The sequence below is a fragment of the Sorangium sp. So ce296 genome, from assembly GCF_051529605.1.
Lineage (GTDB): Bacteria > Myxococcota_A > Polyangia > Polyangiales > Polyangiaceae > Sorangium > Sorangium cellulosum_D.
Map to the genome: position 1 here is coordinate 2,590,717 of NZ_CP150325.1, position 57,671 is coordinate 2,648,387.

44 protein-coding genes are annotated in these 57,671 nt (G+C 72.3%); 24 read left to right on the forward strand and 20 right to left on the reverse strand.

The features are described 5' to 3' along the window. The first annotated feature begins 102 nt into the window (after positions 1-102). Together WME98_RS09800 and WME98_RS09805 are read left to right on the forward strand one after the other, a co-directional pair. Positions 103-690, forward strand: a complete 588-nt coding sequence (locus WME98_RS09800; RefSeq protein ID WP_437951057.1) for a hypothetical protein — start codon at positions 103-105, stop codon at positions 688-690. Beyond that, on the forward strand, positions 687-2,369 hold the full coding sequence (locus WME98_RS09805) for a M23 family metallopeptidase (RefSeq protein WP_437951058.1): 1,683 nt from the start codon (positions 687-689) through the stop codon (positions 2,367-2,369). Before WME98_RS09800 ends, WME98_RS09805 begins: the two co-directional genes overlap by 4 nt. Here WME98_RS09805 and WME98_RS09810 read toward each other — a convergent pair. The 6 genes from WME98_RS09810 to WME98_RS09835 form a co-directional block, all read right to left on the reverse strand. Next, positions 2,350-3,132 (reverse strand): leucine-rich repeat domain-containing protein, encoded by a 783-nt coding sequence (locus WME98_RS09810; protein WP_437333124.1) that lies wholly within the window; start codon positions 3,130-3,132, stop codon positions 2,350-2,352. The genes WME98_RS09805 and WME98_RS09810 overlap by 20 nt on opposite strands. Positions 3,133-3,339: 207 nt before the next feature. Further along, positions 3,340-3,810 carry a ferritin-like domain-containing protein gene (locus tag WME98_RS09815; protein ID WP_061621497.1) on the reverse strand — a complete coding sequence of 157 codons (471 nt, stop codon included), beginning with the start codon at positions 3,808-3,810 and terminating at the stop codon, positions 3,340-3,342. Between the two features lie 461 nt (positions 3,811-4,271). After that, positions 4,272-4,490, reverse strand: coding sequence for a hypothetical protein (locus tag WME98_RS09820; protein ID WP_044989269.1), 219 nt, complete (start codon positions 4,488-4,490; stop codon positions 4,272-4,274). 162 nt (positions 4,491-4,652) lie between these two features. Next, a complete protein-coding gene (locus tag WME98_RS09825; protein WP_437951061.1) occupies positions 4,653-6,719 on the reverse strand; it encodes a hypothetical protein in 2,067 nt (688 codons plus the stop codon). A 179-nt stretch (positions 6,720-6,898) separates the two neighbouring features. Further along, on the reverse strand, positions 6,899-7,198 hold the full coding sequence (locus WME98_RS09830) for a hypothetical protein (RefSeq protein ID WP_437951062.1): 300 nt from the start codon (positions 7,196-7,198) through the stop codon (positions 6,899-6,901). Positions 7,199-7,877: 679 nt separating this feature from the next. Beyond that, entirely contained in the window at positions 7,878-11,378 is a 3,501-nt protein-coding gene (locus tag WME98_RS09835; protein ID WP_437951063.1) for an RCC1 domain-containing protein, read from the reverse strand. Positions 11,379-12,396: 1,018 nt separating this feature from the next. Between WME98_RS09835 and WME98_RS09840 the strand changes: the two genes are divergently transcribed. Both WME98_RS09840 and WME98_RS09845 read left to right on the forward strand, forming a co-directional pair. After that, positions 12,397-12,834, forward strand: a complete 438-nt coding sequence (locus WME98_RS09840; RefSeq protein WP_437951065.1) for a serine O-acetyltransferase — start codon at positions 12,397-12,399, stop codon at positions 12,832-12,834. Then, a complete protein-coding gene (locus WME98_RS09845; protein ID WP_437951066.1) occupies positions 12,827-13,897 on the forward strand; it encodes a glycosyltransferase family 4 protein in 1,071 nt (356 codons plus the stop codon). Before WME98_RS09840 ends, WME98_RS09845 begins: the two co-directional genes overlap by 8 nt. Positions 13,898-13,904: 7 nt before the next feature. Here the strand turns inward: WME98_RS09845 and prs are convergent, their stop codons facing one another. Genes prs through WME98_RS09860 form a run of 3 tightly spaced genes read right to left on the reverse strand, consistent with a single transcriptional unit; the run spans position 13,905 to position 17,760 of the window. Next, positions 13,905-14,828: a ribose-phosphate diphosphokinase gene (prs, locus tag WME98_RS09850; protein WP_437951067.1), complete on the reverse strand. Its 924-nt coding sequence runs from the start codon at positions 14,826-14,828 to the stop codon at positions 13,905-13,907. Further along, positions 14,825-16,756, reverse strand: a complete 1,932-nt coding sequence (locus WME98_RS09855) for a class I SAM-dependent methyltransferase (protein ID WP_437951068.1) — start codon at positions 16,754-16,756, stop codon at positions 14,825-14,827. The genes prs and WME98_RS09855 overlap by 4 nt, the downstream gene beginning before the upstream one ends. Further along, entirely contained in the window at positions 16,756-17,760 is a 1,005-nt protein-coding gene (locus WME98_RS09860; RefSeq protein WP_437951069.1) for a LolA family protein, read from the reverse strand. The genes WME98_RS09855 and WME98_RS09860 overlap by 1 nt, the downstream gene beginning before the upstream one ends. A gap of 324 nt (positions 17,761-18,084) precedes the next feature. Between WME98_RS09860 and WME98_RS09865 the strand changes: the two genes are divergently transcribed. From WME98_RS09865 to WME98_RS09880, 4 genes are all read left to right on the forward strand, one after another. Then, positions 18,085-19,359 carry a SpoIIE family protein phosphatase gene (locus WME98_RS09865; RefSeq protein WP_437951071.1) on the forward strand — a complete coding sequence of 425 codons (1,275 nt, stop codon included), beginning with the start codon at positions 18,085-18,087 and terminating at the stop codon, positions 19,357-19,359. Positions 19,360-19,632: 273 nt separating this feature from the next. Beyond that, on the forward strand, positions 19,633-22,005 hold the full coding sequence (gene purL / locus WME98_RS09870) for a phosphoribosylformylglycinamidine synthase subunit PurL (protein WP_437951072.1): 2,373 nt from the start codon (positions 19,633-19,635) through the stop codon (positions 22,003-22,005). A 113-nt stretch (positions 22,006-22,118) separates the two neighbouring features. Then, on the forward strand, positions 22,119-22,529 hold the full coding sequence (locus tag WME98_RS09875; RefSeq protein WP_437951074.1) for a response regulator: 411 nt from the start codon (positions 22,119-22,121) through the stop codon (positions 22,527-22,529). 107 nt (positions 22,530-22,636) lie between these two features. Continuing rightward, complete coding sequence (locus tag WME98_RS09880) at positions 22,637-23,155, forward strand: nuclear transport factor 2 family protein (protein ID WP_437951075.1); 519 nt, start codon at positions 22,637-22,639, stop codon at positions 23,153-23,155. Between the two features lie 43 nt (positions 23,156-23,198). Here WME98_RS09880 and WME98_RS09885 read toward each other — a convergent pair whose 3' ends face one another. The 3 genes from WME98_RS09885 to WME98_RS09895 form a co-directional block, all read right to left on the reverse strand. Next, a complete protein-coding gene (locus WME98_RS09885; RefSeq protein WP_437951076.1) occupies positions 23,199-25,469 on the reverse strand; it encodes an ATP-binding protein in 2,271 nt (756 codons plus the stop codon). A gap of 1,351 nt (positions 25,470-26,820) precedes the next feature. Continuing rightward, positions 26,821-27,942, reverse strand: a complete 1,122-nt coding sequence (locus WME98_RS09890) for an aminopeptidase (RefSeq protein ID WP_437951078.1) — start codon at positions 27,940-27,942, stop codon at positions 26,821-26,823. An 86-nt stretch (positions 27,943-28,028) separates the two neighbouring features. Beyond that, entirely contained in the window at positions 28,029-29,351 is a 1,323-nt protein-coding gene (locus tag WME98_RS09895) for a class I SAM-dependent methyltransferase (protein ID WP_437951080.1), read from the reverse strand. A gap of 1,485 nt (positions 29,352-30,836) precedes the next feature. Between WME98_RS09895 and WME98_RS09900 the strand changes: the two genes are divergently transcribed. The 7 genes from WME98_RS09900 (at position 30,837) to WME98_RS09930 (ending at position 38,956) form a co-directional block, all read left to right on the forward strand. Further along, positions 30,837-31,697 (forward strand): response regulator, encoded by an 861-nt coding sequence (locus WME98_RS09900; protein ID WP_437951081.1) that lies wholly within the window; start codon positions 30,837-30,839, stop codon positions 31,695-31,697. Positions 31,698-31,855: 158 nt separating this feature from the next. Then, positions 31,856-32,551, forward strand: a complete 696-nt coding sequence (locus WME98_RS09905) for a succinate dehydrogenase cytochrome b subunit (protein WP_437314778.1) — start codon at positions 31,856-31,858, stop codon at positions 32,549-32,551. Between the two features lie 19 nt (positions 32,552-32,570). Then, entirely contained in the window at positions 32,571-34,484 is a 1,914-nt protein-coding gene (locus tag WME98_RS09910; protein WP_437951082.1) for a fumarate reductase/succinate dehydrogenase flavoprotein subunit, read from the forward strand. Beyond that, the gene (locus WME98_RS09915; RefSeq protein ID WP_437951083.1) at positions 34,484-35,257 is read left to right on the forward strand and encodes a succinate dehydrogenase/fumarate reductase iron-sulfur subunit; all 774 of its coding nucleotides are present in this window, start codon (positions 34,484-34,486) and stop codon (positions 35,255-35,257) included. The genes WME98_RS09910 and WME98_RS09915 overlap by 1 nt, the downstream gene beginning before the upstream one ends. Positions 35,258-36,513: 1,256 nt before the next feature. Then, entirely contained in the window at positions 36,514-37,224 is a 711-nt protein-coding gene (locus WME98_RS09920) for a DUF5995 family protein (RefSeq protein ID WP_437951084.1), read from the forward strand. Positions 37,225-37,271: 47 nt separating this feature from the next. Continuing rightward, positions 37,272-38,303 (forward strand): protein-methionine-sulfoxide reductase catalytic subunit MsrP, encoded by a 1,032-nt coding sequence (msrP, locus tag WME98_RS09925; protein ID WP_437951086.1) that lies wholly within the window; start codon positions 37,272-37,274, stop codon positions 38,301-38,303. A gap of 2 nt (positions 38,304-38,305) precedes the next feature. After that, positions 38,306-38,956, forward strand: a complete 651-nt coding sequence (locus WME98_RS09930) for a sulfite oxidase heme-binding subunit YedZ (RefSeq protein WP_437333150.1) — start codon at positions 38,306-38,308, stop codon at positions 38,954-38,956. Between the two features lie 57 nt (positions 38,957-39,013). On the opposite strand, the gene WME98_RS09935 is transcribed toward WME98_RS09930, so the two are convergent. Both WME98_RS09935 and gor read right to left on the reverse strand, forming a co-directional pair. Next, the gene (locus WME98_RS09935) at positions 39,014-39,604 is read right to left on the reverse strand and encodes a DUF420 domain-containing protein (protein ID WP_061624094.1); all 591 of its coding nucleotides are present in this window, start codon (positions 39,602-39,604) and stop codon (positions 39,014-39,016) included. Between the two features lie 171 nt (positions 39,605-39,775). Then, positions 39,776-41,194, reverse strand: coding sequence for a glutathione-disulfide reductase (gene gor / locus WME98_RS09940; RefSeq protein WP_437333151.1), 1,419 nt, complete (start codon positions 41,192-41,194; stop codon positions 39,776-39,778). A 155-nt stretch (positions 41,195-41,349) separates the two neighbouring features. Here gor and WME98_RS09945 point away from each other — a divergent pair, with 155 nt between their 5' ends. The 6 genes from WME98_RS09945 to WME98_RS09970 all read left to right on the forward strand — a co-directional run bounded on the left by WME98_RS09945 (position 41,350) and on the right by WME98_RS09970 (position 47,039). After that, a complete protein-coding gene (locus WME98_RS09945) occupies positions 41,350-42,465 on the forward strand; it encodes a lysylphosphatidylglycerol synthase domain-containing protein (protein ID WP_437951087.1) in 1,116 nt (371 codons plus the stop codon). 252 nt (positions 42,466-42,717) lie between these two features. Further along, on the forward strand, positions 42,718-43,512 hold the full coding sequence (locus WME98_RS09950; protein WP_437951088.1) for an acyltransferase: 795 nt from the start codon (positions 42,718-42,720) through the stop codon (positions 43,510-43,512). A gap of 16 nt (positions 43,513-43,528) precedes the next feature. After that, positions 43,529-43,759, forward strand: a complete 231-nt coding sequence (locus WME98_RS09955) for an acyl carrier protein (RefSeq protein ID WP_437951089.1) — start codon at positions 43,529-43,531, stop codon at positions 43,757-43,759. Then, on the forward strand, positions 43,756-44,931 hold the full coding sequence (locus tag WME98_RS09960; protein ID WP_020739669.1) for a hypothetical protein: 1,176 nt from the start codon (positions 43,756-43,758) through the stop codon (positions 44,929-44,931). Before WME98_RS09955 ends, WME98_RS09960 begins: the two co-directional genes overlap by 4 nt. Positions 44,932-45,262: 331 nt before the next feature. Beyond that, the gene (locus WME98_RS09965; protein ID WP_437951090.1) at positions 45,263-46,222 is read left to right on the forward strand and encodes a GNAT family N-acetyltransferase; all 960 of its coding nucleotides are present in this window, start codon (positions 45,263-45,265) and stop codon (positions 46,220-46,222) included. A 121-nt stretch (positions 46,223-46,343) separates the two neighbouring features. Beyond that, entirely contained in the window at positions 46,344-47,039 is a 696-nt protein-coding gene (locus WME98_RS09970) for a pirin family protein (RefSeq protein ID WP_437953967.1), read from the forward strand. A 124-nt stretch (positions 47,040-47,163) separates the two neighbouring features. On the opposite strand, the gene WME98_RS09975 is transcribed toward WME98_RS09970, so the two are convergent. Next, positions 47,164-47,799: an FMN-binding negative transcriptional regulator gene (locus tag WME98_RS09975; protein WP_437951092.1), complete on the reverse strand. Its 636-nt coding sequence runs from the start codon at positions 47,797-47,799 to the stop codon at positions 47,164-47,166. Between the two features lie 117 nt (positions 47,800-47,916). Between WME98_RS09975 and WME98_RS09980 the strand changes: the two genes are divergently transcribed. Together WME98_RS09980 and WME98_RS09985 are read left to right on the forward strand one after the other, a co-directional pair. After that, complete coding sequence (locus WME98_RS09980; RefSeq protein ID WP_437951093.1) at positions 47,917-48,396, forward strand: hemerythrin domain-containing protein; 480 nt, start codon at positions 47,917-47,919, stop codon at positions 48,394-48,396. Between the two features lie 575 nt (positions 48,397-48,971). Beyond that, positions 48,972-49,526, forward strand: coding sequence for a hypothetical protein (locus WME98_RS09985; RefSeq protein ID WP_437951094.1), 555 nt, complete (start codon positions 48,972-48,974; stop codon positions 49,524-49,526). A gap of 46 nt (positions 49,527-49,572) precedes the next feature. Here WME98_RS09985 and WME98_RS09990 read toward each other — a convergent pair whose 3' ends face one another. Beyond that, positions 49,573-50,592 carry a lactonase family protein gene (locus tag WME98_RS09990; RefSeq protein WP_437951095.1) on the reverse strand — a complete coding sequence of 340 codons (1,020 nt, stop codon included), beginning with the start codon at positions 50,590-50,592 and terminating at the stop codon, positions 49,573-49,575. A gap of 340 nt (positions 50,593-50,932) precedes the next feature. Between WME98_RS09990 and WME98_RS09995 the strand changes: the two genes are divergently transcribed. Then, positions 50,933-52,513, forward strand: coding sequence for a S8 family peptidase (locus tag WME98_RS09995; RefSeq protein ID WP_437951096.1), 1,581 nt, complete (start codon positions 50,933-50,935; stop codon positions 52,511-52,513). Positions 52,514-52,515: 2 nt separating this feature from the next. Here the strand turns inward: WME98_RS09995 and WME98_RS10000 are convergent, their stop codons facing one another. From WME98_RS10000 to WME98_RS10015, 4 genes are all read right to left on the reverse strand, one after another. Then, positions 52,516-52,938 (reverse strand): STAS/SEC14 domain-containing protein, encoded by a 423-nt coding sequence (locus WME98_RS10000; RefSeq protein ID WP_437951097.1) that lies wholly within the window; start codon positions 52,936-52,938, stop codon positions 52,516-52,518. A gap of 86 nt (positions 52,939-53,024) precedes the next feature. Then, positions 53,025-54,716: an MXAN_6640 family putative metalloprotease gene (locus tag WME98_RS10005; protein ID WP_437951098.1), complete on the reverse strand. Its 1,692-nt coding sequence runs from the start codon at positions 54,714-54,716 to the stop codon at positions 53,025-53,027. After that, positions 54,713-55,555, reverse strand: a complete 843-nt coding sequence (locus tag WME98_RS10010; RefSeq protein ID WP_437951099.1) for an HmuY family protein — start codon at positions 55,553-55,555, stop codon at positions 54,713-54,715. The genes WME98_RS10005 and WME98_RS10010 overlap by 4 nt, the downstream gene beginning before the upstream one ends. A 34-nt stretch (positions 55,556-55,589) precedes the next feature. Then, positions 55,590-57,410, reverse strand: a complete 1,821-nt coding sequence (locus WME98_RS10015) for a hypothetical protein (protein WP_437951100.1) — start codon at positions 57,408-57,410, stop codon at positions 55,590-55,592. Between the last annotated feature and the right edge of the window lie 261 nt (positions 57,411-57,671).

The following is a 57,671-nucleotide window of genomic DNA, read 5'->3' on the forward strand; positions in this document are numbered from 1 at the left end:
GCGCGCGCCACGCCATCTCCTGGCCATCGCCGCGGCTCTTCGACTACACTCGTGGGTCCCCTTCCGCGAGGCTCCATGCGCGGCGTTCCCACCGCTTTCGTTGTGCTCCTCTCTCTCTCTGTCGTGTTCGCCGCGTGCGACCAGGCCGCGCCTCCCTCCGAGGCCCCGCGCGATCCGGCCGCCGCCCAGCCGCTCGTCGCCACGGCGGCGCCGGTGATCGCCCCCGTCACCTGGCCGCCGGCCGCCTCGGTCGACCGCGGCGCGCTCGCGGCGCTGCCCGAGGCGGCGGCCCACGCCGCCAGGATCTCGCAGGTCCCGGTGCTCGTGCCGCCCCGGCCCGAGCTCCTCGCGGCGCCGGTCCTCGTGGCCAAGGAGCACTGGACGTCGTTCTGGGCAAAGACGGAGTCGATCACCGTCTCGCTCACCATGACCCGCCTTGAGCGCAAGTATCCAGGTATTCCACCTTTTCAACCAGCCCACGCCGTGCGCGGGGCGCCCGCGCTCATCACGGCGAACGAGGGCATCTGGACCGCGTCCTGGATCGAGAACGGCGTCACCTACGCCCTCGACGTCGAGTGCGCGTCGCCGGAGGCCCCGCCCTGCGCCTCGGACGCGCTCCTCCGCGAGCTCGCCGCGGAGCTCGTCTACGTGGGCGGCGTCGGCGCGAAGACGGCGGGAGACAGGCCATGAGCGCGCCGCTCCACCCTCCCCGCCTCCATCGCCGCCGCCCCGCCGCGCTCGTCGCCGCGGCCGCGCTCGCGCTCGCGCTCGCGCTCTTGCCGACCGCGGCCGCGGCCGATCCGTTCTCCTATCATCCGGCCGGCGAGCTCGTCCCCGGCTCGGGCGAGGGGCGCGCCGATGGCGTCGTGTACGCGCCCGCCATGCGCTTTCCCCTCGAGGAGGGCCCGGCGTTCGCCAACTCCCAGGTGTACAGCAAAGGGGGGAGCGCCGGCCCGCGCGGGGGGCAGTGCGACGCGGACAACTACGCCTATCCGTGGCGCGACAACTTCTGCGAGTCGCGGTCGTGGGCGATGCCGCTCTGCCCCTCCGGGGCGGGACACCAGGGGCAGGACGTCCGGCCGCCCACGTGCGAGGCGGGCAAATACTGGGTGGTCGCGGTGGCCGACGGCATCATCACGAGCATCGGCGGCTACTCGGTGTACCTGACCGGCGAGGACGGGACTCGCTACGACTACCTGCACATGTCCGATGTCCAGGTCTCGGTGGGACAGGGCGTGTCGCGCGGCGAGCGCATCGGGAAGGTCTCCAACGTGTTTGGCGGCACGCCGACGACGATTCACCTGCACTTCAACGTGCGGCAATCGTTGAGCGGCGTCGGGCTTGTGTATGTGCCGCCCTACAGCTCCCTCGTGGCCTCGTACCAGGCGCTCCTCAACGAGCCCCCCGAGGGCGCCCTCGAGACCGCGGGCTGCGACGGTATCCGCGGCTGGACCCACGACCCGGACGCCGCCGAGGGCGCGCCGGGCAGCGCGCGGCTCTATTTCGACGCCGCGGCGACCGACGCGGGCGCCGAGGGCCACACCCTCGCCGCGGACCGGCCCCGGGACGACCTCTGCGCGCCGCTCGGCTCCTGCGCGCACGGCTTCGAGGCGCCGATGCCGCTCGGCCTGATCGGGGGCGAGCACGCGGTCTACGCCTACGGCGTCGACGCGCTGAGCGGCGAGGAGGTCGAGCTCGAGGGCAGCCCGAGGGCGCTCGCGTGCCCGCTCGAGCTGCCGGGCGGCGTGCGGCGGCCGCTCGGAGGCGCCGGGGCGCTGGACGCCTGGCGGTTCTCGCGGTTCTGGGACGTCGCCAGCGCGCCGGACGCGGCGCTCGAGGCGCTCCCCGAGGGCGACGCGTTCCCGCCGTCGCCGCTGCTCGTGCGCGGCGACGACGGCGGGGCGTCCGTGTGGCTCGTCGACGGCGCCGCGCGCCGGGCCGTGCCGGACGCGGCGGCCGCCGCCGCGTGGCGGCTCGATCCGGACGAGGCCGTCGTGTGGCCGGCGGCGCGGCTCGCCGCCCTGCCGCTCGGCCCGGCGCTGCCGCCGCGCCCCTTCCTGGCGCAGGGCTCGGGGCCGGCGCTCTACGTCATCGACGCGCTCGTCGAGGCGCCGCCGCCGGGCGAGGGCGCCGGCGGGGCCACCGGCGGCTCCGGCGGCGCGGCAGGCGGCGCAGGGGGCGCCGCGGACGACGGTCCCCTCATGAACGGCGGCGTCCACGGCGAGCTCGGCTGCGCGTGCGCCGCGGCCGGCGCGGCCGACGCGGGCGGCGCGGCAGCGCGCTGGCCGCTCGGGCTCTTCGCCGCGGCGGCGGCGCTCGGCGCGGCGCGGCGGCGCGCGGCCGGGCGCGTCAGCCCTCGTGGATCTTGATCCCGGGGATGCTCCGGAGCGGGCTCGCGTCGTCGACCCGCGAGCCCTCGAGGTACACGTTCTTGAGGCTCTTGAGCTCCCGGAGCGGCGACACGTCGCTCACCCGCGTCCGCTTCATCTGGAGCATCTCGAGCTTCTTCAGGCCGGCGAGCGGGCGCAGGTCCGTCACCTCGGTCTCGTCGATCTGGAGCTCGGTCAGGTTGGTGAGGCCGGCGAGCGGGGTGAGGTCCTCCACGGGCGTGCGGCCGATGTCGAGCCGGTCGAGCTTGACGAGCCCGGCGAGCGGGGAGAGGTCCTTGACCAGCGTCGCCGAGACGCGCAGCGACTCCAGCCGGAGCAGGCCCTTGATCGGGCGGAGATCGTCGATCTTGCCCGGCGGCAGGTAAAGCCCTTTGACGCCCGTGAGCTCGGGGAAGAGGCAGGGATCGAGCTCGTCGAGCCCCTGGGCGTCGGACAGGTTCATCGTCTTGATGTTCTTGAGCTCGGCGCGCTTGATCGGCCCCTCGGGCTTCTGGAGCTGCTGCCGCACCCTGGCCTCGAGCGCCGGATGCGAGAAGGTCACCGGGTCGCTCTTGGTGCACACGACCTCTTTCTTCGGCGGCGCCGGCGCGCTGGCCGCGGGGCTCGCGGCGGGCGTCGCGGCGGCGGGCGCCTGCGCGGCGGGGGCGGCGGAGGCCGCAGGGGCGGCGGGCTTCTTGGGCTCGTCGCAGCCCAGGAGGGAGATGGCGAGGCCAAGGGAGGCAAGGACCAGGGGGCGAATCATCGCGGCGATGATACACGAGACGGCGAAAGAAAACCGCCGCCCGCAAAGCGCGCTCACGGCGCCAATCGCCGAGCTCCGACAGGGCCTCCGCGCCCGCAGCGGAGATCGCGTGGACGCGAATCGACTCCGAGCGTCAATCTTCGATCAGGACGGAGTCATCGTCGACACCGTCGTTGGTTGCGCATGGGTTGCGCACCGGCGCGCTCGCTACAGCGGCAGGAGCAGGAGCCCTTGCCGGGCGTCGAGCTGCTCCGCGAACCACTCCCGGTGACGCCGCTCCACCGCGAGCGACTGCCGGAGGAGGTCCCGCGCGCGGTCCGAGAGGCCTTCGCGCGACGATATCATCCTCTCGTAGGCGGCGCAGCTGTCTTCCTCGTAATGCCTCATCGCCTCCAGGATGGCGCGTTCTCCGGCCATCCCGTTCGTCAGCGCTTTGCTCTTCAGCTTGGGCCGGACGGCGCTCTCGACGGGCGGATCGCCGAGCTCGTGGGCCAGGGCGGCGAGCTCCTCGAGGTGGCGCTCGTGATCGCTCAAGAAGCTCGCCAGCCGGCTCTTGTCGCCTGGGCGGCTCATCCGCGAGAGGGCCGCTCGGAGCGCGTCCACCGCGGACCAATTGAGCTCGATCAGTTCAGTCAAGGACCCGATGAACGCGGCCTCGCCGCCGATCACGGACGCCATGGAATATCGCTCCTCTCGACCCGGAAGCTGCGCCGCCCGGGAAGAGGGACGTGGGCGGGTGCTTCTCCAGGTCTTCGATGCTCGCAAGCCCGGTGCCGGAGCCCGCCTGTGCAGCGGCTATCCATCGCGCGGCGCGCGCCGTCCAGGAACAGCGCGCCTTCCACGCTCGTCGACGGGCGGCCGTGCCCGCGACGGCCTCTCCGGGCCCCGCGCGCACGGCGGATGCGAAGACGCAGCCCAGATCGAGGCCGCGCGGCGCGCGCCGGGCCAGGACGGAGCCGTGAAACGCCGAGGGCGCAGGCAGCGTGATCGCGCCGGCCGGAGCGGCGCGGCCTGAGCGCGTCCTGGACGTGAGCGCGCCTCGGCCTGGAGGAGCGCGGAGGCCGCGCCGTCGAGGTCGGGAGAGGGGGAGGTGCTCGGTGGAAGGGAGAGGGCGGGCAGCCCCAGCGAAGGGGGCGAGGCTACTTCTTGCCGAAGAGGCCGCCGAGGGAGCTCGCGAGGCCGCCCACGTCCAGGTTGGCGATGGCGGGGGCGGCGGCGCCGAGCGCGGTGTCGACGTGGGCGGCGAGCGGAGCAGGGAGCTTCGCTTTGAGGAAATTGACCACCGTCTCCACGGCCACGCGCGCCTTGTCTTCCGAGATGCCCACCTTCTCTGCGACCTGTCGTACGAGCTCGTCCATGGCCTCGACGCTCATCCTTTCTGCGCGCCACCCGCGCATCCGGGGAGAGCATCCACGCGCCGATCGGCGCCGGCAAGAGAATTCCGCGCCCGGCGGCGCGGGCTCAGGGCTGGAGCGGCGGCGCGAGACAATCAATAACGTCCCATCCCCCCTGAATCGGCGTCACGCAGCGCGGATATCGCTCTGGAACGGGGAGAGGTTCTCCGGGAACAGGAGCCACGCGAAGAGGCAGCGCACCTCGAAGGTCTCGTCGTCCGCGATGGCCGCGAGCGTGGGGTCGAGCTCGTCGATCGCGTGCCCTTCCCAGACGAAGCCCGGCACGCCGCGCGCCCGGCTCACGAGCCCGCCGGTCTGCCGCTGGTCGCGCGCGCGGAAGCAGCGGGAGAGCGCCATGTTGACCGCCGCCGTGAAGTCGGGCCGGTGCGCGATGCGCTCCGGCAGCGCGACGCGGTCGAGGCCGGCCGACCAGCAAAGCCAGCAGAGGGCGGCCCACTCGGCGCGGACCCTTCGCATCAGGAGGGAGACCGGCAGGGCTCCCGGGTCGAGCGTCTCGTCCACGGTGAGCTCGACGGTCTCCACGCCATTCTCCGTCTCCTCGGTCAACGTCGCCTCGGTCCGCGCGAGCTCCACCGGCCCCTCCGGCAAGAGGTGCGACAGGTCCGGCGGGAGCCACGGACACGGCTCCGCGCCCGACAGGCCGCGCTGCACGGCCTCGCGCAAGCGCATCAAGCGGGTCGCGTAGACCTGGATCTTCTGCCGGACCTGCTCGATCGGCTGGCCGAGCTCGACCTCGACCGACGCGTCGCCCGGCACCGGATCGATGGCCTGGCGCGCCGGCCAGAAATCGAGCTCCGCGAACAGCACCCGCACCACCGTCCTGAGGTGCTCGGCCACGGCGGGCGCCTCGGGCTCGATGCGATCGGCGTCCTCGATCACGCCGCGCGTGTCGCCGAGATCGAGCCGCAGGAGCGCGCGCGTGATGCAGGTCGAGCGGCGCTCGGGCTCGAGCAGCAGCGCCGCCTCGACGAGCGAGAGCGCGACGCGGCGCGAGCCCGGAAAGGCGGCGGCGAGCTTGCGGTAGGCTGCGCTCGGCTCGGCGCCGAGCAAGAGCGCGTCCAGGGCGGCGAGCGCCGTCACGTCGGTCGCCTCGAGCAGCGCTCGCCCGCGTCGCGCCGCGATCTCGGGCCTTGGCTGCAGCGTCGCGGCGCGCAGGAGCTCGGCGAGCCGCTCGCGCTCGCCGCCGCGCACCGCCGCGCGGGCCGCGGCGCAGCAGGCCTCGCGCGCGCGGCCGCCCTGCAAGAGCTCTCGCGCGAGGGCCCAGACGCGCTCGGCGTCCCACGCCGCGAGGTCCTCGGCGAGCGCGGGCGACGCGACGAGGCTGGCCTCGTCGAGGGCCGCGCCGAGCTCGCGCCGAGCGACCGGCGCCCCGTCCGCGTCGAGCATCGTGAACGCTCCGACGGGGTGCCCGTGCGCGTACTGACCGCGCTCCTCGCGCACGCGCGGATCGAGGTAAGGGCTCGCGTCCGGATCGGGGAACCAGCGGGTGGACGGGCCGTGCAAGCGTCCCTCGGGATCGAGGTGCCGCTCCTCGGAAGGGCGGCCCAGGGCGTCGTACTGGAGCTCGCGATAACGCGCTCCAGCGCGAACTTCGATCTCCTGAGCGGGCTTGCCCGCGGTCGTGAAGTAACGGTGGAGGGTCGCGGCCGAGGCTTCGTCCTCCTCGACGAGGATCCAGCGTTGCGAGCCCTGGTCGTAGTCCGCCGCTTCGGCGACGCCGGCGGGTCGCTCGGGCCAGCGGGAGCCGTCCGCGGAGATCGGGTATCCGGCGCGGTCGTGAAAGACCTCGCGCAGGATCTGCCCCTGCCGGACCTGCGTTCGCAGCTCCCAGGCGCCGGGCGGCACGCAGCACCGTCGCAGCCTGAGCTCGGTCGGGGCGTCGCTGCCGTACGCCACCACCTCGCCGTCGAGCTGGCCGCCCCGGTAGCGCCCGCGCTGCGCGGGTTGACCGTTCGGGTGGAACACGGTGAACGGCCCGTCCTTGACCCCGTCCGCGTAGCAGCAGCGCGAGAGCAACGAGCCGTCGCTCGCGCGGTACGCCAGGCGTTCGCCGGAAGGGCGGCCGTCGGCGTCCGTCTCCCCGAGCTCGAACGTCCCTTGCGCGGGGTTGTACCTGGCTGCAGGCGGGATCGACGGAGGTCGCTCCGCGTCGTGGTGAGTCGTGGCGTCCACGCATGGCAGTCTATCGGGTTTTGCGCCGAGCATGCGTCCGTTCATGCCCGGTGCAAAGATCCACGAAGCGCGGGTTCGGGGCGAGCATCCTCGCCACGGAGGATGTCCCCTCGGGCGCTGGATCGCACGGCGAGAGCAGGCGCGGCGCGCTGCGGGACGATCGGCGGAGCGGTCGTTGATCAGTTGATGAGGATACAGCCGATGGTCCTCGCCACCTCGTGGCACGAGGGCGTGGTCACCAGGCCGGGGACGCCCGTGCGATCCCGGCGGCACGTCCCGTTCGGGAGGACGGTCAAGATCGCGTCGGCCCTGTACCCCGGAGGGCCCGACATCGTGCAGGAGTAGGAGAGGGCCGAAGCGGCCTCGCCGACCGACTCGTCAGCGGAGGGGGTATCCGCGAACACGGGGCCCGCCACGAAGCCGAGCGCCGTCACGAAGGCGAGACCGAGACCCAGGTGGACCTTGCGAAGAGTGCTCATGATGGTACCTCCCCTTTCGACCGAGGCGCAGCGCGCATGATGCAGCGATGACGTCCCCGTCCCGTCGCGGGTGCAAGCGAGATGCCTCGGACAGCGGTCCGGCGCTGCACAACCCGGCATCCTGCCCCGCCCGACACGCCCCCTCTGCCAGGGACCTCGGAATCAGCCAGTTCATCCGTTCATCCGGCGGTAGGCTCTCCATGGGGTTGCCGTCCTGCGTCCCCCGTCTCCCGTCTCCCGTCTTCGTGCGCGTCTCCCGTCTTCGTGCGCGTCTCCCGTCTTCGTGCGCGTCTCCCGTCTTCGTGCGCGTCTCCCGTCTTCGTGCGCGTCCCTCGTGCGCGTGCGCGTGCGCGATTCCCCGAAATCAGCGCGCACGCGCACGCGCACGGAAGAGCGAAGACGGGAGACGGGAGACGGGAGACGGGAGACGGGAGATGGGAGACGGGAGACGGGAGATGGGAGACGGAAGACGAAAGACGGGGACGGGCACGAGAGACGGAGGACGATGTGTCAGTCCCAGCGAAAAACCGCTCTAGTGCTCACCTCGCAGTAGCGCGCCGAGCCCGTCACCGCGCGTGGCCGAGCTCGCCTGTGAGGACGGCCAGATCCCTCTGCTCCAGCTCGGAGAGCGATGCGACTGGGAGTCCCAGCCGCCGCTCCCGAGCTGGAGCCTCGCCGCTCAGGGGCAGATGGGGGCGCCCGACTGGACGAACACCCTGCCCTGCTGGGGCGGGATCACGCAGTCGTTCAGCGCGGGGTCCGGGTTGCTGCAGTCCACCGGGGCGTCGTACTCCCCCGTGCTGCCGTTCCACTTGAAGAACGTACCGGCCGGGAGGGACACCGTGATGTCGCCGCCGAGCAGGGGCGAGATCGCGGGCGCGGGCGCGCCGAAGTTGACGGCGACGAAGCCGTGCCGGTACGCCCGCGTGAGCCCCTTGCGCGCGCCGACCGACTCCACGACGGGCGCCGCCGCACCGCAGGCGGCGTCGAGCTCGACGCCGAGCTGGGCGTGATCCCAGTAGCCCTTCGCGTCGGAGTAGGGCGTCACGTAGAGGCTCGCCAGCCCTGCCTCCGACACGAGGTAGCTCGCGAGCGCCCACTCGATCTGCGCAGGCGTCGGCGGGGTGTTGTGGTCGGCGGTGGGGAAGGCCGTCTTCAGGTAGAACGGCTTCGAGCGGCTCTGCACGCCGAGCATGTAGCCGCGCATGTTGCTAAAGAAATGGACGTCCTTACCGTCATAGGGGTTGTCGGGGCAGTCCGGGGACTCGTCGTAGGAATAGGCGCCGCACTTCCCGTAGTTGAACCCCATCTCGGTCAGGACGCCGTCGACCGTGTCGAAGATGCCGCCGGGGCCGGCGAGCGTCGCGTCGCTCGACGAGATCGAGTAAGCAGGATTGATTGACCCGGTGGCGCCCATGTTGATGTGGAGGCGCTTGCCGTCCTTGTGCATCTCGTCGCGCAGCCGCTTCAGCCACTTGGCCACCGCGCGCGTGTACTGCCAGTCGCAGTACCTGTCCCTGGCGGCGCAGCTCGGGTCTTCCGGGTCGCACGTCCCGCTGCACGCCGGATCGTAGCGCTGGTCGCCCTTGAACAGAGGGACCATGGTCGTCCCGTTCTCGTAGACGCCGCACGCGCCGATGTAGTTGGCGGGTATCACGACGTCGAGCGACAGCGCGTCGAACTTCAGCCCCCGCGCCCACTGAGCGCGGATCCGCGACAGCATCTCTTCAACGACCTCCTCGTTGGTGAAGTCGAGCGCCGGGTTCTCGACCCCCCAGTATGCCGCGTTCCTCCTGTCCCTCTTCAGCGGCGAGGCGTTGAGGTCGTCGAGCGGGTCGCCGTTGGGCTTGCACCTGCGGAGGATCCACTCGGGGTGGAGCGCGTCCCAGTAGTTGTAGTTGATCGCGCCCTTGAGCGTCGAGTTCTGGAAGCACTTGAGCTGCGTCCCGCCGTTGGGCAGCGCGCAGATGCCGGCGACGTCGCTGTCCGGCGTCGGCTTGCAGTCTGCGTCCTGGCCAGGTCCGCCGAAGTCCGCCGAGCTCGGGTCCTTCTGGCAACTGCGCATCTCGCTCGACGTGTACCAGCACACCTTCTCGCCATGGAAGTAGTAGGTCGCCGGGTTGGACGCGGCGTTCCAGGTGATGCAGTGATACCCTTCCAGGAGGCAGTCGGAGTCCGTCTGGCAACGCGCGAGCATGCCGTCGTCGAACCCGGAGACGGGCATGTAATGGCCGACGATGATGTCGGGGTTCGCGGCCGCGGCGGTCCAGTCGTTCGTGTAGCGGTCGCCCTTCCAGACGAAGGTGCTCTCCTGCGCGAGGGCCGAGACGGTGGCGGGCGGCGCGATAGAGGAGTCGAGGATGATGAACCCGGGGGCGCTGGAGGTGAATTCCTCGTTGCGGATCGGCTCCTTCAGGTGGAAGAGCGCGACGAGGTCCGCTTTCTTGGCGTTTTCGTCGGCGTCGACCCAGCCGGCGCTGTCGGCGCCGGTGAAGTGCTGGGAGGGGCAGTCGTATGTCGAGCAGGACACCCGCGAGAAGAGGCCGCCCCAGTTGGGGTCGCCGGGCGGCAAGTCGCGGTAGAAGCTCTCGACCTCGCCGGTGACCTCGCCGGCCACCTCGCTGGCCCAGAAGGTGCCGGTGGTCCCACGCGGCACCGTGGCGAGGTCCAGCGTGCCCGTCCCGTGGAGGCAGAGCTCGTTCGCGTTCGGGTCGTTGGCGGGTCCGTCGCTGAGGACCAGGGTCGGCGCGCCGCAGCCGCCCGGCGCGAGCTTGTCGTCGCCGAGCTCGACGGCCGGGAGCGCGGCGCCCATCTCGCCCGCCTCGTCGCCGCAGTCCGGCGTGGCGCCGGAGCAGCCGGGGTGGCCCAGCGCGCCGTAGGCGTCGTCGCCCCAGCACTTGACCTCGTCCGTGTCGAGAAGCGCGCAGGTGAAGAAGACGCCCGCGGCGACCGCCTTGGCCGTGCGGCCGGGGCCGAGGTCGACCGCGGGGAGGGCCGCCATCTCGCCGGGAGCGTCGCCCTGGTTCTGGTTGTGCCCGAGGCCGAGCTGGCCGTGGTCGTTGAGCCCCCAGCACTTGACCGTGCCGTTGCTGAGGAGGGCGCAGGTGTGCCGCCAGCCAGCGGAGATCGCCGAGACGGGTCCCCCCAGGCCGATGGCGGCGAAGTCCTCCGGCTCGGTCGCGGTGCTGTCGCCGAGGCTGTTCGTATGGCCCTGACCGAGCTGACCGTAGTCGTTGGCCCCCCAGCACTTGACCGTGTCGTCGGGGAGGATGGCGCAGGTGTGTTGGCCGCCGGCGGCGATCGCCTTGGCCTCATCGTTGGCGCCGCCGAGCTGGACCACGGGGAGGCTCGCCGGCTTCGTCGCGGTGGTGTGGCCGCGCGGGTTCAGGTCGCCGAGGCCGAGCGAGCCGCCCGCGTTCAAGCCCCAGCACTTGACCTGGTTGTTGTCGAGGAGCACGCACGTATGGCTCTCGCCGGCCGCGACGGCCTTCGCGGTGCGGCCCGTCCCGAGGGGGATCGTGGAGAGGAACACCATCTCGAGCGCCGAGTCGCCGCGGTTCTGCGAGTCCCCGAGGCCGAGCTGACCGTGCATGTTGTAGCCCCAGCACCTGAGCTCGTCGTTGTCGAGCACCGCGCAGGTGTGGTACGAGCCGGAATCCGCGGACTTGGCACGACGGCCGGCGCCCAGGTCCGTGAAGTGCATCTGGAACATCTCGCGCGGCTCGTCGCCGCGGTCGCCGATCTGGAGCTGGCCGAGCTGACCGCTGCCGTTCCTCCCCCAGCATTTCAGGCCAGGCTGCGACCAGGAAAAGGGTTGATACAGCGCACACGTATGCATGTACCCTGCCGTGACGGCGGAGATGCCCTGACCGAAGCTCGCCGGGAGAGCATCTCCCATCTCACCAGCGCTGTCGCCGCGGCTCTCGGTGTCGCCGAGGCCGAGCTGACCGTAGTAGTTGTCCCCCCAGCACTTGAGCGCGCCGGTCTTCAGGACCGCGCAGGCGTGGTTCATCCCTGCGCTGAGCGATTGCGCTTTGTGTTTGACGAGGGCGCTCTGCTGCGAGCCGGTCTCCTCGACCTCGGCGGCGCCGGGCGCCGGGGCGACCTCGCCGGCGGCGCAGGCCGAGAGGAGGGCCGCGACGAGCGCGGGGGACGCGCGGAAGCGACGCGCGTCAGCCATGACACATCACCTCGCCGCCGCTCGGGCGCTCGGCGCGCGAGGCGTCGGCCGGCGGCGCTGGCGCCGGGCCGCTGTCGTGCGTGACGCTCGGACGCATGAAGAGAGTTCGCATCGAAGAGTCCTTTCCTGGGACGGGTCGCGGAGGACCGCAGTGGGCGAGGAGGCGCGACACAGAGGCGCAGAGGACACAGAGGAGATAGACGCAGGGAGGCTGTGCCTCTGTGGCTCGTCTCCTGTCATCACAGGATCAGAGATGAGCGGGGTGCCGACCTACTCGCCGGGACGCATGGCCAGCATGCCATCGGACGGCAGCGGGTCATTCAATCTATTGCAATGTTTATTGCAATGTGAGTGCCAACGCTCCACGCTCACGGCGCCCAGCGAAATGCGCGAAATGCCGTGCCGGGAGATCGCGGCGTGACCGATCTCGCGAGGCGACGTCACGGCGCGGCGCCTCGATGTCACGTGACCTGTCACGTGACATCGAGACCCTCGCCCGGACGAAGATCAGCGTCACGGCGGACGCCATGAGCGGCGCGAGATCTGGCTTCATCATGAGGACATCGCGCCGCGATACGCATCGATACAGCCTGCGCAGCGCTCCGACAGGCGCGCGTCGCCGTGCGCGGCGACTCCAACGCTGGCTGCTGCTCGCCGCGCTTCCTCGATCGATCCACGCCGCGTTTTGTGCCGCGCCCGACGTCAGCTCCGCTCCGGAGAGCTCGGCGCTGGTGAGCTTCGCGCCGGCGAGGTCGACGCTGGGGAGCCAGGTAGCATGGAAGAACGCCCTGTCAACCACGGGCAGGCCCCGCACAGGCCCCGCAGTTGGGGCTTGACGTTCCGAGACGTTTGGATTTCCTTCTCCCTCCGACGTGGCGACGATGGCGGAGACTTATCAGCGCCTGTATCAGGACCAGGACGAGGACGAAGCCCCGGGCGCCGCCGCGGCGCGAGCCATGCTGGCCATGCCGGTGGACGGCTGGCCTGGCCGGCCCGGGCGAGAGCCGTCGAGAACTCCATGAACGCCATCCATCTGTACAACGTCGCGCACTGGTGCCACGCCAAGCAAATCCCCGTGGTCCCCAAGCTGCTCTACTGGACGACCTTCCTCGTCTACAATAGCTCGATCCCGCCCAGCGCCGAGATCGGCGCCGGCACCCGGTTCGGGTACGGCGGGATGGGGGTGGTGATCCACGCGCAGGCGCGGATCGGCAGGAACGTGATCATCGCCCAGCAGGTGACGATCGGCGGACGCCAGGGCCAAACCGGGGTGCCGGTGATCGAGGACGACGTCTACCTGGGCGCCGGCGCGAAGATCCTCGGCCCGATCCGCATCGGGCGCGGCGCGGTGGTGGGGGCGAACGCGGTGGTGGTCAAGGACGTCCCGGCGGGCGCGACGGTGGGCGGCGTCCCCGCCCGGATCCTGAAGCAAGCGAGCGAGGGCGCCGATGGCTGAGCGCGCGGGCGTGCTGGTGATCGGCCCGCGGGCCCCGGCGGTGGGGGGGATCGCGACCTACGTGGAGACCATGCTGGAGCGGATCCCCACGCGCCATTGCGACACCGCCCCCGAGCCCGGGCTGCGGGGCAAGCTGGCGCGCTTCGCCCGCGGGTGCGCGGCGATCGTCGCCAACAGCCCCGGGTGCCGCGTCCTGCACATCCACTCGTCGTACGGGTGGTCCTTCTACGAGAAGGCGGTCTTCTCGCAGCTCGGCCAGTGGCTCGGCTACCGGACGATCCTGCACATCCACGGCAGCAAGTTCGAGGACTTCGTCGCAGAGAGCCGGCTCAAGGGGTGGATCGCCCGGAGCCTGCGCGACGCGGACGCGGTGATCGCGCTGAGCGCGTACTGGGCCGATTACCTCGGCCGCGTCGCGCCAGGCTCCCGCATCGTCACCCTGGAGAACGCGGTCTCCGTGCCGGCCGCGCCGCTCCCGCTCCCCGCCGCCCCGAGCGTGCTGCTCCTCGGCTCCATCGACGACCGCAAGGGCGTCCCGGAGGCGATCCGGGCGTTCGCGCAGGTGGTGCGGCAGCACCCCGCCGCGGTGCTCAACCTCGCCGGGCCGGCGGAGCCCGACGCCCTCGCCCGCTACAAGCGCCTCGTCGCGGAGCTCGGCCTGGGCGACAGCGTGCGGTTCCTGGGCAGCGTGCGCGGCGAGGCGAAGTCCCGGGTGCTCGAGGGGAGCAGCGTGTTCATCCTCCCGTCCCACGCGGAGGGGCTGCCCATCGCGCTCCTGGAGGCGATGGCGGCGGCCCGGCCGGTGGTGGCGACCCGGGTCGGCGCGGTCCCCGAGGTGATCGCCGACGGCGAGAGCGGCTTCCTGATCGCGGCGGGCGACGTGGACGCGCTCGCCGAGCGGATCAACCGGCTGCTCGGCTCGGTCGAGCTCCGCGAGCGGGTGGGCCGCGGCGCCTGGGAGCGGGCGCGGGCGCGGTACGACATCTCGGCCGTCGTCGAGCGGCTCACCGGCCTCTACGGGGAGCTGGGCGGCCGGCCCGCGCCGGCGTCGGGCCCGCGGTGAGGGTGCTCTAGGTTTCCCGCTCGAGCGCGCGCACGATGAGCGGCGCCACCGAATGCAGGGCGCCGGGCGTGTCGGCGAGCTGCTGGCTGCCAGGGTGCGAGTCGGTGCCGAGCAGCGTCGTGAACACGCCCGCCTTCCTGATCTTCTCGAGCGAGTCGCCCGGCAGGACCAGGTGGCTCGCGACGGCGTGGACCTTCGAGGCCCCGGCGGCGAGGTAGGCGCGCCCCGCCTGGACGAGCGACGATCCGGTGCGGACCATGTCGTCGTAGATGACGACCTCGCGGCCCGAGACGTCGGCGTTGACGCCGGTCACGCCGACCCCGTCGCCCCGCCGCTCCTTGTAGACGAACGCCGGCTCGACGCCGAGGCCGCGGGCGAGGCTCTGCACCCACTTGGCCCGTCCGGCGTCCGTGGCCGCGAGCACGTACGGGCGATCGCCCATCAGCGCGCGGACCGCCTGCGTGATGAGCGGGGCGCCGTAGAGGTGGCGCGTCACGTGCGAGTCGCTGAAGTAGAACTCGATGCCGTCGGTGTGCAGATCGAAGAGGAAGATGCGCGTGCCCGCGTCGCACGTCGGGATCGCCGAGATGAGCCGCGCCCGCGTCTTCGCGGTCACCACCTCGCCCGGCTTCACGGCCCGCTCCATGGTCGCGTAGCCGAAATACGGCATCACGATGGAGAGCGACCGGGCGCCGGCGCGCGAGATGGCGCAGCCGAGGTCGTAGATCTCGAGCCAGTCGAGGTCCTGCGGCGCGCCGCCGAGCAGGACCACGTCGCGCCCCCAGCAGTCGACCGCGACCCGCAGGTAGCGCTCGCCGTCCGGGAAGCTCTTGCGCTCGACCAGGCCGCGCTCGAAGTCGCCGGCGGCGAGGAAGGCGGGCTCCAGGTAAGCGTACGAGCGGATCGTGATGAGGAGACGGCGCTGGCTCATCGCGCCCCCCGGCGAGGCGCCCGGGCCGGCGCGGCGGCCCCTCGGCGAGCGCCGCGGGCCGGCGCGCCCTTCGCCGCCGGCGCGCCCTTCGCGGCCGGCGCGCCCTTCGCGGATGCGCCGGCCCTGGCCGCCGGCGCGCCGACGGTGGCGAGCACGCTCTTCAGATGGGGCTCCAGGCCCGGCTCGCTCGGAAAGTCGACGGGATCGGGGAGGTCTTTCATCTGCACGACGTCGCATCCTGCTTCACGCGCGGCCTCGTGCAAATGGCGCCGGAACTTGGCGCGCGCGATGCCGCGGTGGTTGGTGCAGGCGAGGAGCCGGCCGCCCGGGGCGAGCAGTCGGAAGGCGAGCGCGGCGAGCGCCCCGAAGTCGCTCGCCGCGCTGAAGCGGCTCTTCTTCGTGGTCGCGAAGCTCGGCGGATCGAGCACGATGAGGTCGAAGCGCTGCCCGGCCTGGGCGGCGGCCTTCAGCCACGGGAACACGTCGGCCTCGACCACGACGTGCGCCGCCGCGTCCGCGCCGATCGCGTCGAGGTTCTCGCGCGCCCAGGCGATCGCGCCCCGGGACACGTCGACGGTGACGCTCTCGCGCGCGCCGCCCGCCACGGCCGCGACGGTGAACGCGCCCGTGTAGGCGAACAGGTTCAGCACCCGGGCGCCCCGGGCGAGCTCGCGCACGCGCCGCCGGTTCTCGCGCTGGTCGAGGAAGATGCCGGTCGAGAGCCCGTCGCCGAGCCGCACCTTGTACGGCAGGCCGTGCTCGAAGATCGTGAGCTCCTCGGGGGCGCTCTCCCCCCGGACGGCGTGCCGCGGCGCGAACTCCTCGCGCCGCGCGTCGACGATCACGCTCGCGTGCTTCGGGCGCACCTTGAGGTAGACGCCCCTCGCCCCGAGCCGGTGGGCCGCGTCGAGCACGACGTCGCGCGGCGGCGCGCCCGGCTCGCCCTCGCCCGCGCCGAACAGCGCCACGACGAGGTGCTCGCCGTAGAGGTCGACCGAGAGGGAGGGGAGCCCGTCGCCCGCGCCGTGGACGAGCCGGAACGCCGTGGTGTCGCCGGCGCGCGCGACGGCGTAGCGCCGCTCGGCGGCCTCGCGCATGGCGCGCTCGACGGCCGCGACGCCCCCCGCGTACGGGTCCGCCGGCGCGTCCGCGAGCCACGCCTCGAACGCCGCCGGCAGCTGCGATCGGAAGGTCGCGGCCGCGCCGGTGGCCGGGTGATCGAGGCGGAGCTCGGCGGCGTGCAGGAGCAGGCGCGGGGCCTCGGCGCCGCCGTAGAGCGGATCGCCGGCGATGGGCAGGCCGATCGCGGCGAGCTGCACCCGGAGCTGGTGGGTGCGGCCGGTCTCGGGCCGGAGCTCGAGCAGGGCGCGGTCGCCGCGGCGCTCGAGGAGCCGGTAGCGGGTGATCGCCAGCGCGCCGCCGGCGGCTCGCTCCTGGCCGCCCGCGCCCCGGTCTTCCCGCCTCGCGCCCCGATCCTCCCGCCTCGCGCCCCGATCCTCTCGCCCCGCGCCGGCCTCGGCGAGCGCGCGCATCGCGCCGCCCGGCGCCGGGACGAGGCGGTGCCGCAGCGTGCCACGCGGCGCGCGATCGCCGAAGCCGGACACGGCGGCGACGTACGTCTTTTGCACGGTGCGCCCCTCGAACTGCCGCGCGACGGCGGCGTTCGCCTCGCGCCGCCGCGTGAACAGCAGGACCCCCGAGGTGTCGCGATCGAGCCGCTGGTGGATCCCGAGGTACGCCTCCGCGTCGCCCCGGCCGCGGAGGAAGGCGCGGAGGCGCGTCACCACGTCGTCGATCCGGTCCGCCTCGGGCGCGTGCGTCGACAGGCCAGCCGGCTTGTCGACGACGATGAGATCCGCGTCCTCGGCGAGGATCCACTCCGGATGGAAGTCGGGAAACAGCTCCGGCAGCGAGGGGCGCGGAATCATCAATTCTGCTTGACGTCGGTGCCGGGCGGCGGGGTGAACTGAAACTCCGCGGGATCGATCGACGCGGGCTGCGACGCGTTCTCGAAGTCGAACCGGTTCCGGTTGCCCTGCGCGTCGAGGATGAGGACGCGGCGCACGACGCCCGGGTCCTTCTTCGCGAGGAGCGCCTTGTCGATATAGAACATCACGAGCTCGTAGTGGGGAGTCGGCGCCCGCGGCTTGCCGACGAGCACGGGGCCGCCCTCGAAGCTCGCCTTCTCGTTGAAGGTGAACGTGAACGACGGGCGGAGCCCGTGGCCCATCAGGAACGAGAGCGCGCCCGGATACTCCGAGTTCTTCACCGGCGTGACGAACATCTGCCGGTCCTCGGCGACGTAGACCTTCAGCGACACGCCGTCGGAGACGATGCGGTTCCGGCTCGGCGGATCGTAGCGAAACGAGATCCTGTCCGGCTTCTGGACCGACAGCGCGCCGCTCTGCTTCTTGACGGCGCCGGAGATCTTCTGGGTGTGCTCCTGCTTGAAGCGGGCGACATAGGTCTTCTTGCCCACGAAGATCGCGTCGACCTCCGCCGCAACGGCGTCCGCGGACCCGGGCTCGGGCGGCGGGACGAACGGCGCCTCCGCGACCGGCGGGGACGCGCCGGTCGCCGCCGGCGCCTCGGCGCGCCCGCCGCCCGCGTCGCGCGCCGCCGCCGCGCCGCCCGCGTCGCGCGCCGCCGCGCCGCCCGCGTCGCCGGCGTCGACAGACGGCTTGCGGCCCGCGTCCTCCGCCGGCGCGCCCGCGTCGGCCGGCGCCGCCGCGTCGGCCGCGACCGCGCTCGCGTCGGCGGGCGCCGCGGGGGCGCTCGCCAGCGGCGCGGCGGCGGAGGGCGGCGGGTCCGGCAGCGCGGCGGCGGAGGGCGCGGCGTCGGGCGCCGCGCCGACCGGAGCGGACGGCGCGTCGCAGGCCGCCGCGGCCAGGGCGGCGGGCAGGGCGAGGGCGGCGAGGCGGAGGCGGATCATCGAAGAGCTCGCTTTCAGGGGCGTGTGCGTCGCGTGTTCTAGGACAGGTAGGGCCGAGGTGGTAGCGCCGATGACGCGGCGGCCCACGGGCCGCCGCGCTGCATCGACGATCTCGCGTCGTCGCCGCGGCGCGCGGGGCCGCCGCCGCGCGAAAAAAAGCAGCGCCCCGGGCGAAGCGCGGCGGCCCGACGACGGAACCGCCAGGGAAATCACGATGAAGCGACGGCGGAAGCGACACGCGCTGGTCGATGGGCTCGCCGCGAGCATCCGGGGCGAGACCATGTCTTGACCCCTATTTCCACGTAGCCCACACTCTCGGGCCGCATGCGCGTGGGCACTCCCTCCCTGATCGATGCGTCGTCGCTCATCCTGATCCTGGACGTCTCGCGCAAGCTCGCGGCGCCGTGCGATCTCACCGAGCTGCTCGAGCTCATCATCAAGACGGGGCGGGAGGTGATAGGCGCCGACCGCGGGAGCGTCTTCCTCTACGACGCCGAGGCCAAAGAGCTTTACTCGCGTGTCGCCACGGGCGAGACGCAAATCCGCGTCAGCATCGACAAGGGCATCGCCGGCGAGTGCGCGCGCAAGCGCCAGACCATCGTCGTCGACGATTGCTATACCGACCCGCGGTTCAATCCGGAGATCGACCGCCGGACGGGATATCACACGAAATCCCTGATCACGGTGCCGCTCATCGGGCTCGACGACAAGCTCGTCGGCGTGCTGCAGATGCTGAATTCGGCGGTGGGCCACTTCGGCCCGGACGAGCGCGACGTCGCGGAGCTGCTCGCGGCGCAGGCGGCCGTCGCCGTGCAGCGCACGCTCCTGCTCGAGGAGCGGATGATCAAGATCAAGCTCGAGCACGACCTCACCATCGCGCGCGACATCCAGCAGAACATCCTCCTGCGCCGGCTCCCGCGCTGCCCTGGATACTCGCTGTCGGCGTTCAGCAAGCCGGCGGACGACACCGGCGGCGACATCTACGACGTCATCCGGCTCGACGAGCGCGCGGACATGTCGCCGCTCCTCCTGCTGCTCGCGGACGCGGCCGGCCACGGCATCGGCCCCGCGCTCAGCGTGACGCAGTTCCGCGCGATGCTCCGCATCGGCCTGCGCCTCTCGGCCGACATGGACGCGCTGATGCACCACATCAACCAGCAGCTCATCGAGGATCTGCCGAACGATCGCTTCATCACCGCCTTCCTCGGGATCCTCGACCCGGTCACGCACCAGCTCCGCTACCACGCGGCCGGGCAGGGCCCGCTCCTGCATTACCGGGCGGCCGAGGGCCAGGTCGTCTGGCGCGATCCCACGACGGTCCCCCTCGGCATGTTCAAGGATCTCGACCTCCCCCCGCCGCCCCCCCTGGTGATGGCGCCGGGCGATCTCCTGGTCCTGCTCACCGACGGTTTTTACGAGTACCAGGACGCCGCCGGGCAGGTGTTCGGCAAGGAGCGCGTCGGCGATCTCATCCACCGCCTGAACGCGCGCCCCACCTCGGACATCCTCGGCGCCCTCCTCGCCGAGGTGCGCCGCTTCGCCGGCTCCGCGAAGCAGATCGACGACCTCACCGCCCTCCTCGTCAAACGAGACGCCTAGAGCGGGGCTCACCCGCTGCGGATCCGGGCCCATCTCGACGTTTTCGGTGCTCGGCGTGCTGGAGCACGCCTGCGCGCCGAAAACGCCGATCTGGACCCGGCTCCTGTGCGGGTGAGCCCCGCTCTGCTCGGCGGGCCCGGGCGTGCTGGAGCACGCCTGCGCGCCGAAAACGCCGGTCTGGGCCCGGATCCGCAGCGGGCGAGCCCCGCTCTGCGCGGCGAGGCCCGCTCCCCTGCTTCCCCTCCCCGCGTCCTTGCGCTAGCTAGGCCCGCGATGAGCGCCGTCGTTGCCGCCCCTCCGCCCGCCGCCCCCACCCCCTTCCCCGGCGACCCGCCGGTCGACCTCACCCTCGCGCAGGCGCACAAGCTCTCGGCCAGCGAGTGGGAGCGCGCCCGCGAGCGCCTCGGGCGGCAGCCGACGTTCACCGAGCTCGGCGTCCTCAGCGTCATGTGGAGCGAGCACTGCTCGTACAAGAGCTCGCGCGTGCACCTCTCGCGCCTCCCCACCGCCGGCCCCCGCGTCATCCAGGGCCCCGGCGAGAACGCCGGCGTCGTCGACATCGGCGACGGCTTCGCGGCCGTCTTCAAGATGGAGTCGCACAACCACCCGTCGTACATCGAGCCCTACCAGGGCGCCGCCACCGGCGTCGGCGGCATCCTCCGCGACGTCTTCACGATGGGCGCGCGCCCCATCGCCAACCTCGACTCGCTCCGCTTCGGCCGGCCCGACCACCCGCGCACCCCGCAGCTGCTCCGCGGCGTCGTCGCGGGCGTCGGCGGCTACGGCAACTGCATCGGCGTCCCCACCGTCGGCGGCGAGCTCTTCTTCGACCGCGCCTACGACGGCAACATCCTCGTCAACGCCTTCACCTGCGGCGTCGTCCGCACCGACCGCATCTTCTACGGCCGCGCGAGCGGCATCGGCAACAACGTGCTCTACGTCGGCGCCAAGACCGGGCGCGACGGCATCCACGGCGCCACCATGGCCTCGGACGAGTTCTCCGAGGGCGGCCCGAGCCAGCGGCCCACGGTCCAGGTCGGCGACCCCTTCATGGAGAAGCTCCTGCTCGAGGCGTGCCTCGAGATCTTCGCCGAGGACCTGCTCGTCGGCGTCCAGGACATGGGCGCCGCGGGGCTCACCTCGTCGTCGGTCGAGATGGCGGGCCGGAGCGGCAGCGGCCTCGACCTCGACCTCGACCTGGTCCCGCGGCGCGCCGCCCGGCTCACCCCGTACGAGATGCTCCTCAGCGAGTCGCAGGAGCGCATGCTCCTCGTCGCGAAGCCCGGGTGCGAGGCGCGCGTCATCGAGATCTGCACGAAATGGGAGCTCGACGCGGCGATCATCGGCAAGGTCACCGACACGGGCCGCTGGGTCGTGCGCGCCACGCCCGGCTACGACCCGCTCGGCGCCGCGGCCGCGAGCACCCCGCGCAATCCGGTCGTCGTCTGCGACCTCCCGGTCGATTTCCTGACCGACGCGGCGCCGAAGTACGACCGCCCCCAGCGCGACGACGCCACGCTGCCGGCGCGCCGGGCCTTCGACCCGCGCACCCTCCCCGCGCCGGCCTCGTGGTCCGAGCTCTTCCTCGCGATGGCGGGCTCGCCGAACCTCGGCTCCCGCGCGTGGGTGTGGCGGCAGTACGACCAGATCGTGCGGGGCGGCACCGAGGTCCGGGCCGGCAGCGACGCCGCGGTGGTGCGCGTCCCCTGCGAGAAGGACGGAGAGCGGTTCGAGAAGCTCCTCGCGTTCTCGAGCGACTGCAACGGGCGGCTCTGCGAGCTCGACCCGTTCCAGGGCGCGGCGATGGCCGTGGCCGAGGCGTGCCGCAACGTGGTGTGCGCGGGCGCGGAGCCGATCGGCCTGACCGACTGCCTCAACTTCGGCAACCCGGAGCGGCCGGAGATCATGCGGCAGTTCGCGCTCGCGATCGACGGCATGGCGGCGGCGTGCCGCGCGCTCTCGGTGCCGGTCGTGAGCGGCAACGTGTCGCTCTACAACGAGACCGACGGCCGCGCGATCCTGCCCACCCCGACGGTCGCGGTGGTGGGGCTCGTCGCGGACGCGGGCGACGTGCTGCGGGCGTCGTTCCCGGCCGCCGGCCTCACGGTGCTCTTGCTCGGCGACCCGCGCGGCGGCCCGCTCGGCGGCTCCGAGTACGTCGCGCGCCACACCGGGGAGGTGAAGGGGCCGAGCCCCGCCATCGATCTCGATCGCGAGGCGCGGCTCCAGGGGCTCTGCCTCTCCCTGGCGCGCTCGCGGCCGCGGCTCCTCCAGAGCGCGCACGACGTCTCCGACGGCGGGCTCGCGATCGCGCTCGGCGAGTGCTGCGCCGCCGCCGACGACCCGGCGGCCCTGGTGGGCGCCCGCGTGCGGCTGCCGGAGGGGCCGAACGATGGAGCGCGCGAGGAGCTCGCCGAGGCGCTGTTCGGCGAGGCCCCGAGCCGCGTCGTCGTCAGCGTCCGGCCCGAGGACGCCCCCGAGGTCGCCCGGAGGGCCAGGGAGGCCGGCGTGCCCTGCACCGAGCTCGGCACCACCGGCGGGGCTCGGCTCACGATCGCGGCGGGCGGCGGCGCGGTGATCGACGTCGAGCTCAGCGCGCTGCGCGACGCGCGCGACCGGTGCCTCGAGCCGATCGTCGGGCGCTAGCGACGAGGCCTATCGTATCGGGGGATGCCCCCGCGGTATTCGGGGTGGTTCCCCACGCGCTGCGTGCAACGTCCAACTTGCGTCCAACGGTTGGACAAAGGACAGTGGTGCCCATGGCGCTCCGGAAGGCCGTGATTCTCCTCGTCGAGGACAGCGAGATCGATCGCACGATCTACGGGCGCTACCTGCGGGACTGGGCGGACATCGACGTCACGCTGATCGAGGCGCCGACGGCGAAGGCCGCCCTCGAGGTGTGCCGGACGAGCCCGCCCGATTGCATCATCCTCGATTACCGCCTCCCCGACATGGATGGCCTGGAGCTGCTCGAGAAGCTCAAGAGCATCACCGAGGCCCCGGTGATCTTCATCACGGGCCAGCCGGCGCCGATGATGCTGACGCGGGCCCAGTCGCTCGGCATCGCGGGGTATCTCTGGAAAGAGGTGCTCGGCTCTGCGCGGCTCCGCGAGGCCGTCCTGACCGCCCTCCGGGTGGGCGTCCTCGCCGTGTTCGCCGCGACCGCCTGAGCGGGCGCGATCGCGCGGATCCCCGCGGCGCCGGCGACGGCGCGCGCTGCCGCGCTCAATCCGGGGTCGGGTGGGCTCGCGCGGCGCCCGTCGCCTATACTTCCCGCATGAAACGCTGGCTCCCGCTCGGGCTCATCGCCCTCGGCGCCGTCCTCGCCGCGGTGGCGCTGCTGCTCTCTCCCTCCGACGAGGACCGGATCCGCGACCGGCTCGCCCAGCTCGCGGACGCGGTGCGCATCGACGACGGCGAGCGCAACCCGCTGGTGCGCCACGGCCGCGTCCGCAAGGAGTTCGCCGAGATCTTCACGAAGGAGGCGAGCGCCCGCGTCGTCGAGATCAGCGATCGGCTCAGCGGCCGCGACGAGCTCGCCGCGGCCGCGACCCAGGCCGCGGTCGTCTACCAGACCGCGGACGTGAGCTTCGGCGACACGGAGATCCAGGTCGATCCGGCCGGCATGACCGCCGAGGTGACCGCCACCGCGACCGTCACGGGCGCCCGGCACGGCCACCCGGCCCGGCGCGACGAGCTGCCCGTCGCGCTCCGGCTGGAGAAGGTCGACGGCGACTGGAAGATCGTCTCTGCCACCGTCCACCCCCGGCGCGCGCCCAACGACGACGGCCTCTGATAGCGGCGCTCCGGCCCTGGCCGGGCGACGGCCGCGCCCGGGATCACCGGCTGGCGGGGGGCGGCGCCTCGGCGAGCGTGAAGTAGAACGTCGTACCCCCGGTCGGGGGCGAATCCGCCCAGATCTTCCCCTTGTGCCGCTCGACGATGCGCTGGGTGATGGCGAGCCCCGAGCCGGTCCCCTCGCCGTACTGCGCCGCGGTCGAGAGCCGCTCGAACATCGTGAACAGCCGGTGCCGCTCGTCCGCGGGGATGCCCACGCCGTTGTCCCTGACGTAGAAGACGGTGGGCTCCGAGCGCTCGTCGAAGCCCACCTCCACCCAGGGGTTCGGGCTCGCGTTGTACTTGAGGCCGTTCGAGATGAGGTTGGCCAGCACCTCGCCGATCCGGATCCGGTCGCAGACCACCCGAGGGAGCCGGCGCGGCGCGCGGATCTCGGCGCCGCGCAGCAGGAGCGAGCCGGACAGCCGCCGCTCGACGTCGGCCAGCACCTCGCTCAGGTCGACCTCCCCGAAGGAGAAATCCACGTTGCCGACGCGGGAGTACTCGTAAAGCGAGTTGATGAGCTCCATCGTGCTCCCGGCCAGGTCGCCGATGCGCCGCAGGTAGCCCTGCGACTCGGCCGAGAGGGCCGCCCCGTCGTCCTCCATCACGAAGGTCGAGAACGACTTGATCCCGCGGATCGGCTCCTTGAGATCGTGCGCCACGATGTACCCGAACTGCTCGAGCTCGGCGTTGCTCCGCTCGGCCGCGGCGCGCGCGGCCCTCTCCCGCTCGACCTGCCGCGTGAGGTCGAGCTCGATGAGCGCGCGCCGGAGCAGCTCGGCCGCCTCGATCTCGGCGGGCTTCCAGGCGACGGCGGTCTGCTCGACGACCTGCTTCCACAGCGCGAAGGAGCGCCGGGGGCCGAGCAGCGCGCCCTCGGCCGTGCTCTCCACCGGCTTCTCGGGGTTGCCGCCCCAGCTCACCGTCTGGATCACCTCGGGCCGGAGCCAGACGACATACCAGGGCTCCGGCTCGGGGATGGAGATGCAGAGGACGCCGCTCGCCACGTCCTTCACGCGGGCGAAGTCGGGGTCGACCCGCGACAGGGACTCGGCGTGGAACACCGGCCGATCGGCGACCGTGCGCCGGAGCCACGCGTACAGGCGCCGGAGCTCGTCCGGCGCGGGCGCGGCGCCGAGCGCGGTCGCCTCCTCGCCGTGGAGCAGGGCGAGGCCCGGCGCGTCCGCGAGCCTCATGAGCGCTCCGGCGCTCTCGGCGAGCCCGACGATGAGATCTTCCCGCTGCGACACCGCCGCGACGATCTCGTCCGACAGGGCCTTGAGCGCCTGCTTGTGCCCCCTGTCCTCGAGCTTCTCCTTGGCCGCGAGCTGGATCGACAGGAACCTCCCGCAGAGCTCGCAGCCCTGCCGGATCTCGAACGACAGCGGCCTCGCCGTGCGGTGGTGACAGGCGATGAGCCCCCAGAGGACCCCCTCGCGGATGAGCGAGACGCTCATCGAGGCGCCGACCCCCATGTTCTTGAGGTACTGGATGTGCATCGGCGAGACGCTCCTCAGCTGGGAGAAGCTGAGATCGATGGGCGCCTCCGGCGAAGGCACGATGTCCGAAGGCCGGTAGTCGACGTCCGGGATGATGCGGAGCCAGTTGCGGAGGTAGAGCTCCCGCGCCTGCGGCGGGATGTCGGAGGCCGGATAGCGCAGCCCGAGGTAAGGCTCGATGTCCGCCGCCCTGGCCTCGGCGATGACCTCGCCGTTCCAGTCGCGATCGAACCTGTAGATCATCACCCGGTCGTAGCCGGTCAGCCGCTTGATCTCCTCGGCCGTCGCCTCGCACGCGTCGAAGAGCCCCTCGGCCGACTGGATCCGCTCGATCGCCGCGTGGATCGCGCGGTACACGCTCGAGAACGACACGTCGCCTGGAAGCTCGCGCGGATCGAGCGGCTCGAGCTCCACGATCAGCCGCTCGCCCGCCCGGTGCGCGATGGCATCGAGCCACGCCGCCGCGCCCTCGCCCCTGGCGGTCACCTTCAGCGGGTTCAGCGCGCCGGGATCCGGAGACCGGAGGATGGACTCGAGATCTCCGCCCGCCAGGGGCGCGATGAAGTCGAGGAGCGGGCGCCCGAGGACGCCCTCGGGCCCGCTCCCGAGCACGGCGCCGACATTGAGGCTCACGTGGCGGACGACGAGATCGCCGGGCGAGAGGGCGAGCAGCGCTCCGTGCGGCTGAATCCGCCCGGGGATGTGGATGGGCTCCACCGCGCAATTCGTGAGATCGACGCCCTGCCCCCGCCCACCGTGCCCCTGCATCATGTCCCGCCCTCCACTTTGGCACTTCCCCACGCCCCCTCGACGGGACCCCGCGAGGGCGAGGAGGGCACGCGGATCGTTCGGAGGGCTCGTCGTTAGTGGATTTCCGCGGCCGGGTCGAGCGGTTCGGCCACCGTGCGGGCGCCGCCGTACGCGCGCCTGGCGCGCGTACGGCGGCGCCCGTGTGCACAAAAAAAGAAAGGCCGGTCGGGAGAGCCCGCCGGCCTGAGGTCCGCAGCCGCGGACCCACCGGAGCCGCTCAGGAGCGCCGATGGAGGGGGGATCCACCGGAGGGACCTGAAAGACCCGCGGTCACGAGAGAGAAGTCAGGAAAGCCAGGAAAGCGATGCGAAGCGCATCCAAGCAAGAAAGCACGAGCGAAGGGGAAGCAAAGTCGAAGCGAGACGTTAAGACAATCAAAGAAGCGAGTCAAAGCGAAAGAAGAAGGAGAAGCAAAGGATCAAGCGCAGACCAGAGACCGTAGGTGCAAGCTCAAGCGAAGCAGAGGGCAAGGGCAAGGGGAGGCGAAGCGATGAAGCGGAGTCGAAGTCGAGAGCTGCAAGAGAGTAAGAGAAGCTCGAACCAAGATCGACAAGCTGATCACGTTAAGCCATCTCACCTGGCGACGCGCGTCGCGCGCGCCTCGTTCATCCCTCCTTAATCGCCCCGCAAGGCGGCTATCATCACGCGAACCGAAGCTCTCCGCCGGCGTCCGGCGACAAGTCAATCAACAAGGAGCCGACAGCAGGTCCATGGCATCCGGGTGGCGGCGGGGTCACGATCGCTCGGCAGAGATGCCGCCGATCACCTCGCTCGGCGCCCCCCAACGACTGGGGCTTGCACTGCGAACGATGTGCCAGGGGCGCCGCCCCCGCCGAGGCCCCATGAAACCGAGCAGCGAACGGGAGCGACATCTGGCCGATACATTCAGCAACCGGCGGGCCAACCTCGATGCCCCCGCACGACCGGGCCCCAACGGCCAAAAAACCCGCAGAAGCCCGTCGCCAGCCGCGGGGCGCACCGCCCGGAGGTGCGATGCCCGTCATACATTTCCGCAGGGACTGGTCCGATCCACGGATGGGTTCAGATCCAGAACGGAACTCTTACCTGGACAAGTAATTGTCCACCCGCCTGGGGCAGACCGCATTGCAATGCGCCATGAGAGCGCACGATTGCAAGGACGCCGGACGCTCCGCGCGACGCGCCGCAGCGGATTTTGACGCTGCACGTTGTCCTCGGCGCGCAGCACGGTACGCGGCGCGCAGCACCGCACGCGCGCGCAGCGCACCGCGGCACGCGGCGCGCAGGTCGGCACGCGCGCAATGCCGCACACGGCCCTACGCGCGCACGGCACCTACCTGCACCCGGCCCGGATCAGCGGCTCGATCACCTGGCCGACGTTCTCCTGGGGCGCGGAGAACCTGTGGCGCTCGAGCTTCCGCAGCGCGCCCAGGAACCTCGGCCAGCTGCCGCCGCAGGTCGCGAGCAGGGCCCGGAGCTCCTCGTCCCCCGAGTTGTAGACGCGGAACTGGACGAGCGACGCGTTGTTGAGCGAGCGGCGCGCCCCGATCTCCGTCTTGAGCCGGGCGAGCACCGCCGCCTTCTCGGCCCGCTTCTCGGCCTCGGAGGCCGAGGACGCGTACAGCCGGTCGAGCTGGACGTAGGCGTCGTGCAGCGCGTTCGCCCGCGCCTCGCTCCGCTCCTGCTCGCGCATGTAGGCCGTCTTCTCCGCGGAGAAGGGGCCCACCCGCTCATCCAGGTAGCGCTTGGCGAGCTCGTCCCCGACGAAGCTCGCGAGGCTCTCGTTCAGCCTCGTCTGGCCCCTCAGGTAGAGCGTCGCGTGCAGCGACTCGTGCAGCACCACGTTGGCGAGCTCGCCGAGCGCCTCGTCCCCGCTGGAGATCATCGTGGACAGGACCGGATCCTCCAGCCAGCCGAGCGTCGAGTACGCGCCCGCCGGACGCACGTCGACGTCCCAGCCGGCCGCCTTGAGCGGCGCCGCGAACTCCTTGGCGGCCTTCAGGTCGAACCACCCCACGTACGGAACGGTGCCGACGATGGGGAAGCTCCACGTCTTGGAGCGGAACCGGAGCGGCTCGCACGCGCTGACCACCCAGACCGCGGCCGGGCGATCGAGCTCGACATACGTGCGGTAATTGTCGGTCGCGGTGAGGCCGTGGCGCTCCCCGAAGCGCTTGATGTGCGGGACTTCGCGCAAGAGCGCGCGCGTCCGCCACGGCCTGCGGGCGTCGCCGACGGCGTCCTCGAGCGACTCGGCGCTCCACGCCATCGAGAGCTGACCGAGGCCCGCCTGCGCGATGTAGCGCATCTGGGTACACGAGGAGAGCAGGACGCAGAGGGCGGCCGCGAGGAGCGCGCTTCCGGCCTTGCCCGCGCGCGCCGGGCGGCGAGGGCGCGACGCAGACCACGAGGGCGCGGCGCCGCGATGGGCGCTGGCCGGCAGCCGTTCGCTCATGCTCTAGCTGATAGCTGGCCGCGCGGGGTTCACAAGCTCTTCCGCGCGGGGGGCGCGCGTGCCGACGGGACGGCGCGCCTCCGGGATCAGGACGGCGCGGCGGCGCCCCAGGCGCTGAACTGCACGGCCGGGACGATCGGCGCGCGGTCCCGCAGCGACGGCTCCTCCGCGGCGTACAGGGGCTCGCGCGCGAGCGGGTAGTCGCGCGGAGCCCCGTTCGACAGCACCATCTGCACGGCGCCGAGGTGCCCGCTGCGGAACGCGGCGGCGGCGCAGGCCAGGTAGAACTCCCACGTCCTCAGGAACGCGCCGTCGAAGCCGGTGATCCGCTCGATCTTCTCCCGGTTGTCCAGGAAGTTGCGGCGCCAGCAGCGCGCCGTGAGCGCGGAGTGGCGGCGCAGGTTCTCCGCGTCGAGCACGTCGAGGCCGCGCGCGGCGGCGCGCGCCGCCATCCCCTGGACCGATGGAGGCCAGTACCCCGGGAAGATGTGCTTTTGCACGAACGGGTCAGTCCGCGGCGACTCCTGCTCGCGGGTGACGCTCTCGAGCAGGCAGACGCCGCCCTCGGCGAGCAGCGCCTTCACCCTGTCGTAGAACACCTCGATCCGGCGCGCGCCGGCGTGGCACATCGAGCCCAAGGAGACGAGCCGATCCCACCGCGGCTCGCCCTCGAGGTCCTCGCAGCCCATCACGCGGACCTCGACCGGGAGCCGCCGCGCCGCGGCCTGCTCGCGGATGTACCTCGCCTGGTTCTCGCAGAGCGTGATCCCGAGGCACTGCACGCCGTAGGTCTCCGCCGCGTGGAACATGAGGTGGCCCCACCCGCAGCCGAGATCGAGGAGCCGCTGCCCGCGCCGGAGCGCGAGCTTCCGCGCGACGACGGAGATCTTGTGCGCCTGCGCGTCGTCGAGCGCCTCGCCCGGAGACCGGAAGTAGCCGCACGAGGTCTGGAGGCGCCTGTCGAGGTAAAGAGGGTAGAAGTCGTTGCCGAGCCCGTAGTGGCGCTCGACGGCGAGCCGCTCGCGCTTCGCCGCGCCGGAGAGCAGCCCGAGCCGGAGCGCGTCGAGCACGCCGGAGAGGCCGCGCTCGAACGACGGCAGCGCGGGCGCGAGGTGCGGCAAGCGCGCGTCCACGGACCGCACCGAGCGAGCGAGCTGGAACAGACCGGCGAGCGAGTCCTCGAGATCGCCGTCGAACGTGACCTCGCGCCGGACATACGCCTCGCCGAGCCCCAGCGTGCCCCGGAGCGCCGCCTCGCAGAGCGCCCGGCGCGTCCGGAACGTCACGGCGAACGCCGGCGCGCCCGCGCCCAAGCGCAGCCGCTCGCCGCCCCACAAGCGCAGCTCGAACGGGGTGCCGTCATAGCGCTCCAGCAGGCGCGAGGTCGCCTCCTTCACCCAACGGGACAACAGCGGAACTTCGCCCTTCCTGACGATGAACATCGGACCCCCTCCGCGACCCCCCGGCCGCCCGACGAGCTGAACCGAGCTGCGCTTTCCCGTCAAGCGACATGTCATTTCATCGACACCATGGCAGCAAGTCCCGTAACGCCCACAACGGTCGGGGGACGACGCGGACATGCGCTGTCGTCGGGGACAGGAGGAACGTGGTCGACAGGGCGCCAGGAGCTTCGGAGAGGTGTTCGGGGAAGCCCTGACAACAGAACTGTGTCTGGGAGGTTTCATGTTCCAGACGAAGGGAGGACATCGAGAAGATGATTCGAGTTTCTCCCCACCTTCTTCCGGCCTTCCGGTCGCGAGCGGCCGCCGCCGGTCCGTTCCCCCTCTCCGATCGTCCGCCGTGCGGGCGCGCGGGACGGCCGGGGACGGCAGGAGGGCGGGAGATCGACGTCGCGCTCGCCGGGGGAGCGTCGGTCGTCCAGGTCGGCGCGGAGTGCTCGGATCGGAGCGCGCGATGGGAACGCGCCGCGCGCGATGGGAACGCGCCGCGCGCGATGGGAACGCGCCGCGCGCGATGGGAACGCGGAGCGCCCGTGCGCCGCGGCGGCCGCGCTGCTCGAGGCGACGCTGCGCGATGCGCGCGCGGCGCCACCGCGGAGATCCACGATGCGAGGTCGACGCGCCACGCGCATGGAGGCGAAGGCGACGCGACCGCGCGAGGACGAGGACGAGGACGAGGACGAGGACGGGGACGGGGACGGAGGACGGGGACGAGAACGCGCACGAGAACGAGCACGCGCACGCGCACGCGCACGAGGACGGGGACGAGAACGCGCACGCGGACGGAGGACGAGCACGCGCGCGCGCACCAGGACGGAGCACGAGCACGCGCGCGACGACGACGCGTACGCGGGCGACGACGACGCGCGCGACGACGACGCGCACGCGCGCTCACGCTCGGGATCGCGCCCGCCGCGCCGACGTCATGGCCCGCTCCCCGCTCGAGCGCCTCCTCGTGGAGCGCGCCGCCAGCGGACCCGCTGCCCAGCGCGGCGCGACCGCGCCGCCATCGGCGCGACGGACGTCGCCCGCGGCGGCGAGCAGCGCACCGACCACATCCTCTCCGCCGTGCGGCGCGCGACCACCGCCGCTCCTCGCGAAACAGGCCCGAAGACGCGCGCGGCCCGCGCGCTCTCTCCCTGCGACGCACGCTCACACGGCCCACAGGAATCGGCATACCGGAGCACATCCGCGCCGGGCGCGCGGCGCCTCGCCCTGTTCAAGGAGGACCGCGTCAACGCCGCTTCGGCTTCCGTTTCGCTGGAAACCCGGTTCTATTGGACTGTAGGCGAACTTTGGACAGCTGGTAGAGACCGGAGGGGGCTCCGCCGGGTGGGGCGACATCGGCCACGACCGGCGTGGTCATCGCGCGATCGCGACGGCGCCGGACGGCAGGCGGCGCGGCACCCCTTGTAACCAGAGGAGGAGGCATCAGTGAGCCAGGCCCGACCCCATGTGCTGGTGGTAGACGCCGAGAAGAGGGTCCTCGACAGGCTTGCGGTCGAGCTCAGCGACGGCGGCTTCGACGTCACCTGCGCCGAGAGCGGCCTCGCCGCGATCGAGCTCGTCAAGGCGCGCCGGTTCGACCTCGCGATCGCCGACGTGAGGGCGCCCGGCATGGAAGGCGCCGGGACCATCGCCGCGCTCAAGGCGATCAGCCCGGACCTCGAGATCATCGTCGGCGCCCCGTGCTCGAGCGCGCAGGCCGCCGTGGAGTGCATGCAGAGCGGCGCGTACGACATCCTCGAGAAGCCGTACGACATCGAGAACATGAAGCGGCTGCTCGAGGCGGCCATGCTGCGCACCCACCTCGACGCGGTGGCGGCCGTCCACCAGGCGAGCGCCGCCCTTGTCGCGTCCCTCTCGCGGGACGACTTCCCCGAACGCGCCGTGGATCTCGCGGCCAAGGTGGTCTATACAACGAGCGCCGCGCTCTCCCTGGCGCTCGACCACGGGGCCGCGCTCTACCAGGCGGCCTCCGGCGCCGAGGTGTCTGCCGCGTTCATCGCGCGGCTCGCCGGCCAGGTCGAGGGCGCGCTCGCCCCCGTCCGCCTGTCGGCGGACGACGCGCCCGACCTGCTCTGTACCGCGGAGGGCGAGCGCTTCGGCGCCGCCATCGTGGCGCCGCTCCGCCTGGGCGAGCGCTCCATCGGCGGCCTCGTCGTCCTCCGCGACGCGCGCCTGCCGGCGTTCACCAGCCAGGAAGAGCAGGCCATCGGCATCTTCGCGATCGAGCTCGCGCTGGCGTTTTACGGTCGCAAGGTAAGACGCGCGCACGACCCGCGCGCCGCCTGACGCCCATCCTCCGCGCCCCGCCCGCCCCGCCGCGAACGCCGCGGGCAGCGCGCCTCCCTCGGGCCGAGATCTGCGGCCGACGCCCGCAAAATCTTCCGCGATCGAGCGCGAGATTCCCTCTGGCGAACGCGTTCGCACGCCACTAAAGGAGGGGAGCGATGAGCCCCACTGCTGCCCCATCGACTCTCCCCACCAGGGCCCAGCGCATCGCGCTCTTCTACCGGGATCTCGTCGGCAAGAAGTTCGCGATGGCGCTGAGCGGCGTCGTCTTCTTCGGCTTCGTGATCGGCCACATGGCCGGCAACCTGCAGGTCTTCCTCGGCCGGCAGAAGTTCAACGACTACGCCGCCTTCCTCCACGGGACGCCCTCCCTGCTCTGGGGGACGCGGCTGCTCCTCCTCGCCTCCCTCATCGTCCACGTCTACACGGGCGTATCGCTCGCGCTGCACAGCCGCGCTGCCCGGCCGGTCCGCTACCAGGTGAAGGGGCAGAGGCACCCGAACCTCGCCGCCCGCACGATGCTGCTGAGCGGCGGCGTCCTCGCCGCGTTCATCCTCTATCACCTGCTGCACCTGACGACGGGCACCGTGCACCCCGACTTCGTGCCGCTCGACGCCTACGACAACGTCGTGAAGGGCTTCAGCTCGGCGCCCGTGGCGATTGCCTACATGGTGGCGATGGGCCTGCTCGCGCTGCACCTCTACCACGGCGCGTGGAGCATGTTCCAGTCGATGGGCCTCAGCCACCCGCGCTACACGCCGGCGCTCAGGAAGTTCGCCGCCGCCGCGTCGATCCTGCTCGCCGTCGGCTTCTCCTCCATCCCGCTGGCCGTCCTGTTCGGCATCGTCCGCTGAGCCCGGAGCCCCCGTCATCATGCAGCTCAATGCGAAGATCCCCGAAGGTCCCATCGAAAAGAAGTGGGACCAGCACCGCTTCAACCTGAAGCTCGTCAACCCGGCGAACAAGCGGAAGTACACGATCCTCGTCGTCGGCACCGGCCTCGCCGGCGGCGCGGCGAGCGCGACGCTGGCCGAGCTCGGCTACAACGTGAAGAGCTTCTGCTTCCAGGACTCTCCGCGCCGCGCCCACAGCATCGCCGCGCAGGGCGGCATCAACGCCGCGAAGAACTACCAGAACGACGGCGACAGCATCTACCGCCTCTTCTACGACACCGTGAAGGGCGGCGACTACCGCGCGCGCGAGGCCAACGTGTACCGGCTCGCGCAGATCAGCGTGAACATCATCGACCAGTGCGCCGCGCAGGGCGTGCCGTTCGCGCGCGAGTACGGCGGCGTGCTCGCGAACCGCTCCTTCGGCGGCGCGCAGGTGTCGCGCACGTTCTACGCGCGCGGGCAGACGGGGCAGCAGCTCCTCCTCGGCGCCTACCAGGCGCTCGAGCGGCAGATCGGCCTCGGCAAGGTCAAGATGTACCCGCGCACCGAGATGCTCGACCTCATCGTGGTCGACGGCAAGGCGCGCGGCCTGGTCACGCGCAACCTGATCACGGGCGCGCTCGAGACGCACCTCGGCGACGCGGTCGTCCTCGCCTCCGGCGGCTACGGCAACGTCTTCTTCCTCTCGACCAACGCGAAGGGGTCGAACGCCACCGCCATCTGGCGGGCGCACAAGCGCGGCGCCCTCTTCGGCAACCCGTGCTTCACCCAGATCCACCCGACGTGCATCCCGGTCTCGGGCGACTACCAGTCGAAGCTCACGCTCATGAGCGAGTCGCTCCGGAACGACGGCCGCATCTGGGTGCCGACGAACGCGGGCGACACCCGCCCGCCGGAGCTCATCCCTGAGGGCGAGCGCGACTACTACCTCGAGCGCCGCTACCCGAGCTTCGGCAACCTCGTGCCGCGCGACGTCGCGTCGCGCGCGGCCAAGGCGGTGTGCGACGAGGGCCGCGGCGTGGGGCCGACCCGGCTCGGCGTGTACCTCGACTTCTCGGACGCCATCCGGCGCCTCGGCAAGCCCGCCATCGCCGAGCGCTACGGCAACCTCTTCGACATGTACGAGCGCATCACCGGCGACGACCCGTACACGGTCCCGATGCGCATCTACCCGGCCATCCACTACACGATGGGCGGGCTCTGGGTCGACTACAACCTGATGAGCACGATCCCCGGCATGTTCGTGCTCGGCGAGGCGAACTTCTCCGACCACGGCGCGAACCGCCTCGGGGCGAGCGCGCTGATGCAGGGCCTCGCCGACGGCTACTTCATCATCCCCTACACCATCGGCGATTACCTCGCGTCGACGAAGCTCGAGCGGGTCGACGACCTCCACCCCGCCGTGCGGGACGCCGAGCGCGACGCGGGCGAGCGGCTGAACAGGCTGCTCGCCGCGAACGGCTCGCGCACGGCCGACTCGTTCCACCGCGAGCTCGGCAAGATCATGTGGGAGCAGTGCGGGATGGCGCGCAACGCGCCCGGGCTCAAGGGCGCGCTCGCGCGGATCCCGGAGCTCCGGGAGCAGTTCCACCGCGACGTCCGCGTCTCGGGCACGGGCACCGGCCTGAACCAGGAGCTCGAGAAGGCGGCGCGCGTCGCCGACTTCTTCGAGCTGGCGGAGCTCATGTGCCGCGACGCCCTCTACCGGGAAGAGTCGTGCGGCGGGCACTTCCGCGAGGAGCACCAGACCCCCGAGGGCGAGGCGAAGCGCGACGACGAGAACTTCACCTATGTCGCCGCCTGGGGCTGGCGAGGCGAAGGTCAGGCCCAGGAGCTCTACAAGGAGCCGCTCCAGTTCAACGAGGTTCACCCAACGCAGCGGAGTTACAAATAATGCGCCTCACCCTCCATGTCTGGCGTCAGAAGGGCAAGTACGAAGCGGGCCGGTTCGTCACGTACGAGGTGCCCGACGTCAGCGAGCACATGTCCTTCCTCGAGATGCTCGATGTGCTCAATCAGCGGCTCATCCTCAAGGGTGAGGAGCCGATCGCCTTCGATCACGACTGTCGCGAGGGCATCTGCGGCATGTGCGGCTTCATGATCAACGGCCAGGCGCACGGCCCCCTCCGTGGGACGACCGTGTGTCAGCTGCACATGCGTCACTACAAGGACGGCGATGTGCTGTGGCTCGAGCCGTGGCGGGCTCAGGCGTTCCCGGTCGTGAGCGACCTCGCGGTGGACCGCAGCGCGTTCGACCGCATCATCGCGGCGGGCGGCTACGTCTCGGTGCCGACCGGCAGCGCGCCGGACGCGAACGCCGTCCCCGTGCCGAAGCCGGTCGCCGAGCGCTCCATGGACGCGGCCGCGTGCATCGGCTGCGGGGCCTGCGTCGCGTCGTGCCCGAACGCGTCGGCCTCGCTCTTCACCGCGGCGAAGCTCACGCACCTCAACATCCTGCCGCAGGGCCAGCCGGAGCGCGATCAGCGGAGCCTCAACATGGTGGGCCAGATGCGCGCCGAGAGCTTCGGCCACTGCACGAACATCGGCGAGTGCGAGGCGGTCTGCCCGAAGGAGATCCCCCTCGACGTGATCGCGCAGATGAACCGCGATTACCTGCGCGCGACGCTGCGCTACCGCGACGTGCAGGCCAAGGGCGGCACCGGCTGAGCGCCGCGCCGGCTCGCCGGCCTCGCCCGGCGGCGCCGTCGCCCCTCCCCCTCCCTGGCCAGCGAAGCCCCTCCTCTTTACTCCTCGCTCCTCGACAGCAAAGCCCCGCCGCCGCGCATGCCGTGGACGCCAGGCTCTGTCACGGCCGTCCCGCGCGCGGCGGGGCCGCGCCGTCGGCGCCGCGGCCGCTCGCGATGCCCGGCCGTCCAGCGCCGGGGCGCGCCCTGCGCCCGGCGGTCACGGCGCGCCGTCCGAGCGATCGCCGCCGTACGGCCGGCCCCCGCGCCCTGCAGGCGCAGGCTGCAGGACCTCGGCGCGAGGATCACGCGGCAGGGCCCAGCCGCGATGACAGGCGAGCCCTGCCGCTGGCGCGGCCGCGCTGCGGCGGCGACCGCCGCGACGCGAGCGGCCTCATCCGCCACATTCGCGACATTTTCAACATCGACGCAAGAAACCGACCTCCCTTGTGGAAAACGTACCAGGAGTTTCCTGAGCGCCGGCTCAGGGGCTTCCTAAACGCTCTTCACATTCCCGGCGCCGACCGTACAGCCGACATGGGATAAGCACTCGGCATGTTTCGAGAACATCTCGTCGCGACTTGCAGCTACGCGAGACGATGGGTTTCCGAATTCGACAAACCTTCGCTCCAGTAGCAGCGCAACCCGGAAGATGCCGTGGCGATCTCCCGCGCGAGAAAGAAACGTGTCAGGGTCAACTGCCGCTTGTTCGAGGTCGCTAGTTAGCATAACCTCAAAACTGTCCCGAACGGGATCAGCGGTCATAAGACAATTGTGGTCACCCCACACCATGTCGTAGACTAGGTTCAACTTAGAGCGCCGCAGCGAGGGGGGGCATCCCGCGGCGAGCGCGTCTGGATCGCATCGAGTCATCGCTCTTCTGCGGGGGGCCGGTTCTGGGGAGGGCCGGCAGTAGGAGAAGCAAGGGCAACATCCGCGGCGACCTTTCTCCCGGCGGGTCTCCAGATCCGCTTTCGACATGGGAACGACGCGCACCGGGACGCAGACCAGAAAGGCCGGGTCCGGGGGGACCGACGGCCGGCGCCTCTGCTTCACCGTTCATGCTGCGCTCAGGCGATGCGGCCGGCGGCAGCGAGGCGGTCGGACGCGGAAGTTCGAACATCGGATCAGGTCTCTTTGACGAGCGAAGAAGTAGGAGGGGACTTCATGAGCAGCTGCATCGACGGCCTTAATCTGCACCCGAAGAGCGTCCACGATGCTGCCGTTGTTCTCGACACCGTGACGGATCGCCTGATCGCCGCGGGCGATCGGCGGGCGGCGTTCACCGACGTCTACGGCATCGTCACGCGCGCGGTCGCGGCGCAGGTGGAGCGGCCCGACGGCATGTTCCTCGAGCCCGCGTGGATCTCGCGCCTCGCCGGGCGGTTCTGCGAGCGGTACCTCGAGACGTTCCGGTGGTGCGAGCGGGGCGCGGCGCAGGACTGCGGCGCCTGGCACATCGCGTACGCGAGCACGTCATCCCGGTTCGCGCCCCCCGTGCAGAACGCCCTGCTCGGGTTCAGCGCCCACATCAACTACGACCTGGTCTTCGGGATCCACGCGACGATCGTCGAGTTCGGGCACGGCCGCGACCCGCGGATGCTCGCGCGGCTCAAGCACGATCACGATGAGGTCAATACCCTGCTCCGCCGCTCGGTCATCGAGGCGCTCGAGCGCCTCGCCGTCCGGCATGGCTGCCCCCTGAGCGCGATCTTCCGCGACACCGCCCCGGATCTCGCGGTCTGGGTGTCGATGGAGATGCTCTCGCGGTGGCGCGAGCGCGTCTGGACCGACGTGCTGGCCCTGCTCAAGGCGCGCACCGCGAGCGAGCGGGCGGCGGTCGCCCGCGGGGTGGAGCAGCGCTCCGCGCGCATCGGGCAGATGCTCGCGCTGCCCTCGCTCCACCACGCGCCCCACGCCGCGCTCCGCCTCATGTCAAGGGCCGCGTGAGCGCGTCCGGCCCGTAACCGGAGCCCGGTCCGATCGTAGAATGGGGCATGAGCAAGCTGCCCAAGGAGCCGCCCGCCAGCGAGATCACCTCTCCAGCGCTCTACCTGAGGCGGCGCGAGCTCCTGAAGAACGCCGCGCTCTTCGCGGGGACGGCGTCGGCCATCGGCGGCGGCCTCGTCTGGCTCACCGGCGGCGAGGCCGGCGTGGCGGACGCCGGCGCCCCCGGCGGCGAGGCCGCGCCGCTCGCCAGCGCGCCGCCGCTGGACGGCGCGGCGCCGCGCCGCGAGGCGGGCGAGGCGGGCGCGAAGAACGCGTTCGTCACCGACGAAGCGCGGACCGACTACGAGGCCATCGTCACCTACAACAACTTCTACGAGCTCGGCCTGAGCAAGTCGGAGCCGTCCAAGAACGCCGGCCGGCTCCGCCTGCGCCCCTGGGCCGTCGCGTGCGAGGGGGAGATCCAGAAGCCCGCGGTCATCGACCTCGACACCCTGCTCGCGTGGTTTCCCCTGGAGGAGCGCGTCTATCGCATGCGCTGCGTCGAGGCGTGGTCGATGGTGATCCCCTGGCTCGGGTTCCCCTTGGCCGCGCTGCTCCGGCGCCTCGAGCCGACCTCCCGCGCCCGGTACGTCCAGTTCACCACGCTGCTGGATCCGGAGCGGCTGCCCGGCCAGCGGAGCGACGTCCTCGACTGGCCTTACGTCGAGGGGCTCCGGATCGACGAGGCGATGCACCCGCTCACGATGCTGGCCGTGGGCCTCTACGGCAAATCGCTGCTCGGCCAGAACGGAGCGCCGATTCGCCTTGTGGTCCCGTGGAAATACGGGTTCAAGGGGTGCAAATCGATCGTCAGCATCAAGCTCACGGAGCGACAGCCGAAGACGACGTGGAGCCAGGCCGCGCCGGACGAGTACGGCTTCTACGCCAACGTGAACCCCGCGGTGGATCACCCGCGCTGGAGCCAGGCGACCGAGCGGAGGATCGGTGAGCTGCGCCGCCGCCCCACGCTGCCGTTCAACGGCTACGCGGAGGAGGTGGCCAGCCTCTACAGCGGCATGGACCTGCGGGAGAGCTTCTGACCATGGGCGCGCCCGCGAGGACGATGTCGCGGCCGGGCGCCCAGGCGCGCGCCGGCCGGAAGCTGCCCTGGCTCGTGCCGGCGGTCGTCACCGGCGGGCTGATCCCGCTCGCCGTGCTCGGCCTGCGCGCCCGCGCCGGCGCGCTCGGCGCGAACGCCGTCGCCGAGGCGCTGAACCAGCTCGGGCTCCTCGCGCTCGTGCTGCTCGTCGCGTCCCTCGCGGCGACGCCGCTCAAGATCGTCTCGGGCTGGACGTTTCCCCTGCGCATCCGCAAGGCGCTCGGGCTGCTCGCCTTCTTCTACGCGTGCGCGCACTTCCTGACGTATGCGCTCGTCGATCAGGGGCTCGACGTCCGCGCGATCGTCGAGGACATCACCGAGCGCCCGTTCATCCTCGCCGGCTTCGTCGCGCTCCTCCTGCTCGTCCCGCTCGCGGCGACGTCGACCGCGCGCATGCTGAAGCGCCTCGGCGCCGCGCGCTGGAAGCGGCTGCACCGCCTCGCGTACGTCGCCGCCGTCCTCGGGGTCGCGCACTTCTTCCTCCGCGTGAAGAAGGACGCGACCGAGCCGATGATCTACGCCGCGCTGCTCGCCCTGCTCTTCGCGGCGCGCATCGTCAGCGCCGTCCTGCAGAGGCGCGCCGCGTCGCGCTGAGCCCTGCGCCGCGCCGCCGCCGAGGGCCTCCGAGGCCGGGCGCGCGCGGCGGCGCGCTCACGGCACCGCCGGCGGGCTGCCGCGCAGCATGAAATAGATGAGCACGCCCGTCACCGACACGTACAGCCAGAGGGGCAGCGTCACCCGCGCGACCCGGGCGTGCTTCGCGAAGTTCGCCTTGTAGGCGAAGTAGAACGACGTCAGCGCGAGCGGCACGATGCCCGCCGACAGCACGATGTGCGAGATGAGCACGGCGAAGTAGACGGCGCGGAGCGGGCCGGTGCCCTGGTACTTCGTGTCCCCGTGGACGAAGTGGTAGGCGAGGTAGCCGACGAGGAACAGCGACGAGGCGACGAACGCCGAGACCATCAGGTACTTGTGCGCGACGATCGCGCGGCGCTTGATCGCGATCCAGCCCGCGACGAGCAGCGTGGCGGCCGTCGCGTTGAGCGCGGCGTTCAGCGGCGGCATGAAGCGGAGATCCGCGCCGCCCGCGCCGCGCCGGATGATGAGGATGTACGCGAGGAACGCCAGCGCGGCCGCGGAGAGCACGGCGTTGAAGACGTAGAACGAGCGGTCGTTGGTGCGGGCGAGCAGGCCGACCGGCTTCAAGGGGGTCGAGGCGGGTGTCGACATCGCGCGGTCCATACCAGAGGAGCGCGCAGAGCGCGAACGCGAGCGGGCGAGCCGGAGCGACCGGACGCCGGCGATCGAAGGCCGGCGAAGGCGGACGGACGTGCCCGGCGACCGACCGCAGCCGTCGCCAGCGCACGGGCGAGCGCGCGCACCGGGGCGGGCCGGCGCACGCGTGCCCGCGGGCTACGCCGAGCTCGGCGCGATCCCCATCGGGGGGCTGCGATCCATGTTCCGCAGCGGCTCGCGCATGGTCACGAACTCCTCGGCCGCGGTCGGGTGGATGCCGACCGTCGCGTCGAACTGCGCCTTTGTCGCGCCGCACTTCAGCGCGACCGCGAACCCCTGGATGATCTCGCCGGCGTCGGGCCCGACCATGTGGACGCCGAGCACCCGGTCGGTCGCGCGGTCGACGACCAGCTTCATCATCGTCTTCTCCTCGCGCCCGGAGAGGGTGTGCTTGAGCGCGCGGAAGGTCGAGAGGTACACGGCGACGTCGTGGTGCTCTCGCGCCTGCGACTCCGACAGGCCGACGGTGCCGACGTTCGGCTGGCTGAACACGGCGGTCGGGATGCCGGTGTAGTCCACGCGACCGTCCTCGCCGCGGAAGAGCCGCTTCGCCAGCGCCATCGCCTCGGCGATGGCGACGGGCGTGAGCTGCACGCGCGCGATCACGTCGCCGATCGCGTAGATGGACGGGACCGACGACTGGAACGCGTCGTCCACCACGACCGCGCCGTCCTCGTCGAGCGCCACCCCGACCTCCTCGAGGCCGAGCCCCTTGGTCTTCGGCAGGCGCCCCGTCGCGTACAGCACGCAGTCGGCCGCGAGCTCGGTGCCGTCGGCGAGCGCCGCGCACAGCCCGTCGCCGCGCCGCTCGATGTTCTCGACGCTCGCGCCGAGGCGGAGGTCGAGGCCCTTCTTCTGGATCTCGGCGGCGAGGAACGCCCGGATGTCGTCGTCGAAGCCGCGCAGGAGGTGCATGCCGCGGTGGACCAGCGACACCTTGGCCCCGAGCCCGTGGAAGATCCCGGCGAGCTCGACCGCGATGTAGCCGCCGCCGACGATGACCGCGCGCCGCGGCATGCTCTTGAAGTGGAACGCGTCGTCCGAGGTGACCGCGAGCTCGCGCCCGGGCAGGTCCGGGACCCACGGGTAGCTGCCGGTCGCGACGAGGATCCGCTCGGCGGTGATCCTGGCGCCGTCGATCTCGACGGCGTGCGGGTCCACGACCTTGGCCTGGCCCCAGCGGATGTCGGCGCCCGAGTTCTTCAGCAGCCGCTCGTAGACGCCGTTCAGGCGCTCGATCTCCTTGTTCTTGTTCCGGAGGAACGTCGCCCAGTCGAACGACGGGCCGGCCTGCCCGTCGCCGCCGTGGCCGGGCACCGACCAGCCGTAGCCGGCGGCGTCCTCGAAGTCCTCGGTGTAGTGCGAGGCGTAGACGAGGAGCTTCTTCGGGATGCATCCCAGGTTGACGCACGTTCCGCCGAGGTGGCGCGACTCGGCGATGGCGACCCTGGCGCCGTAGGAAGCAGACATGCGGGCGGCGCGCACGCCGCCGGAGCCGGCGCCGATGACGAACAGATCGTAATCGTACTTGGACATGGTGGACGACTATGCCCCATGCGGGGCGCGGTCGCCGCGCAGCGTGCGCTCACCGGAGGCGGGGCCGGCGCGCGTCCGCCGAGGCCGGGAGGCGGCGCGGTCCCGGGCGCCGCTCCTCTCGGCCCGTCGGCGGGGATTCTGCTAGGGTCCCGCCGTTGCGCTCCCCGACCCACACCGGAACCTTCGCCGGCGCCGCGCCGCCGCGTGACGCCGCGCCGCCCCGCGACGCTGCGCCGCCCCGCGACGCCGCGCCGCCCCGCGACGCCGCGCCGCCCCGCGATGGCGACCTGCCCGAGCGGCGCGCGCCGCGGCTCTGGGCTCGCGCGCGGCGCGCCCTGCCGTTCGCGCTGGCGATCGCGCTCGTCGCGTTCGTCCTCGGCCGCCTCGACCTCGACGCCTTCCGCGCCGCCCTCTCGCGCGTCGACGCCCCGCTCTTCGCCGCGTTCGCCGCCCTCTTCATCCTCGCGCTCCTCGCCGCCGACACGTTCGCGACCGTCCTCGTCTACCGCCGGCTGATCGCCCCCGTCGCCTTCCGCGACTTCTTCGTGCTCCGCGGCGCCTCCTACCTGCCCTCGCTGCTCAACCACCACGTGGGCCAGGCGTTCATCACGGTCTTCCTCGCGCGCGCGCACGGCGCGCCGCTCGCGCGCGTCGCCGGCGCGACGCTCGTCGTCTACGCGTCGTGGCTCGGCTGCTTGCTCCTCCTCGGCGCGGTCGCCGTGCCCGCGAACGGCGGGCCGCTCGCCGGGTCCGCCCTGCTCCTCGCCGCGGGCGTGCTCTACCTCGCCGTCCTCGCGCTGCGCCCCGCCCGGCTCGCTCGCACCAAGCTCCTCGCCCCGCTCTTCGAGGCCGGCGTGCGCGGCCACCTCGTCGCCCTCGCCGCGCGCGTGCCGCACCTCCTCGTCCTGTTCGCCGGCACCTGGCTCCCCTTCTGGTTCTTCGGCGTGCACATCCCCCTCGGGGCCGCCTTGACGTACATCCCCATCCTGATGGTGGCGGTGACGCTCCCGCTCACCCCGCAGGGCTTCGGCACGCGCGACGTGCTCGCCGCCGCGCTCCTCGAGGGGTTCGCGGCCGGGGTCACGCGCGAGGAGCGCCTCGCCGCCATCGCCGCCACCACGACCACCTGGGCGGTGGCGCTCACCCTCGTCGAGGCCGCGCTCGGCCTGGCCCTGCTCCGGGGCGTTTTGCCCCATATGGAGGCGAAGGACCCCACCGCCGCTCCCCCCGCGGGCGCCGCCCCCACGGGCGCGCAACGAGAGCCGGCCTGAACCGGCCTCGCGCGGCCCGGAGCGCGGTGTTGTCACGGGATTTGCTTATGCTCGTGGGTGATGCGCTGCCTGTAATTGGTTTGTAATAGGGTCCGGAACCGCGCCGGGACCACGCGGTACAGCGATTAGAGAGCGATCGACGCGGCAGGCTCCGGGGTATACTCTCAGGCTCCCTGACGTTCCTTCCGTCCTTCTTGCCGGGCGCCCCGCTGAACATCGCTGCTCCGGCCAGGCTGCGCAGAGCGATCCTCCATGAAGAACCTGGTTCGTTTCCTCGCCACCTCCGATCACAGCGTCGCCCGCGCCGTGCGCCAGGTGCGCCGGCAGGTCAAGAGCTTCACGCTGCCCGCGCCGCGGCCGATCGTGGTCCCGATGCGCGTGGCGTTCGAGGCGGCGCGCGAGGCGTATTGGTTCGGCGCTCGCGTGCTCGTGTGCGAGCCGCACCTCAAGTCGCACTGCTCCCGGTACGGCAAGGGTGTCCGGACGGGGAACTTCATTCACTACATCCAGGGCCGGGGCGAGATGATCCTCGGCGACAATGTGGTGCTCGACGGCAAGGTCAACATCGTCTTCGCCGCGCGGTTCTCCGACCGGCCGACCTTGCGGATCGGCGATAACACCGGGATCGGGCACGACTGCCGGATCATCGTCGGCAAGTCGGTGACCATCGGCAAGCATTGCCGGATCGCGGGGAGCGTCTACATCCTCGACTCGAGCGGCCACCCGAGCGATCCGGAGGACCGCAAGCGCGGCATGCCCCCCGCGGACAGCGAGGTGCGGCCCGTGGTCATCGAGGACAACGTCTGGCTCGGCGCCCGGTCGATGATCTTCCCGGGGGTCACGATCGGCGAGGGCAGCGTCGTGGCGGCGGGCTCCATCGTGATGGCCGATGTCCCGCCGTACACGGTCGTCGCTGGCAATCCGGCGAGGCGGGTGGCATCCCTCCGGACCGAGCCGCCGCCGGCCGCCGAGGCGGACCGCGCCGGCGCGAGGAGCAACGGCGCGGACGACGTGAGGAGGCGCTCGCTCGAAGGCAGCGCATCTTGAACCCTGGAGCTTGCTCATGGCGATTGAGGTCGAGAAGGTGATCGAGGTCATCGTCACGGTCGGCGGCCTGCCGGCCGCGATACAGCCCGATGACGACATCTACGATGCGGGGTTCTCCTCGATTCGCGCGCTCCAGCTGCTCACCGAGCTGGAGGACAAGTTCAACGTGACGCTCCCCGACGATAAGTTCAGCCTCGCGCGCACGCCGCGGGCGCTGAGCGCCCTCATCCAGGAGCGTGCCTCGTGAGGAGGACCGTCACCGTCGAGCTCGCGACGCCCGCGACCGAGATGGCGCAGGAGGAGATCCCGAAGCAGGTCGCGTTCCTCTCGAAGGAGATCTCGGACATCCGCTTCGTCCGCGAGGGCGCGGCGCTGGAGTTCGAGGCCCCCGAGGAGCGCGCGGCCGATCTCGCGCGCGCGGCCGAGGCGCTCGCGCGCACCATGCAGCGCAGCCTGCGCTCCCTCGCGCGGAAGCTCGTGTACCGCAGCCCGGCGTGCGACCGGGTCGAGTTCCGCGGGGGCGCGCTCCCCGCCGGGATCACGCAGATGGGCCAGGGCCAGGTCGCCTTGGAGGGCATCCCGCTGCGGCTCTACCGCTATTTCGATCGCTCGCTGGAGGCGCTCGGCGCGCCGTTCTCGCCGAGCCCGATCCTGGTACCGACGTTGATCCCGGCCGCGACGCTGTCGAAGTGCGATTATTTTCGCTCGTTCCCTCACATCGTCACGTTCGCGTGCCACCTGCCGGAGGACATGCCGCGCATCGAGGATTTCCGGGCGCGGCACCAGGACCGGGAGACGCTCGACGACCGGGCGCTCGGCGACATGGCGCATCCGGAAGTCTGCCTCTCGCCGGCGGTCTGTTATCACGTCTACGCGGCGAACCGGGACCGCGTGCTGCCGGCGGGCGGCGCGCGCTACGCCCTCGCGGGCCGCTGCTTCCGCTACGAGTCGAGCAAGATGGTCGATCTCCGGCGGCTCTGGGAGTTCACGATGCGGGAGATCGTCTTCCTCGGGACGCGGGAGAATGTCCTCGGGCTGCGGGAGCAGGGGAACGAGCTCGTGGCGCGCTACCTCGACGAGCACCGGCTGGCGGGCGAGATCCGGACGGCGAGCGATCCGTTCTTCATCGCGCCGGACGCGGCGGCCAAGACGTACTTCCAGATCAGCAGCGAGACGAAGTACGAGATCTCGCTGATGCTCCCGGAGGGCGAGCGGGTGGCGGCCGGGTCGCTGAATTACCACACCGACTTCTTCGGCCGCGCGTTCAGCTGCACGATCGAGGGCGCGGGGCCGATGCACAGCGTGTGCATCGCGTTCGGCCTCGAGCGGTGGGTGTACGCGTTCCTCGCCCAGCACGGCAACGACCCTTCGGGGTGGCCTGACGTCGTGCGGCGGTCTCCCGAGATGGCGGGTCTGTAGAGCGGTTTTTGGCTGGGACTGACCACTCGTCCTCCGTCTTTCGTCCCCGTCTTTCGTCCCCGTCTTCCGTCTTCCGTCTTCCGTCTCCGTCTTTCGTCTTCGCTCTTCCGTGCGCGTGCGCGTGCGCGATTTCCGGGAGTCCGCGTGTGCGTGCGCGATTCCCCGGAGTCAGCGCGCACGCGCACGCGCACGAAGGACGAGCACGGAAGACGGAAGACGGAAGACGAGAGACGAGGGACGTGGGACGAGGGACGTGAGACGTGAGACGGATTAGCGCGGCGCTCGGTTCCGTTGGTTCCGTTCTCCGAGGGATTCTGCGAGGCTCTCGGCCATGCAGCTCGAGCACGTCGCCCCGATCGCCGCGGCGGAGGAGGCCAGCCTTATCCTGCGCGAGGCGTGGCCGCCGCCGGCCCTCCACTACACGGCCGACTACCTGAGGTGGCAGCTCGGCTTCCCCGGCCCGGCGCCGCGCGCCGTGCTCGCGCGCGAGGGCGGCGAGCCGGCCGGCTTCATCGGCGTCGCGCCGCGCCGCTTCCGCTTCCGCGGCGCCGCGTCCCCGGGGTACGTCCTCTCGTTCGTGAGCGTGCGCCCCAAGTTCCGGGGACAGGGGCTGGCGAGCCGGCTGTACGGCGAGCTCCTGGCCAGCGTCCGCGCGTCCGGCCTGCCGATCGTGGTGTTCGTGGAGGCGCGCTCAGGGCCCGCGCAGCGCGTGCTCTACAAGGCGGTCAAAGCGGCCGGCCTCAGGCGCAAGCAGCTGGCCACGTGCCGGAACCACGGCTTCGTCCCCCGGGCGACCGCCGCGCCGACGCAGGCCGTGGCCAGGCCGACCGAGGCCGCGGCCGACGTGCTCGCGGCGATCGCGGCGTGCGGCGACGACCGCGTGCTGTGGTCGGCGCCCGACGCGGCGCAGCTCGAGCACAGCCTGCGCGATCCGCGGCCGCGCCGGCTGCTGCTCGTCGAAGAGGCGGGCCGGCCGGTCGGCGCCGCCGCGGTGTTCCTGTCCGAGATCGCGACCGCCCGGGGGATCGACCGGGTGGCGACGGTCGACACGCTCTTCCTGCCCGAGCCGACCGCCGACCGGCTCGCGGCCGTGCTGCGCGCCGCCTCCGAGGCCTTCGCCGGGCAGGCCACCGCGCCCGTGGTGAGCGCGCCCAACCTGGCGCTCGTCCCCCAGGCCCAGCTCAGGCCGGCCGGCGCCCGCCCGACCGACGCGTCCTTCGACGCCTTCGTGCTCCTCCCGGGCGACGGGCCGTGGCTGGATGCCGAGGCGACCAACCTCGAGGTCGTCTGACCGAGCCCCCCGGCGGGGCGGGATCCATCTACGATCCAGATGGAAGCCATGAGATGAATGCCGATTCACAAGATGGATCGGCCGACGCATCATGAAGCGCATGGCAAACACCACTTCTTCGATGCAGCTCCGCCGCTCCAGCGAGCGCGGCTATGCCGACCATGGATGGCTGAAGTCGTTCCACACGTTCTCGTTCGCCGACTACCAGGACCCGGCGCACATGGGCTTCCGGGCGCTCCGCGTGATCAACGACGATCGCGTCGCGCCGGCGCGGGGGTTCGGGTCGCACCCGCACCAGAACATGGAGATCATCACCTATGTCCTCGAGGGGGAGGTCGCGCACCGGGACAGCATGGGGAACGGCTCGACCATCCGCCCCGGCGAGGTCCAGCGCATGTCGGCGGGCACGGGCGTGTTCCACAGCGAGATGAACCCGTCGAAGACGGGCGAGACCCACCTGCTGCAGATCTGGATCCTGCCGGACCGGCGCGGCTATCCGCCGAGCTACGAGCAGAAGGCGTTCTCGAAGGAGGAGCGCCAGGGCAAGCTGCGGCTGGTCGCCTCGCAGGACGGGCGCGACGGCTCCGTGACGGTCCACCAGGACGTGAGCCTGTTCGTGGGCCTGTTCGGGCAGGGAGAAGAGGCGCGCTACGAGCTCGCGGCCGGGCGGAGCGCGTGGGTCCACGTGGCGCGCGGGAGCGTCGCGCTGAACGGGACGGTGCTCGAGGCCGGCGACGCGGCGGCGATCAGCGCGGGAGGCGCGCTCCACCTGGTCGGGAAGGACGCGGGCGAGGTGCTGCTGTTCGATCTCGCGTGAAGGGGCTCGCGTGAAGGGGCTCGCGTGAAGGGGCTCGCGTGAAGGGCAGATCGGCAATCTGCATCAGGAGCTCCCTGGTTGAGACATCGGTGTTGCCGTGGGGCGGTCCGGCGCGCCCCATGGCTCATCCGGGCTCGCCCCGCGCCTTCATCAGGCGCGCCATGTCGAGATCATCCGGGCTCCCGCGCTCGGCGAGCGCGCGGGCGACGCGCGCCTGGTCGGCGGGCGAGCGGTTCTGGCTCAGCTTGAACTTGCCCTCGAGGCGGTCGATCTCGATGGTGAGCCCCACGATCCCGCGGAGGAGGTTCTCGTGGAGCTCGCGGTCGAGCGCGCTCGAGCTCCAGGGCTCGGCCGCGCCGCGCTCGTGGATGCCGGCGAGGTCGTCGAGCAGCCGAATCAGCTCATCCTGGCTCATCGGCGAAGCGGCGCGCCCGTGGGCGTGCACCACGGCGTAATTCCACGTCGGCACCTGCCTGGTCGGCTGCTCGTACCAGCGGGGCGAGACATACCCGTGCGGCCCGGAGAACACCGCGACGACCGGCCTGCCGCCCGTGGCCAGCCGCCAGATGGGGTTCGCCCGCGCGACGTGCGCGCGGAGCCGCCCGGAGGGCCCGGCGTCGCGATCGAGCACGAACGGCAGGTGCGCGATCTCGATGCCGCCCCGATCATCCGCCGCCATGAGGCAGCCGAAGCTGTGTCGCTCGACGAGATCGAGCAGCCGATCGCGATCCGTCTCGGCGAATGCCGCAGGCGAGTACATGCCGAGAGCTTACACCCGCTCCGCCGCGCGCGGCGCCGGGATGAGCGCCGCCCGGCGCGGCGCACGGGCGTCTGCCCGGCTTGCTCGCGGGGCGGCGCCCGCTACATAGAGGTCTCTATGGACGCCATCGATCTTCTCGAGCGCCATCACCGCGAGCTCGAGCAGCAGTTCTCCGGCCTGAAAAAGGCCTCTTCCGTCGCCCCTGAGCAGTTTTTCACGGCCGCCGACCTCCTCGCCACGCACATCACGCTCGAGGAGCAGCACTTTTACCCCGCCGTTCGGGCCCGCCGCACCGAGGATATCCTCCTCGAATCGCTGGAGGAGCACCTGTCGCTCAAGCGCGTGCTGGCCGATCTCCTGGAGCTCGACACCAAGGACGAGAAGTTCGGGCCCAAGCTGCACGTGCTCGCCGAGCAGCTCGAGCACCACCACAAGGAGGAGGAAGAGCACCTGTTTCCCAAGGTGAAGAAGCTCCTCGACGACGGCGCGCGCGAGGAGCTCGGGCAGGCGATGCAGGCGCGGATGAGCGAGCTCCGGCAGGGCGAGCCCCGCAAGCTCGTCCTCGGCCAGACCGACGCCGCCGCGCCCCTCCCCTGAGCCGCGCGCTGCCCCGCCGCGACGCTCGGTGGGCGCCGCGGCGCGGGCGCGCGGCGGGGCAGCGCGCTCATGTGAGCCCCCCCGCCGCGCGGCGCGCTTCGCGGCTTCTCGGCGATGTCTCGACGCGACACCCCCGCGCAACGCGCGCGTGCCGCCGCCCGCGGTAAGCCGCCCGCGGTAAGGTAAAAAGATGAGCCGCCGCGCGCGCAGGAGCCCACCAACAGCATACGTGAGCGAGAAAATTCATCGGAACGAACACGATTTTTCTAGAAGGGATTCCCCTACAGTCGCTATCGTACACTGTTGCGCGTCTTGCGGCAGGGGCTCGAGATGCCACCGGATTCGATGGATAATGCTGCGAAGAAGCCGCTGGGCGGGCCTGATGCCCGGCGGCAGCCGGCCGGCGCGGCGGGCGCGAGCGGCGGCGCTCGCCGGTGCGGGCGAGCGCTGGGCAGCGCACACGGGGAATCTTCGACGGAGGTAGGATGACGGCTCGACCTGTACTCTCGATTGACACATCCTTCGACCCGGATAGCGCGTGGTTCGCGACGGGGCGCACGCAGCTCTATGGGCGTATGGGAGAGCAGTTCTCCATCGTACCGTTCGGGCGCGCGAGCGCGGAGCGGCGGAGGATCATCCGCCAGATCGCGCGGGCCGAGAGCGGGGGCAACCCGTTCCGCGGGATCGTCGTGTCGTCCCACGGCAGGACCAGCTGCGTCGTGGACGACGAGTCGCCGGACGGAATCCTGCTATCGCACGAGAGCCCCGCGCAGGAGATCGAGCTCTGGGCGCGCGGCCGCGTGCTGTATTTCTGCTGCGGCGAGACGGCGAGCGGCCCGCTGTTCGACAAGCTCCTCGAGGCGGGCGCGCGGACGGTGGTCGGCTTCACGGGCCGGCTCTGCGCCACGACCGTCGACAGCAAGTTCTTCTGGCGGCAGCTCGATCAGGAGCTGGTGACGTGCGCGCTGCACGACCAGCTGGCGCCGGGCTTCGAGCGGGCGCGGCAGCAGTTCCTGGAGCGCGTCGCGACGCGGCTCGTGGCGCTCCCCGACGGAACGGCGCGGGAGGACCTGTCGAGGATGATGGACCTGCTCGCGTCGATGGTGATCCGAGGCGCCGAGAAGGGATAATAGCGCCGGGGCCGCGCGACGAGCACCGGCGCCGCGGGCCTCCCCTTCAGGGGAAGCTCAGGATCTCGACCCAGAGGGGGTTCTGGCCCACCGGAAACGACGTCGAGGCGGTGAGCCGGCCGCTCGCGGGGTCGATGGCGTGCACGCGCACGGCGTGCGAGAGCTGCCCGGCGGCGACGAGCCAGCGGCCGCTGGGGTCGACCTGGAAGGCGCGCGGCTGCCGTTCCGTGGGCGCGTGCGAGACCAGGGTCAGGCAGCCGGTCGGCGCATCGACGCGGAAGCCGGCCAGCGTGCTCGACGTGCGCTCCGAGGTGTAGAGGAAGCGGCCGTCGGGCGTGAGGTGCAGGTCGGCCGCCCAGGGCTTGCCCGAGAAGCCCTCGGGCAGCGTGGAGAGGCGCTGGACCGCCGACAGCGTGCCGCGCTCGGCGTCGAAGGCCAGGAGCTCGACGGTCGCGTCCAGCTCGTTGAGCAGGTAGACGAAGCGCCCGTCGGGAGAGAACACCAGGTGGCGCGGGCCGGCCTGCGGATGCACCTGCAGCGCCTCCGGATCGTTGGGCGTGAGCTGGCCGGTGGCCGCGTCGAAGCGCCACTGCAGCACCGCATCCGAGCCGAGGGCGCTGACGAAGACATAGCGGTTCGACGGATCCACCAGGGTGGCATGCGCGTGGCGGCCGGCGGGCAACACCGCAGCAGGCGCGCGGACCGAGCCGTCGCCGCCGAGCGGGCTGACGGTGATCTTGTGGCCATGGTAGGAGGCGCCGAAGAGGTATCGCCCGCTGCGATCGGTGACGAGGTGCGCCATGCTGTCCGGCAGCGGCGCCGCCGACAGCGGCCTCAAATGCCCGCTCGCGGCGTCGAGCGCGAAGCTCTGCACGGCATAGGGCTCCGAGCGCAACGCGACGTAGAGGAAGCGCCGGTCCGGCGAGATCGCCAGCGGCCCGGCCTGGCCGTCGACGCCGACGGTCTGCACGGGTGCCAGCGATCCGTCGGCGGTGTCGAGGCGCAGCACCGAGATCTCGCGGCTCTCGGCGTTGGAGACGTAAACGTAGGTGGCGGCCTGGGTCATCGCGGTGAAGGGGCTTTCGGCCAGCGCCAGCTGGCAGGGTGGAGTGGAACGCCTTCTATCCGATCCGACGCCCCCTGGAAAGTCGACGCCGAGGGCGCGTCGCCTCGCCTCGAGCATTCGCGAATCTGCTGCTCGGGCATATCGACACTCCGGCGGTCTGAATCGTTGCGGAGCGCTCACCGGAATATCCATGCTCCTTGGCGTCCTCGGCGCCTCGGCGGCCTCTCTCCTCCTCTCGCTCCGCGGAGCGCCGGATCGCGGTCTGGTTCTTTCTCGTCCGAGCGCCGCTCCAGGGCGGCCCTGGTCGGGTGCCGCGCGGTCCGGTAGATCCAGGAGAGCGATGCGACGCAAGCCCTCGATCCTGCTTTCCTCGGCGGCGCTCCTCCTGGCCGCCGGCGCCGGCGACGCCCTCGCCAGCGGCGCGCGTCCGGCCGCGAGCGCGCCGTCGTTCCTGGACGGCGGGCGCCGCGTCGCCGTCGAGCGGCTCGGGCCGGCCGCGCGGGGCGCGTCCGGCGGCGCGCTCTCGCCGCTGCGGCTCCGCTACCCCGACGGCCGGACGATCCACGCGAGCGTGGGCGCGACCGCGATCGTGAAGGTCGAGCCGGGCGCCGAGGGCGAGCTCGCCGGCGCGGGCCTCGAGGTGGTGAGGCCGCTGATGCCCTCGATCGGGCTATGGCTCGTCAGGGACGCCGGCGGCGGCGACGGCCTCGACGTCGCAGAGCGGCTGCAGGGCGCGGCGCGGCCGGCCTTCCTGCGCGAGGCGATCCCGGACCTCCACGTGCGCCTTGAGGCGCGCGGCGCGCCGTTCACGCCGGACGACCCGCGCCTGCCCGGACAGTGGTACTTCGACGACCTCAGGATGGAAGAGGCGTGGGGGCGCACGCGGGGCGACGCGGCCACGTCCATCGTCGTCGTCGACACCGGCTGCGATCTCGATCACCCCGACCTCGCCGCGAAGATGGATCCGGGCCTGGACGTCATCGACGGCGACGACGACCCCACCTACCTGCCCGGCGCAGAGGGCGCGAACCACGGGACCGCCTGCGCGGGCCTCATCGCCGCCGACACCGACAACGGCGTGGGCATCGCGGGCGGCTGCCCCGAGTGCAGGCTGCGGTGCGTGCGGCTGCTCGACGAGGAGCCGCAGCCGCTCTCCGCCTCGGTCGACGCCTTCGAGTTCGCCCTGGAGGTGAACGCCGCCGTCGTGTCCAACAGCTGGGGATACGCCGAGCCGATGCCCGTCCCCAGGGTGGTCGAGGACGCGATCAACCGCCTGTTCGACGCCGGGCGCGACGGGAAGGGGGCGCTCGTCCTCTTCGCCGCCGGCAACGACAACCGGGAGATCCGCGACGACGAGATCCAGGCCGCGCGCGGCGTCCTCAACGTGGGCGCGGTCAACCACCTGGAAGAGGAGACGTCGTTCACGAACCGCGGGAGCTCCCTCGATCTCGTCGCGCCCACGGGGACGCTGAGCACCGATATCGCCGGGCGCGAGGGCGACAGCCCGGACGACTACACGTCGCTGTTCGGCGGGACCTCCTCGGCGTGCCCGGTCGCCGCCGGCGTCGCCGCGCTGCTCGTGAGCGCCGCGCCCGAACGGACCGCGGGCGAGCTCTACGACATCCTGATCCGCACCGCGCGGCCGGCGCCGTTCGCCCTCCCCGACGAGCGCGGGCACGACCCCATCTTCGGGTACGGGATCATCGACCCGGTCGCGGCGCTCCGGGAGGTGCTCGGGGACGAGCCGCCGCCGCCGGAGCCGCGGCCGCCGGAAGAAGGGGGCGAGGACGAGCAGGCGGGCTGCGCGTGCGCGGCGGCCGGCGCTCCCTCGGGCGAGCGGCGCGGCCTCCCGGTCGCGGCGCTCCTCGGCCTGGCCGCGGCGGCGCGCCGGCGCGTGACGTCGCGCGCGGCCGGCGCGTGACGTCACGCGCGCGGCCGGCTCCCGCGGAGCGCGTCCCGCTGCGCGAGGAGCCACGCGCGCGCCTCGCCTTCGGTCTCGAAGAACTGCACCGGATAGGACTGCTGCGTGAGGATCTGCACGCTCTTCGCCGCGAGCGTGGAGACGACGCGCACGGCGAAGCTCGCCCCGAAGAGCGCGATGGCGTCGAAGCGCACGGCGCGCATCTCGCTCGCCATCACCTTGCGCGCCGACGACGAGATGGTGCCGATGCGACGCGTATCCGAGAGCACGAGGACCTCGCGGCCGCTGTCCGACAGGCCCTTGCAGGCGGCGGCGATCTCGCGCGCCATGTCGTCCGACAGGTCGCCCTCGACGACGGTGCACAGCAAGCCGTCCGGATCCTCGCGAAGGGTGAGGCGCGCAGCCTCGGGACCGGGGTCGCTCATACAGAGCATCGTAGCGTCTCGCGTCGAGCGCGGGACCGCATTCCGGCGCAGCGGGCGCGGCGCAGCGGGTGAGCGATCGGCCGAGATCAGCGGTGGATGCGCGTGAACCTGCGCCGGCGCAGGGCGAGCGCGAGCAGCGACGCGCCGAGCGCGAAGCCCCCGGCTGCGGCGGAGCTTCCGGCCGCGGCGGGCGCCACGACGCGGCAGCCGCACCCGCCGTCGTCGTCGCCCTCCTCGCCCTCCGGCGGCGCCTCTCCTCCACCGCCCGCGCCGCCCGCACCGCCGCCGCCGCCCGCGCCGCCGTCGCCGCCCGCGCCGCCGCCCTCCGCTTCGGCCCGGCACGCCGCGACCTCGTCGGCCGTGCCGATGCACAGCGTCGGCTTGCGCGAGTCGCCGTCCTGGAGGCCGTTCACCACGATCACGGCGAGGCCGTCGGCGCCGGCCGTGTCGACGAGCTCCGCGCCGGCGGCGACGTCGTCGGCGCGCGCGATCTCGCCGTACGCGCGGCCGCGCCGCGCCGCGAGCAGCAGGGCGAGGCCCTCGAGCTGCGCGGGGTCGCCCGCGAGCGCGGCGGTCATGGCCGCGCGCCCGTCGGGCGGGGCGCTGAAGTACTGCGCCGACGCGTGGAAGACGCGGAGCCGGCCGGCGTGCGGCGCCGCGACGGAGCGCGGGACGAGGCCCCGGTAGCCGGCCCCGGCGGCGTAGGAGCGCTCGGGATCGGCGTGGAGGCCGGTGAGCAGGTTCCAGGCGGCGAACTCCACGAACGCGTCGGCGAACGTCGCCTGCGCCCGCGACGCGAGCAAGGGGTCGAGCTGCTCGAACCACACGGGATCGGCCTCGCCGAACGCGCCGTCCTCGACGCGCTCCCAGAGCTCGCGGACCGTGCCGTCGCCGTAGCGCTCCTCGAGGAACTGGAAGAAGACCGCGCTCCCGTAGCTGAAGGGATCGACCGGGCCGATCATGGGCACGTCGAGCGATCGATCCGTGTTCGAGAGGTAGCCGCCGACGAAGCCCTCGAAGTCCTGGAGCGAGGGGTCGAACGACTCGGTCGCCCAGACCGCGCTGCCCTCCAGCATCGGCGTGTCCTGGCCGTGATCGTAGGCCGCCTGCACGGCGTGGAAGAGCTCGTGGCTGCCGAGGATCCGGTTCGCGATCCGCGTCGACGGGTAGTCGTAGCCGCTGAAGTCGTTCTCCTGGGTCATGAAGCCGGCGCAGCGGCCCTCGTCGTCCGGCGCGCAGGCGTCGACGCGGAACACGCCGTCGCCGACGCCGGCGAAGTCGACGAGGTAGACGTCGAAGCGGCCGTCGCCGCCGTTGTCGGGGAGGTCCTCGTCGCTCCTCGGCGGCCGGAAGCCGAGGACGTCGCGGTAGTGGACGATCACCTCGTCGTAGATGGCGGCGACCTCCTCGACGAAGTCGGGGACGCCCGTCGCGTCGGCGTCCTCGGCGGGCACCGCGCTGCGCCCCTCGCGCGCGAAGTGGACAAGGAAGCTCCCGGAGGCCGACGCGAAGGTCTCGACCGCGTCGTCCGGATCGAACCGGAACTGGAGCTCGGTGCCGCGCGTGTCCGGCCGATCGAGCGGCGCCGCGGCGGGCCCGTCGAGCGGGGGCGCGTCGCCGGCGCCGCAGGCCGCGAGCGCCGGGGCGAGCGAGGCGGCGAGCGCCGGGGCGAGCGAGGTTGCGGCGCAGGCGGCGCGGCGGCGCCACGAGGCCGCGGCGCATGTGGCGCGGCGGCGCCGCGCGGGGGCGAGGCGCCCGGCGCCGGAGGGCCGGCTCACGGGAGGAAGGCCCACCGGATCTGGAGGTTGGCCGCGCCGGTGTCGCCCATCGGGACCTCGCCGGTCTCCTGGCACTTCGCCTGGTTCTCCTCGTCGTAGAAGTGCGTGACGGTCAGCTTGAGCCTCCGGCCGTCCGCGAGCTGGAGGACGTAGACGGCGCCGCTCATCTGCACGCAGCCGGGGTACTTCCAGTAGCCGGAGAGCGCGGTCGCCGGCGACTCCAGCCCGGAGCCGTCGGGGATGAGCGCGCAGGTGTCGCTCATGTCGCTCATGTCGCTCATGTCGCTCGTGAAGTACTCGTCGCTGCGGAGCCTCAGCTCGCCGGGGGCCTCGGCGAGCGCGTCGTAGTCGGGCGTCCCCGGCAGCCGCGCCGCCGTCACGCAGGACGGCCCGGAGTGGCCGCTGTTGATGCGCACGACGTAGCGCCGGAAGGCGATGTCCCAGTCCATCGATCCGAGCGACGCCTCGTCGGAGATCTCGACCTTCTCGAGGCCGTCATCGGTGAACCGGGCATAGACGTAGGCGTGGGGCTCGGCGGCGAAGGCGCCGCCCGCGGTGGCGTCGATGAGGGAGCGGACCCCGCCGCCGTCCTGCTCGTTGCTGAGCTCCCCGGGCGCCACGTCGGACTGGAGGTTCATCTGCTGGAAGACCTCGTCCTCGCAGGGCACCGGGGTCGGCTCGCTGCACACGGGCCCCGCGGTGGAGCCGCCGCCCCCGTCGCCCGCGCCGCCGCCGGCGCCGCCCGCGCCAGGATTGGCCGGCTCGTCGGAACCGCAGGCGCAGAGGGCGAGCAGGGCGAAGCCCGCTGCGAGGAGAGCGGAAGCCGGGGAGGAGCGCATGTGCGGCATGGTAACAGAAGCCCTGGCCGGAGCGTTACGGCGCGCCGGCGCGCCGGTAGAGCCACCAGTCGCCGACGTGATCGACGGGGACGATGCTCGGGTCCCTGGCGAAGAGGTGATCGGCCCCCGCCCGCCGGCGGACGAGGAACCAGTCGAAGAAGGCGCCGTGGCGGCGCACGTCGAATTTCTCCGGCGTCCACTCCCACCGGAGCGGCGTCGGCGGCGGGACGACGGCGCCCGGCTCGGCGCGCGGCCGGTAAGCGATCGGCGACGCGTCCCAGACGGCGAAATGGAAGCTGAGCCAGCCGCCCCGCGTGGCCTGGACCCAGGCGGGGAGGTGGATGAACGGGGTCGTCGCCCGGGTCGAGCCGCCGTGATCGAAGACGAGGTAGAGCAGCCTGGGCGCGGGCGGGATGCGGGCGATGATGGCGTCGAAGTCGCGCGTGCTGTGGTCGAAGCGGCGGTAGTTGTCGCGCGCGACGTCGCCGAGGGAGAGCGCCGCGGCCGCGAGCGCGAGCACGGCCGGCGCCTTGAGCCAGGGCGATCGCGGCAGGTCCGGGAACGCGCCGAGGGCGAGGAACAGGGCCGCGACGATCTCGCGCGGGTAGACGTACCACCAGAGGCCGATCTGGAGCGGCAGGCTCAGGAACAGGCCCAGGAACACGGCCGCGCAGGCGATCGGGACGAGGGCGGCGAGGCGCGCGAAGGCGCGCTGCCGCGCGTCCGTGGCGGGAGGGGGCGCCGCGTCCGGGACGGCGGGCGCGGGCATGGGGGTGGCGGGCGCGGGCGCCGGCGCGGACGTGGGGGCGGCGGGCGCCGCGGCGGGGGTGGCGGGCGCGGGCGCCGGCGCGGACATGGAAGCGGCGAGCTGCACGGCCGCGCCCCCGAGGCACACGAGCAGCGTGGCGAGCACGAGGCGCGCCGCCCGGCGGGCCGCCGCCGCCTCGGCGGGATCGGTGAAGCTCGTGAACAGGAGCGACGGGGCCTCGCCGAGCCGCTCCCAGTGGAGCGCGGGGGTGAAGGGCGCGGCGTGGAGGGTGTCGGTCCGGACCGCGAGCCACGCCGCGAAGAGGACCAGCGCGGGCGCGAGCGGCAGCGCGATGGGGCGGAGCCGCCGCGTCGCCGGGAACACCACGATCGCCGCGCCGACCGCGGCGCCGATCGCGAACGGGAAGCGGAAGACGTGGGTGAAGAACAGCGCGACGAGCGCGAGCGCGAGCGCGGCCTGTCGACCGCGCGAGGGGCGATCGACGAGCAGGAGCGTCAGGCCGACGACCATCGCGAAGAGGCCGAGCGCGCCCATGTGGTTGAGGAAGCCCCAGTGCGTGAGGTTGCACCAGACGAGGACGAGGCCGAGGACGCCGAGCAGGGGGCTGCGCTTCAGGCCGTGGAAGAGGACGGCGAGGCCCGCGGGCAGGAGCGCGAGCATCGCCGCCGCCGCGACCTTCACCGCGGCCACGGGCGGGAGGACGAGCATGAGCAGGGCGCCGAGCGCGTACATGGACATGTACGGGACCGCGAGCGGCTGGAGCGTGAACTGCTCGCGGAAGTGCCACGCCGGATCGAGGTAGTGCCGGAGCGCCGCGGTCTGGGCCGCGTGGAACGGGAGATCGGTCATCGGCGGATAGCGGACGACCGCGAACGGGAGGGCGATCACGTAGACGGACGCGGCGACGACGACGAGCGCGAGCGCCGCGCTGAGCGGCGCGCGGACCGCGGCGTCCGCGGCGCGGCGGAGCGGGCCGGACAGCGCGCGGACCGCGGCGCTCACGGCGGGGCGGAGCTGGCCGGACGGCGCGCGGCGCGCGGGGGCGGGGGCCGCCGGAGGCTCCGCCGGGGGGGACGGGGTACCCAAAGTGGCGGGAAGCTACCATCTCGGAACCGACCGAAGGGCCTCGGAGGCCGCGCGCAGAGGTCGCGACGTGCCGGCGACCCCTGGCGAGGGGCGCTCGGTCGATCCGGAACCGACCGGGGGGCCTCGGAGGGCGCGCACAGAGGTCGCGATGTGCCGGCGACCCCTGGCGAGGGGCGCTCGGTCGATCCGGAACCGACCGGGGGGCCTCGGAGGGCCGCGCACAGAGGTCGCGATGTGCCGGCGGCCCCTCGCGAGGGGCGC

Bases quoted from the DNA above. Each gene is read 5' to 3' on its own strand.
- WME98_RS09805 (WP_437951058.1), top strand. From the start codon at position 687: ATGAGCGCGCCGCTCCACCCTCCCCGCCTCCATCGCCGCCGCCCCGCC.
- WME98_RS09810 (WP_437333124.1), bottom strand. From the start codon at position 3,132: ATGATTCGCCCCCTGGTCCTTGCCTCCCTTGGCCTCGCCATCTCCCTC.
- WME98_RS09815 (WP_061621497.1), bottom strand. From the start codon at position 3,810: ATGGCGTCCGTGATCGGCGGCGAGGCCGCGTTCATCGGGTCCTTGACT.
- WME98_RS09820 (WP_044989269.1), bottom strand. From the start codon at position 4,490: ATGGACGAGCTCGTACGACAGGTCGCAGAGAAGGTGGGCATCTCGGAA.
- WME98_RS09830 (WP_437951062.1), bottom strand. From the start codon at position 7,198: ATGAGCACTCTTCGCAAGGTCCACCTGGGTCTCGGTCTCGCCTTCGTG.
- WME98_RS09835 (WP_437951063.1), bottom strand. From the start codon at position 11,378: ATGGCTGACGCGCGTCGCTTCCGCGCGTCCCCCGCGCTCGTCGCGGCC.
- WME98_RS09840 (WP_437951065.1), top strand. From the start codon at position 12,397: ATGAACGCCATCCATCTGTACAACGTCGCGCACTGGTGCCACGCCAAG.
- WME98_RS09845 (WP_437951066.1), top strand. From the start codon at position 12,827: ATGGCTGAGCGCGCGGGCGTGCTGGTGATCGGCCCGCGGGCCCCGGCG.
- prs (WP_437951067.1), bottom strand. From the start codon at position 14,828: ATGAGCCAGCGCCGTCTCCTCATCACGATCCGCTCGTACGCTTACCTG.
- WME98_RS09855 (WP_437951068.1), bottom strand. From the start codon at position 16,756: ATGATTCCGCGCCCCTCGCTGCCGGAGCTGTTTCCCGACTTCCATCCG.
- WME98_RS09860 (WP_437951069.1), bottom strand. From the start codon at position 17,760: ATGATCCGCCTCCGCCTCGCCGCCCTCGCCCTGCCCGCCGCCCTGGCC.
- WME98_RS09865 (WP_437951071.1), top strand. From the start codon at position 18,085: ATGCGCGTGGGCACTCCCTCCCTGATCGATGCGTCGTCGCTCATCCTG.
- purL (WP_437951072.1), top strand. From the start codon at position 19,633: ATGAGCGCCGTCGTTGCCGCCCCTCCGCCCGCCGCCCCCACCCCCTTC.
- WME98_RS09875 (WP_437951074.1), top strand. From the start codon at position 22,119: ATGGCGCTCCGGAAGGCCGTGATTCTCCTCGTCGAGGACAGCGAGATC.
- WME98_RS09880 (WP_437951075.1), top strand. From the start codon at position 22,637: ATGAAACGCTGGCTCCCGCTCGGGCTCATCGCCCTCGGCGCCGTCCTC.
- WME98_RS09885 (WP_437951076.1), bottom strand. From the start codon at position 25,469: ATGATGCAGGGGCACGGTGGGCGGGGGCAGGGCGTCGATCTCACGAAT.
- WME98_RS09890 (WP_437951078.1), bottom strand. From the start codon at position 27,942: ATGAGCGAACGGCTGCCGGCCAGCGCCCATCGCGGCGCCGCGCCCTCG.
- WME98_RS09905 (WP_437314778.1), top strand. From the start codon at position 31,856: ATGAGCCCCACTGCTGCCCCATCGACTCTCCCCACCAGGGCCCAGCGC.
- WME98_RS09910 (WP_437951082.1), top strand. From the start codon at position 32,571: ATGCAGCTCAATGCGAAGATCCCCGAAGGTCCCATCGAAAAGAAGTGG.
- WME98_RS09915 (WP_437951083.1), top strand. From the start codon at position 34,484: ATGCGCCTCACCCTCCATGTCTGGCGTCAGAAGGGCAAGTACGAAGCG.
- msrP (WP_437951086.1), top strand. From the start codon at position 37,272: ATGAGCAAGCTGCCCAAGGAGCCGCCCGCCAGCGAGATCACCTCTCCA.
- WME98_RS09930 (WP_437333150.1), top strand. From the start codon at position 38,306: ATGGGCGCGCCCGCGAGGACGATGTCGCGGCCGGGCGCCCAGGCGCGC.
- WME98_RS09935 (WP_061624094.1), bottom strand. From the start codon at position 39,604: ATGGACCGCGCGATGTCGACACCCGCCTCGACCCCCTTGAAGCCGGTC.
- gor (WP_437333151.1), bottom strand. From the start codon at position 41,194: ATGTCCAAGTACGATTACGATCTGTTCGTCATCGGCGCCGGCTCCGGC.
- WME98_RS09950 (WP_437951088.1), top strand. From the start codon at position 42,718: ATGAAGAACCTGGTTCGTTTCCTCGCCACCTCCGATCACAGCGTCGCC.
- WME98_RS09955 (WP_437951089.1), top strand. From the start codon at position 43,529: ATGGCGATTGAGGTCGAGAAGGTGATCGAGGTCATCGTCACGGTCGGC.
- WME98_RS09965 (WP_437951090.1), top strand. From the start codon at position 45,263: ATGCAGCTCGAGCACGTCGCCCCGATCGCCGCGGCGGAGGAGGCCAGC.
- WME98_RS09970 (WP_437953967.1), top strand. From the start codon at position 46,344: ATGCAGCTCCGCCGCTCCAGCGAGCGCGGCTATGCCGACCATGGATGG.
- WME98_RS09975 (WP_437951092.1), bottom strand. From the start codon at position 47,799: ATGTACTCGCCTGCGGCATTCGCCGAGACGGATCGCGATCGGCTGCTC.
- WME98_RS09980 (WP_437951093.1), top strand. From the start codon at position 47,917: ATGGACGCCATCGATCTTCTCGAGCGCCATCACCGCGAGCTCGAGCAG.
- WME98_RS09985 (WP_437951094.1), top strand. From the start codon at position 48,972: ATGGGAGAGCAGTTCTCCATCGTACCGTTCGGGCGCGCGAGCGCGGAG.
- WME98_RS09990 (WP_437951095.1), bottom strand. From the start codon at position 50,592: ATGACCCAGGCCGCCACCTACGTTTACGTCTCCAACGCCGAGAGCCGC.
- WME98_RS09995 (WP_437951096.1), top strand. From the start codon at position 50,933: ATGCGACGCAAGCCCTCGATCCTGCTTTCCTCGGCGGCGCTCCTCCTG.
- WME98_RS10000 (WP_437951097.1), bottom strand. From the start codon at position 52,938: ATGAGCGACCCCGGTCCCGAGGCTGCGCGCCTCACCCTTCGCGAGGAT.
- WME98_RS10010 (WP_437951099.1), bottom strand. From the start codon at position 55,555: ATGCGCTCCTCCCCGGCTTCCGCTCTCCTCGCAGCGGGCTTCGCCCTG.